47 protein-coding genes, 1 tRNA gene, 1 other RNA gene and 2 pseudogenes (1 of these 51 running past the window's edge) are annotated in these 57671 nt (G+C 42.3%); 21 read left to right on the forward strand and 30 right to left on the reverse strand.

The genetic code is table 11. From position 1 onward, the window contains the following. Nucleotides 1-229: 229 nt before the first annotated feature. From WAZ74_RS00055 to WAZ74_RS00075, 5 genes and pseudogenes are all read right to left on the reverse strand, one after another. Complete coding sequence (locus WAZ74_RS00055) at nucleotides 230-1549, reverse strand: arsenic transporter (RefSeq protein ID WP_422304470.1); 1320 nt, start codon at nucleotides 1547-1549, stop codon at nucleotides 230-232. Between the two features lie 58 nt (nucleotides 1550-1607). Then, a complete protein-coding gene (arsH, locus tag WAZ74_RS00060; protein WP_422304636.1) occupies nucleotides 1608-2300 on the reverse strand; it encodes an arsenical resistance protein ArsH in 693 nt (230 codons plus the stop codon). A gap of 114 nt (nucleotides 2301-2414) precedes the next feature. After that, nucleotides 2415-2747, reverse strand: a pseudogene (arsC, locus tag WAZ74_RS00065) (arsenate reductase (glutaredoxin)); the annotation flags it as partial. Nucleotides 2748-2814: 67 nt separating this feature from the next. Further along, entirely contained in the window at nucleotides 2815-3174 is a 360-nt protein-coding gene (locus WAZ74_RS00070) for an ArsR/SmtB family transcription factor (protein WP_422304472.1), read from the reverse strand. A gap of 102 nt (nucleotides 3175-3276) precedes the next feature. Beyond that, nucleotides 3277-4338, reverse strand: a complete 1062-nt coding sequence (locus WAZ74_RS00075) for an ArsO family NAD(P)H-dependent flavin-containing monooxygenase (protein ID WP_422304474.1) — start codon at nucleotides 4336-4338, stop codon at nucleotides 3277-3279. A gap of 241 nt (nucleotides 4339-4579) precedes the next feature. Between WAZ74_RS00075 and WAZ74_RS00080 the strand changes: the two are divergent. Next, nucleotides 4580-4792 (forward strand): annotated as a pseudogene (locus WAZ74_RS00080) (hypothetical protein); the annotation flags it as partial. 127 nt (nucleotides 4793-4919) lie between these two features. On the opposite strand, the gene WAZ74_RS00085 reads toward WAZ74_RS00080, so the two are convergent. Next, nucleotides 4920-4996: transfer RNA gene (locus WAZ74_RS00085), tRNA-Val, on the reverse strand. Nucleotides 4997-5301: 305 nt separating this feature from the next. Between WAZ74_RS00085 and WAZ74_RS00090 the strand changes: the two genes are divergently transcribed. Then, nucleotides 5302-6279 carry a glutathione S-transferase family protein gene (locus WAZ74_RS00090; protein ID WP_422304477.1) on the forward strand — a complete coding sequence of 326 codons (978 nt, stop codon included), beginning with the start codon at nucleotides 5302-5304 and terminating at the stop codon, nucleotides 6277-6279. A gap of 147 nt (nucleotides 6280-6426) precedes the next feature. Here WAZ74_RS00090 and hemB read toward each other — a convergent pair whose 3' ends face one another. The 5 genes from hemB to WAZ74_RS00115 form a co-directional block, all read right to left on the reverse strand. Continuing rightward, a complete protein-coding gene (gene hemB / locus WAZ74_RS00095; RefSeq protein WP_422304479.1) occupies nucleotides 6427-7434 on the reverse strand; it encodes a porphobilinogen synthase in 1008 nt (335 codons plus the stop codon). A 337-nt stretch (nucleotides 7435-7771) separates the two neighbouring features. Further along, on the reverse strand, nucleotides 7772-9559 hold the full coding sequence (locus tag WAZ74_RS00100) for an efflux transporter outer membrane subunit (RefSeq protein WP_422304481.1): 1788 nt from the start codon (nucleotides 9557-9559) through the stop codon (nucleotides 7772-7774). Further along, entirely contained in the window at nucleotides 9556-12855 is a 3300-nt protein-coding gene (locus tag WAZ74_RS00105) for an efflux RND transporter permease subunit (RefSeq protein ID WP_422304483.1), read from the reverse strand. The genes WAZ74_RS00100 and WAZ74_RS00105 overlap by 4 nt, the downstream gene beginning before the upstream one ends. Nucleotides 12856-12890: 35 nt before the next feature. Beyond that, the gene (locus WAZ74_RS00110) at nucleotides 12891-14282 is read right to left on the reverse strand and encodes an efflux RND transporter periplasmic adaptor subunit (protein WP_422304485.1); all 1392 of its coding nucleotides are present in this window, start codon (nucleotides 14280-14282) and stop codon (nucleotides 12891-12893) included. Nucleotides 14283-14963: 681 nt separating this feature from the next. Next, nucleotides 14964-15893, reverse strand: a complete 930-nt coding sequence (locus WAZ74_RS00115; protein WP_422304638.1) for a polyprenyl synthetase family protein — start codon at nucleotides 15891-15893, stop codon at nucleotides 14964-14966. Between the two features lie 696 nt (nucleotides 15894-16589). Between WAZ74_RS00115 and rplU the strand changes: the two genes are divergently transcribed. From rplU to lolA, 3 genes are all read left to right on the forward strand, one after another. Continuing rightward, complete coding sequence (rplU, locus tag WAZ74_RS00120; RefSeq protein ID WP_010199185.1) at nucleotides 16590-16901, forward strand: 50S ribosomal protein L21; 312 nt, start codon at nucleotides 16590-16592, stop codon at nucleotides 16899-16901. 105 nt (nucleotides 16902-17006) lie between these two features. Beyond that, nucleotides 17007-17264: a 50S ribosomal protein L27 gene (rpmA, locus tag WAZ74_RS00125; RefSeq protein WP_010199200.1), complete on the forward strand. Its 258-nt coding sequence runs from the start codon at nucleotides 17007-17009 to the stop codon at nucleotides 17262-17264. A gap of 380 nt (nucleotides 17265-17644) precedes the next feature. Beyond that, on the forward strand, nucleotides 17645-18346 hold the full coding sequence (gene lolA / locus WAZ74_RS00130; protein ID WP_422304500.1) for an outer membrane lipoprotein chaperone LolA: 702 nt from the start codon (nucleotides 17645-17647) through the stop codon (nucleotides 18344-18346). A 183-nt stretch (nucleotides 18347-18529) separates the two neighbouring features. Here the strand turns inward: lolA and scpB are convergent, their stop codons facing one another. The 8 genes from scpB to mrdA form a co-directional block, all read right to left on the reverse strand. Continuing rightward, nucleotides 18530-19105: an SMC-Scp complex subunit ScpB gene (scpB, locus tag WAZ74_RS00135; protein WP_422304640.1), complete on the reverse strand. Its 576-nt coding sequence runs from the start codon at nucleotides 19103-19105 to the stop codon at nucleotides 18530-18532. Between the two features lie 112 nt (nucleotides 19106-19217). Beyond that, nucleotides 19218-20084, reverse strand: a complete 867-nt coding sequence (locus WAZ74_RS00140) for a segregation and condensation protein A (RefSeq protein ID WP_422304502.1) — start codon at nucleotides 20082-20084, stop codon at nucleotides 19218-19220. Nucleotides 20085-20116: 32 nt separating this feature from the next. Continuing rightward, complete coding sequence (locus WAZ74_RS00145; protein ID WP_422304504.1) at nucleotides 20117-21205, reverse strand: tryptophan--tRNA ligase; 1089 nt, start codon at nucleotides 21203-21205, stop codon at nucleotides 20117-20119. A 163-nt stretch (nucleotides 21206-21368) separates the two neighbouring features. Further along, nucleotides 21369-22472 (reverse strand): lipid A biosynthesis acyltransferase, encoded by a 1104-nt coding sequence (locus WAZ74_RS00150; RefSeq protein WP_422304506.1) that lies wholly within the window; start codon nucleotides 22470-22472, stop codon nucleotides 21369-21371. 313 nt (nucleotides 22473-22785) lie between these two features. Further along, entirely contained in the window at nucleotides 22786-23172 is a 387-nt protein-coding gene (rpsI, locus tag WAZ74_RS00155) for a 30S ribosomal protein S9 (RefSeq protein ID WP_422304508.1), read from the reverse strand. Between the two features lie 10 nt (nucleotides 23173-23182). Further along, nucleotides 23183-23611: a 50S ribosomal protein L13 gene (gene rplM, locus WAZ74_RS00160; RefSeq protein ID WP_062533540.1), complete on the reverse strand. Its 429-nt coding sequence runs from the start codon at nucleotides 23609-23611 to the stop codon at nucleotides 23183-23185. 213 nt (nucleotides 23612-23824) lie between these two features. Continuing rightward, nucleotides 23825-24511, reverse strand: coding sequence for a 16S rRNA (guanine(966)-N(2))-methyltransferase RsmD (gene rsmD, locus WAZ74_RS00165; RefSeq protein ID WP_422304512.1), 687 nt, complete (start codon nucleotides 24509-24511; stop codon nucleotides 23825-23827). A 58-nt stretch (nucleotides 24512-24569) separates the two neighbouring features. Beyond that, nucleotides 24570-26585 (reverse strand): penicillin-binding protein 2, encoded by a 2016-nt coding sequence (gene mrdA, locus WAZ74_RS00170; protein WP_422304514.1) that lies wholly within the window; start codon nucleotides 26583-26585, stop codon nucleotides 24570-24572. 625 nt (nucleotides 26586-27210) lie between these two features. Here mrdA and WAZ74_RS00175 point away from each other — a divergent pair. The 6 genes from WAZ74_RS00175 (at nucleotide 27211) to adk (ending at nucleotide 34229) form a co-directional block, all read left to right on the forward strand. Further along, nucleotides 27211-28545 carry a hypothetical protein gene (locus WAZ74_RS00175; RefSeq protein WP_422304516.1) on the forward strand — a complete coding sequence of 445 codons (1335 nt, stop codon included), beginning with the start codon at nucleotides 27211-27213 and terminating at the stop codon, nucleotides 28543-28545. A 241-nt stretch (nucleotides 28546-28786) separates the two neighbouring features. Further along, nucleotides 28787-30814 carry a heme lyase CcmF/NrfE family subunit gene (locus tag WAZ74_RS00180; protein ID WP_422304518.1) on the forward strand — a complete coding sequence of 676 codons (2028 nt, stop codon included), beginning with the start codon at nucleotides 28787-28789 and terminating at the stop codon, nucleotides 30812-30814. Nucleotide 30815: 1 nt separating this feature from the next. Then, nucleotides 30816-31466: a DsbE family thiol:disulfide interchange protein gene (locus tag WAZ74_RS00185; protein WP_422304520.1), complete on the forward strand. Its 651-nt coding sequence runs from the start codon at nucleotides 30816-30818 to the stop codon at nucleotides 31464-31466. Between the two features lie 101 nt (nucleotides 31467-31567). After that, nucleotides 31568-32077, forward strand: a complete 510-nt coding sequence (locus WAZ74_RS00190; RefSeq protein WP_422304642.1) for a cytochrome c-type biogenesis protein — start codon at nucleotides 31568-31570, stop codon at nucleotides 32075-32077. Next, entirely contained in the window at nucleotides 32074-33354 is a 1281-nt protein-coding gene (gene ccmI / locus WAZ74_RS00195; protein WP_422304522.1) for a c-type cytochrome biogenesis protein CcmI, read from the forward strand. Before WAZ74_RS00190 ends, ccmI begins: the two co-directional genes overlap by 4 nt. A gap of 221 nt (nucleotides 33355-33575) precedes the next feature. Continuing rightward, on the forward strand, nucleotides 33576-34229 hold the full coding sequence (gene adk, locus WAZ74_RS00200; RefSeq protein WP_422304644.1) for an adenylate kinase: 654 nt from the start codon (nucleotides 33576-33578) through the stop codon (nucleotides 34227-34229). Between the two features lie 222 nt (nucleotides 34230-34451). Here adk and secB read toward each other — a convergent pair whose 3' ends face one another. From secB to rsgA, 4 genes are all read right to left on the reverse strand, one after another. After that, nucleotides 34452-34901: a protein-export chaperone SecB gene (gene secB / locus WAZ74_RS00205; protein WP_422304646.1), complete on the reverse strand. Its 450-nt coding sequence runs from the start codon at nucleotides 34899-34901 to the stop codon at nucleotides 34452-34454. Nucleotides 34902-35132: 231 nt separating this feature from the next. After that, entirely contained in the window at nucleotides 35133-35396 is a 264-nt protein-coding gene (gene grxC / locus WAZ74_RS00210) for a glutaredoxin 3 (protein ID WP_422304524.1), read from the reverse strand. A 304-nt stretch (nucleotides 35397-35700) separates the two neighbouring features. Further along, nucleotides 35701-36156, reverse strand: coding sequence for a rhodanese-like domain-containing protein (locus WAZ74_RS00215; protein WP_422304526.1), 456 nt, complete (start codon nucleotides 36154-36156; stop codon nucleotides 35701-35703). A gap of 137 nt (nucleotides 36157-36293) precedes the next feature. Beyond that, nucleotides 36294-37397 (reverse strand): ribosome small subunit-dependent GTPase A, encoded by a 1104-nt coding sequence (gene rsgA / locus WAZ74_RS00220; protein ID WP_422304528.1) that lies wholly within the window; start codon nucleotides 37395-37397, stop codon nucleotides 36294-36296. Between the two features lie 203 nt (nucleotides 37398-37600). Between rsgA and orn the strand changes: the two genes are divergently transcribed. Next, nucleotides 37601-38194 carry an oligoribonuclease gene (gene orn, locus WAZ74_RS00225; protein WP_422304530.1) on the forward strand — a complete coding sequence of 198 codons (594 nt, stop codon included), beginning with the start codon at nucleotides 37601-37603 and terminating at the stop codon, nucleotides 38192-38194. A gap of 119 nt (nucleotides 38195-38313) precedes the next feature. Here the strand turns inward: orn and WAZ74_RS00230 are convergent, their stop codons facing one another. Together WAZ74_RS00230 and WAZ74_RS00235 are read right to left on the reverse strand one after the other, a co-directional pair. Beyond that, a complete protein-coding gene (locus WAZ74_RS00230; protein WP_422304532.1) occupies nucleotides 38314-39165 on the reverse strand; it encodes a UDP-2,3-diacylglucosamine diphosphatase in 852 nt (283 codons plus the stop codon). A gap of 61 nt (nucleotides 39166-39226) precedes the next feature. Next, nucleotides 39227-39733 carry a peptidylprolyl isomerase gene (locus WAZ74_RS00235; protein ID WP_422304648.1) on the reverse strand — a complete coding sequence of 169 codons (507 nt, stop codon included), beginning with the start codon at nucleotides 39731-39733 and terminating at the stop codon, nucleotides 39227-39229. Nucleotides 39734-40140: 407 nt separating this feature from the next. Between WAZ74_RS00235 and WAZ74_RS00240 the strand changes: the two genes are divergently transcribed. From WAZ74_RS00240 to WAZ74_RS00260, 5 genes are all read left to right on the forward strand, one after another. Further along, the gene (locus WAZ74_RS00240) at nucleotides 40141-41880 is read left to right on the forward strand and encodes a glutamine--tRNA ligase/YqeY domain fusion protein (protein ID WP_422304534.1); all 1740 of its coding nucleotides are present in this window, start codon (nucleotides 40141-40143) and stop codon (nucleotides 41878-41880) included. 144 nt (nucleotides 41881-42024) lie between these two features. Next, complete coding sequence (locus tag WAZ74_RS00245) at nucleotides 42025-42777, forward strand: phospholipase D family protein (protein WP_422304536.1); 753 nt, start codon at nucleotides 42025-42027, stop codon at nucleotides 42775-42777. A 300-nt stretch (nucleotides 42778-43077) separates the two neighbouring features. After that, entirely contained in the window at nucleotides 43078-43716 is a 639-nt protein-coding gene (locus WAZ74_RS00250) for a peroxiredoxin (protein ID WP_422304538.1), read from the forward strand. Between the two features lie 280 nt (nucleotides 43717-43996). Continuing rightward, complete coding sequence (locus WAZ74_RS00255; RefSeq protein WP_422304540.1) at nucleotides 43997-44659, forward strand: glutathione S-transferase family protein; 663 nt, start codon at nucleotides 43997-43999, stop codon at nucleotides 44657-44659. Between the two features lie 282 nt (nucleotides 44660-44941). Continuing rightward, entirely contained in the window at nucleotides 44942-45904 is a 963-nt protein-coding gene (locus tag WAZ74_RS00260) for an META domain-containing protein (RefSeq protein WP_422304542.1), read from the forward strand. A 272-nt stretch (nucleotides 45905-46176) separates the two neighbouring features. Here the strand turns inward: WAZ74_RS00260 and ruvC are convergent, their stop codons facing one another. After that, nucleotides 46177-46761, reverse strand: a complete 585-nt coding sequence (ruvC, locus tag WAZ74_RS00265; RefSeq protein WP_079691154.1) for a crossover junction endodeoxyribonuclease RuvC — start codon at nucleotides 46759-46761, stop codon at nucleotides 46177-46179. Nucleotides 46762-46914: 153 nt separating this feature from the next. On the opposite strand from ruvC, the gene WAZ74_RS00270 reads away from it, so the two are divergent. Beyond that, a complete protein-coding gene (locus WAZ74_RS00270) occupies nucleotides 46915-47544 on the forward strand; it encodes an FxsA family protein (protein ID WP_422304545.1) in 630 nt (209 codons plus the stop codon). Nucleotides 47545-47683: 139 nt separating this feature from the next. On the opposite strand, the gene ssrS is transcribed toward WAZ74_RS00270, so the two are convergent. Continuing rightward, a non-coding RNA gene (ssrS, locus tag WAZ74_RS00275) (6S RNA) lies at nucleotides 47684-47879 on the reverse strand. A gap of 260 nt (nucleotides 47880-48139) precedes the next feature. Between ssrS and gpmI the strand changes: the two genes are divergently transcribed. Together gpmI and WAZ74_RS00285 are read left to right on the forward strand one after the other, a co-directional pair. Beyond that, on the forward strand, nucleotides 48140-49780 hold the full coding sequence (gene gpmI / locus WAZ74_RS00280) for a 2,3-bisphosphoglycerate-independent phosphoglycerate mutase (protein ID WP_422304547.1): 1641 nt from the start codon (nucleotides 48140-48142) through the stop codon (nucleotides 49778-49780). Between the two features lie 280 nt (nucleotides 49781-50060). Next, nucleotides 50061-51665, forward strand: a complete 1605-nt coding sequence (locus tag WAZ74_RS00285) for a S41 family peptidase (protein WP_422304549.1) — start codon at nucleotides 50061-50063, stop codon at nucleotides 51663-51665. 22 nt (nucleotides 51666-51687) lie between these two features. Here the strand turns inward: WAZ74_RS00285 and WAZ74_RS00290 are convergent, their stop codons facing one another. The 3 genes from WAZ74_RS00290 to WAZ74_RS00300 all read right to left on the reverse strand — a co-directional run bounded on the left by WAZ74_RS00290 (nucleotide 51688) and on the right by WAZ74_RS00300 (nucleotide 56149). After that, entirely contained in the window at nucleotides 51688-53409 is a 1722-nt protein-coding gene (locus WAZ74_RS00290) for a sigma 54-interacting transcriptional regulator (protein WP_422304551.1), read from the reverse strand. A 205-nt stretch (nucleotides 53410-53614) separates the two neighbouring features. Further along, nucleotides 53615-55402, reverse strand: a complete 1788-nt coding sequence (locus WAZ74_RS00295; RefSeq protein ID WP_422304554.1) for a sensor histidine kinase — start codon at nucleotides 55400-55402, stop codon at nucleotides 53615-53617. Between the two features lie 111 nt (nucleotides 55403-55513). Then, nucleotides 55514-56149, reverse strand: coding sequence for a response regulator (locus WAZ74_RS00300; protein ID WP_422304556.1), 636 nt, complete (start codon nucleotides 56147-56149; stop codon nucleotides 55514-55516). 419 nt (nucleotides 56150-56568) lie between these two features. Here WAZ74_RS00300 and WAZ74_RS00305 point away from each other — a divergent pair, with 419 nt between their 5' ends. Continuing rightward, nucleotides 56569-57671, forward strand: the 5' portion of a protein-coding gene (locus WAZ74_RS00305) for a serine hydrolase (protein ID WP_422304558.1). It continues 4 nt past the right edge of the window; the window shows 1103 of its 1107 coding nt (coding positions 1-1103); its start codon is at nucleotides 56569-56571; the stop codon falls past the right edge of the window.

Genomic DNA, 57671 nt, shown 5'->3' on the forward strand with positions numbered 1-57671 from the left:
TGTTATTTCCTTATCTGCTCAACAAATTTAGTTTTGGTATGGCCCTACTATCGAGCAGCTTGCTAACGGCTTTATTTTTTGCACTGTTCGCAACGGTACTACAGAGCTTTAAGATCAACCTTTTTTAATCAACAATACATATTTTCCCGAGCTTTTTAAAACCTGATAAAACGTTGTTTATCAGACCATTTATAGCCCTCTTTATAAAGTAGAACAAATAAGGTCTGACTTAAATGCTGGGTAACCCATGTAAGATCGGCAACCAAAATACCAAAGCTAGAAGCGTTACGAGTAATACTGGCGGAGTAATGATTAAGCCAATCTTCATATACTGACCCCAGCTAATCTTATAATCCTTCTCTGCCAGTACATGTAGCCATAACAAGGTTGCTAAGCTACCAATTGGGGTGAATTTTGGCCCTAAATCATTGCCAATAACATTGGCATAAATCATTAGCTCACGCGTTGCCGACGGTACTTGAGCGCTATCGATAGCAAGTGCACCGATAAGCGTTGATGGCATATTGTTCATCAATGAGGCCACAATAGCGGAGAGAAAGCCTGTCCCTAACGTAGCGATAATATTGCCTTGCTGCCCTAACCAATTCAGTATTTGCGCGCCATATGCGGTAAGTCCAGCATTGCCCAAACCATAGACCACCAAATACATACCGATTGAAAATAAGACGATTTGCCAAGGGGCTTTGCGTAGAACATGGGTCACAGAAAACTTGGTATCACGACCACCTTGCCACCAGCGACCTGCGATTGCCATAAGCACGAGCGCCGCAATACTAGTCACTAATGAGATCACAAGACCTAGTGACTCAGTGGCAAAATAAGCGATAAGTAACAAGGCCAACAAAGGAAAGGCTGCTCGAAACACCAAAGGGTCTTTGATAGCGGATTGCGGTGAACTCAGGCTATCCATTGAATAGTTTTTTGGAATATGGCGCGCGTAGGCTATCCATAACACCAGTAGCGTTGCGATAACAGAGACGATATTTACGGGCACCATAACCGCCGCATAGCGACCAAAACCAATATCAAAATAATTGGCGCTAACGATGTTGACTAGGTTAGAGGTTACTAGTGGCAAGCTTGCCGTATCGGCAATAAAGCCGGTAGCGATAATAAAGGCTAAAGCTGATTTGGGTGCAAAATCAAGGCGCAATAAAATAGCGATAACAATAGGGGTGAGCAATAACGCCGCGCCATCATTCGCAAAAAAGGCGGCAATGAACGCGCCTAAAATAACAATCATGGGGAATAGCAAACGTCCTTGACCATTACCCAATCTTGCCACATGCAATGCGGCCCAACCAAAAAAACCAGCCTCATCTAATATCAATGAGATGATAATCAGCGCGACAAAGGTAAAAGTGGCATCCCAGACGATGCCCCAGACGATACCAACGTCTGATAATTGCACGACTCCAAAAAGTAGGGCGACTAATGCGCCGCCCATTGCACTCCAACCGATACCCAATCCTTTTGGCTGCCAGATGACTAAGGTCAAAGTGACGATGAAAATCGCTAACGCGAGCATAAAGGTGCCTTAATAAAACAATGGTATTAGAAAAGGTTAATGTTAAATACGTTTGCGTTTAGAGTGATTTTTGATTGACACGCTGTGATACTTCCTCACTGGTCTCTACCCGTTCAGAATAACGATCGGTTAGATAAGTGGAGCGACCACGTGTGAGCCATGTGAATTTCACTAACTCCTCACATACATCAACCATACGCTGATATAAAGGCGAATTAAGCATGCGGTTATTGTCATCAAACTCTAAAAAGGCTTTCGGAACAGAGGATTGGTTAGGTATGGTAATCATGCGCATCCAGCGGCCCAAGATACGCAGCTGATTGACGGTGTTGAAGCTCTGACTGCCGCCACTGACTTGTATCACGGCTAAGGTTTTACCTTGAGTCGGGCGCACGCCGCCTAATGAGAGTGGAATCCAATCAATCTGTGCTTTCATAACACTGGTGATACTGCCATGACGCTCAGGACTGACCCACAGCATGCCTTCTGACCATGCTGCCAGCTCGCGCAACTCTTGTACTTTTGGATGATCGGCATCGGTACTATCAGGTAACGGTAGACCTGTGGGATCAAACGTACGCACCTCGCAACCATACCAACGCAATATCCGACTGGACTCTTCGCTTGCTAATTTAGAAAACGAGCGTTCACGTAAAGAGCCGTATAAAACCAATATTTTTGGTGGATGACGGGGATCGTTTGTACTAATCAGAGCATCAATATCAATCGGTTGCAGTTCTGCCGCATCTATATTTGGTAACTCCGTTAAATCGTCAGTTGTGTCTAGGGTCTTGTCTTTGGCAGGTTGGACGACTTCACCATCTTCTTTGGTAAAACGACTCACTGGATTGTCCAATAACTCAAATACTCGCTCTGAAGGTCGGCATAATGCTGCGCCGCTAGAAGTCACCACAATAGGGCGATTAATCAAAATAGGATGCGCCATCATGGCATCAATAAGCTCATCGTTAGACAATGCAGGATTATCCAGACCCAACTCGTCATAAGGTGTACCTTTACGGCGTAGAAGCTCGCGTGGCGAGATTGTCATCAAGCCTAGCAGCTCAATCAAATATTCACGGGTAGGCGGTGTTTTTAGGTATTCAATGACATTCGGTTGCTCACCTGAAGCCTTCATGATGGCTAAGGTGTTGCGAGAGGTGCCGCAGTTGGGATTGTGAAAAATGATAGGTGTCATAACAACCTTTTATACGGTTAGAAGGGTTTGTTTTATTAAAAAAATAGTGGTTTAGTGGTTTAGTGGTTTAGTGATTAGGCTTATTAGAGATATTGATATCACAGCCACTCAAACTGTCTAAGAGCGAGCCACACAGCTCAGGGTGTCCAGCACAGCAGTCTTTTAATAAAAACTGAATGACGTCCTCCATATGCGTGAGGGAAGCCCGATAGATAATCTGGCGGCTTTGTCGTTGTGAGTTTACCCATCCTGCCCGTGCAAGCACGGCCAAATGAGCCGACATCGTATTATGAGGCACACCAAGATTACGTGCGATGTCACCAGCAGGCAGACCATCGGGCTCATGACTGACCAGCAATCTAAAAGCTTTTAATCGAGTGTCTTGAGAGAGCGCAGCAAAGCTGGCAGTAGCATTTATTATTTCCATAAGTCCAATAATATAGACATATGGAAATAAATCAAGATGTTTTGCAAGGCATCCTATGACGCCTATTCTCTCAAGCTGTAAATGTCCAAATAAAACTAAGCATTAAGAAGCTTTTTGCAAAAAATTAATCAAAGCAGGAGTATTCTCTCGGGCACTACGTCCAGCACCGATTAAAGTAGCTGAACCTGGACTTGCCCAATCTCCGTAGCCAAATAGCCATAGACGAGGCTCTTTTATGGATTGGCCTTGTTTTACTTCTACCTTGCCGTCAGCTTCCAGCACACCTAAATCGGTTATGTGATCAAGCTGTGGTTTGAACCCAGTGCACCAGATCACCGCATCAATTTGTTCTTCTCGTCCATCGCTCCAAACGACACCTTGCTCAGTAAATCGGCTAAACATAGACACCGCTTTTAAAATACCTTTATCACGAGCCGCTTTCACTGGTGGCACCATGACAATATCACCAATCCCGCCCACAGGTGCATCGTCATTATTACCAGTAATCCGAGCCGTAGCTCTCTCAAATAATACGCGACCATCCACATCATCTGCTAAAAATAACGGTGGCACGCGGGTGACCCAGCTTACATTGGCAACCTCTGCCAGCTCAGCATAAATTTGTGCGCCAGAATTTCCGCCACCGACTACCAGTATCCGCTTACCTTTATACGCCTCAATACCAGCATAGTGTGCAGAATGACACTGCTCACCGCTGTACATCTCTTGGCCGTCAAGCGTTGGTATAACGCTATGACTCCACGTACCTGTCGTATTAACCACCGCTTTAGCTAACCAAGTGAATTTTCCATCTGTCACTCGCAAACAGTTGTGTTCACTATCGCGTTGTACATTAGTCACTTTATATGGTCGATACACAGGTAGCTGGTAGTGCTGCTCATAATCAGCAAGATAACTGAGCACCTCGTCTCGATGCGGGTATTCATTATCTTTAGCCTTTGGCATGAGCCTACCGGGTAATGAGCTCATTACCGCCGGAGAAAACAACCGTAGTGATGGCCAAGTATGACGCCACGCCCCACCACTTTGGATTTGATTATCAAGGATAATAAAATCAAGCTTAGCGCGTCTAAGGTAATACCCTACCGCTAAACCTGCTTGACCGCCGCCAATCACTACCACATCGAATATCTTAGTTGACATAATTACCCTCAGTTCCTGCTATTAAATAAGAATTATTTTTGGAAAAACACTTTTTCCCCACTAAAACATATAGGGGAAACCCTGACAAATATACATACAACTTTCTATAGAAAAACGTTCAATAATGCTTCATTTTTCATTAAAAATCACACAGAAAAAGTGGCTATCAATATCTGCTTTTTTTATGGTGTGTGCCTATAGTAAATCGACTTTAGCTTTACACAACCAAACAGGATATGTCATGAGGCATTTTTATTTAGACTTCATCATCATAGCTATCGCATTGATGATAGCTGCGTGGTGGGGGTATTCGCATGGTGGTATGGGCGGCTTGATTGCCACCTTATCTATTACCGCTATTTTGGCTGTGATGGAAATCTCATTATCGTTTGATAGCGCAGTGGTCAATGCCTCAGTTCTTAAAGGCTGGTCACGTTTTGGTCACCGTCGTTTTTTTGAGCAATTTAAAAGAGCTTAAGTAGTGGTGATTACAGAGTGCTACAAGTAAATATTTTCCGCTATATCCCATATTTTACGGACAAAAAAAGCCCCAGTCGTTAAACTGGGGCTTTCTAAATATTTGGTAGGCATAAGCAGACTCGAACTGCTGACCTCTACCATGTCAAGGTAGCGCTCTAACCAACTGAGCTATACGCCTATTTAGGTCATGCATTTTAGCAAGTTTTTCGAACTTTGCAAGCCTTTTCTATAACAATATCAACTTATTATTTTAATATTGAGCATTAAGTCTTGTGTTTAATTATATGTAAGGTTTTTTGTGTAGTTTTATTAAACAGTAAGTAAAATTGGTTTATTTTTTATTGTTAGTAAAACAACAAACATAATGGCTAGGTAATATATAACTGATATTATGACTCTCAAAACGAAATAGCTATGATAATCATTTAATAATATTGGTGTTTCAAAAAGATTACATCAAAATAGCATATTGAGGAGAGTGATATGGGTCTATTGGTCGACGGGCAATGGCAAGATAAATGGTATGACACAGAATCTAGCGGTGGACGCTTTGAGCGTGAAGATGCTGGTTTTAGAAACTGGGTAACCGTAGATGGTAGCGCAGGTCCATCAGGTAAGAATGGTTTTAAAGCCGAAGCCAATCGTTACCATTTATATGTGTCTTTGGCCTGTCCTTGGGCAAACCGTACCACGATTTATCATCAGCTAAAAGGTTTAGAAGATATTATTTCAATATCTACGGTACATCCGTTTATGGGCGATAAAGGCTGGACGTTTGCAGAGGGCGAAGGTGTTATCGCTGACCCTATCGTGAATGCGAGCTATTTATATGAGATTTATACTGCCGCGAAGCCAGATTATACAGGGCGGGTGACAGTACCCATATTATGGGATAAAAAAACCGATACCATCGTTAGTAATGAATCTTCTGAGATCATTCGCATGTTGAACTCAGCTTTTGATGAAGTAGGAGCAGTGGCAGGTAACTTTTTACCCTCAGAATCTATAGCAGAAATCGATGAGATCAACACCTTTATCTATGATGCGATTAATAACGGTGTTTATAAAGCAGGTTTTGCGACCAAACAAGAAGTATATGAAGAGGCAGTCAGCACATTATTTGATGCGTTAGATACGCTTGAGGCGCGCTTGGCAACGCAGCGTTATTTAATAGGTAATACGTTAACTGAGGCTGATTGGCGTTTATTTACGACTTTAGTACGTTTTGATGCCGTTTATGTCGGACATTTTAAATGTAATATTCGCCGTATTATTGATTATCCCAATCTTTGGGGCTATCTGCGTGATTTATATCAAGTCCCAGGTATCGCAGAGACAGTAAATATGGCGCATATTCAAGCGCATTATTATACCAGCCACGCGAGTATTAATCCTACTGGCATCATACCTCTTGGTCCTGATATTGACTTTAATAAAGCGCATGACCGTGCGTATTTATAAGTTTTTTTTATTGTTGAATCCTTAGCACCCTCTACTATAAAAAATCGCGCCAGTTGATTGATAGCAGCTGGCGCGATGGATTTGCAGTATAAGTCACAATATAAAAAAGCCAATTAGCTAAAGTTAAGCATCCGTTTAAGCATTCATTTAAGCATTGTTTAACTGTCTTGCGGCTTCTAAAGCAAAGTAGGTTAAGATACCATCAGCACCAGCACGGCGAAAGCCAATCAGCGATTCTAAAATCACCGCATCAGTCAGCCAGCCATTTTGAATAGCAGCCATATGCATCGCATATTCGCCAGACACTTGATAAGCAAACGTCGGTACACCAAAGGTATTTTTAACTTCACGGATCAAATCCAAGTATGGCTGACCCGGTTTAATCATGACCATATCAGCGCCTTCATTGATATCCATCGCCACTTCATGTAACGCTTCAGCACGATTACCAAAGTCCATCTGGTACTGTTTCTTATGCCCACCTTTCAAATTACCAGCACTACCAACCGCATCGCGGAACGGCCCGTAGTAAGCAGAGGCATATTTCGCTGAGTACGCCATGATAGCAGTATTGACGAAACCTTCTGCCTCAAAGGCATCACGCATGGCTTTGATACGGCCATCCATCATGTCGCTAGGGGAGATGATGTCGGCACCGGCGCGAGCGTGTACCAATGCTTGCTTGACCAATACTTCAACGGTTGCATCGTTAACGACATAGCCGCTGTCATCAAGCAGCCCGTCTTGACCATGTGAGGTATAAGGATCTAACGCCACATCAGTCATCACTACCATTTCTGGCACGGCATCTTTGACCGCTTTGACTGCGCGTGCGCTTAAGCCGTTTTCGTCATAAGCGGATTTACCATCAGGGGTTTTGAGTGAATTATCAATCACAGGGAAGATATCGATAGTGGTGACGCCTTCTGCTAATAACTCTTTGGCATAGTTAATCAGCAGGTCAATCGATAAGCGTTCAACGCCCGGCATACTAGCAATTGCTTGGCGTTGGTTACTGCCTTCTATCACAAAAACAGGGGCAATAAAGTGTTTAGGATGCAGCTCAACTTCGCGAATCATGGCGCGTACATTATCGTTATAACGTAGACGACGCAGGCGAGTTTCAGGGAATTGACGGTTAAAGGTATAAGTCATGATGTGTCCTTATTCGAGTTTCAATTAATATTGTTTTATTTTTAATAACTACAGCTTTAATTACTAGAGCTTTAATTACTAGAGTTTTATTAACTGTAGTTTTTTTTGATGGCTCTATTTGAGCAGATTCATTAAATCTGCTATTTTAAATGTTTTAGTCTGTTATAGGATAAGTATTAGTAAAAGGCTTTTTAATATAATGTCACTACTATAACCAATAGTCGCTTATGAAAGCAAAAAGCCCTACCGACTTACTATAACGAGTCGGTAGGGCTTTTGTACTTATCGACTATCAACGTGATAAAAGTACTTCACGAGATTATGAACCTATAATAGCTTATGGCTCAATAATTTGTGTGACAGGTACTTGCTCGACACTGTTCTCTTTAAAGGTAGTCTCTTCGGTGATTACGCCTATGGCAGCATCGGTCTTGCCATCATTATTGATGTCGACTACAGCAGTAGGCTTAAAGGTAGCTTTTTCTGCCGGTTGCACCTGTTTAATCGCTAGTGCTTCTTGAGCAGATACCACACGTGCAGAGCTAGCCGCATCAATAGCATCAATTGCTTTTGCTTTATTGCTATTGGCAGACACGTTAACTATTTGCACTAAGTTTCTATGCTGAGGCACAGGAATAATCGTTGGTACATCTAGATTGGCACCACCACCTAGCACTTGGTATAGCTCGATTTGGCTAACAATTTTTTGTAGCTCTAAATCCAAGATACCTTGCTGCGTTGAGAACAACGAACGCTGCGCATCGAGCACGTCTAGGTAGTTTGAGATACCCGCTTTAAAGCGTGCATCTGCAATCTGATAGGTTTGCTCAAAGTTATCTTGCAGTCGGTATTGCGCCTCTAATTGCTCGCCCAATGTAGCACGTGTTGCTAATACATCTGATACTTCACGGAATGCCGTTTGAATAGACTTCTCGTAGCCTGCAAGGGTTTGCTTACGCTCAATTTGCGCCACATCGTAATTGGCATCTAGGCGACCAGCATCAAAGATAGGTACACTAATGCTTGGACCAAATGACCAGCCAACCGAACCACTCTTAAATAAGTCATCTAAACTACCGCTACTGACACCAATGCTACTTGCTAGGCTGATAGAAGGGTAGTAAGACGCCCGTGCCACTTCGATATTAGCACCAGCAGCTTTTAAGTTGTATTCCGCTTGCAACACATCTGGGCGATAACGTAGCAATTCACTAGGCAAGCCAGCACTAAAGATTTGCTGGCTAGTGATGTTACTGACCGCAGGCGTTGGAATTAGATTGGTTGGAATGGGTCCACCGACCAAAAACTGCAGCGCGTTACGTGATTTTAAGATACTGCTTTGTGCACGTAAGACGGCAAGTCTGGCATTCTCAAGCGAGGCACTAGACTGTAATGAAGGCAACTTAGGATCAATACCGGCCTCAAAGCGTTTGCTGGCAATAAACAGTGATTTCTCACGGCTCTCTACCGTCGCTTCTGCCAATTTCAGCTGCGCCAAGCTATAACTTAAATTGGCATAGCTTTGAGCAATGTTACTAATCAGACTGATCTGAGTCGCATCTTTTGCGGCAGTCGTCGATAAAAAATTCTGTAATGCTTGATCTTTTAAGCTGGCAATTTTACCCCAAAAATCGAGCTCATAATTGGCCAGACCAAGGTTAACATTATAGTTATCGCCTGTTGTGCCTCTTTGACGTTGGCGCGAATATCCTGCATTACCATCAATGCGTGGTAGATCATTGATATCAGTAATCTGATATTGCGCACGCGCTTTTTTAATCGCCAAACGAGCATTTTCAAAGTCTTTGTTGTTTTCAAGACCTAGGGCAATCAGACCTTTTAAACGCTCGTCACTGTAGAAGTTCTGCCAGCGTTGGCCAGCAACACTTGCTTTCTGAGCATTACTGACCGTTTCTTTATCAAACGCCCCGTAGGTTTGCTCGATTGGGATATTAGGCACAGCAAGCACAGGACTCGTATCCGCTTTTGGAATGGTATTACAAGCCGCCATGCTGAATGCTAAAGCAGTTAAGCCAAGCAAACGACCGCTATTTTTGCGAACGCGGGCAGTCAAAGAGACTGCCTTAGTTGCTGAGTTGGGGGTAACGAAATAACTAAAACTCATTGTGTATTATCTCCAAAGCTTGCAGGCTGAGAGCTCTTAGAGAGCGTCATGTTTTGCATATCGTCGTCAACATGTATGATCGGTGGCTCATTATACTCTGTTGGTCCAACTGGACTGTCTGGATTATTCGGGTTAGAGCTGTCAGGCGTATTCCCACCATCATTTGGCGGTGTGTCATATTTGTACGGGAACAAGCTACGTATCCAAATATAGAACATAGGAATAAAGAAGATACCTAAGAAGGTAGCAGTGACGACACCACCAACCACACTGGTACCGATTGCGTTTTGGCTACCAGACCCAGCACCGGTTGCTATGAATAATGGCACAACACCAAGACCAAAGGCAAGTGAGGTCATAATAATAGGACGCAGACGTTGACGCGCTGCAAGCATGACCGCCTCTTTAAGCGTGTAACCTTCCTCTTGGTGATCCCTCGCAAACTCGATAATCAAGATGGCGTTTTTGGCTGATAGCCCGACCACCGTGAGTAGACCAACTTGTAAGTAAATATCATTGGATAAGCCACGGAACCAAGTAAATAGCACCGCCCCCAATACCCCAAGTGGAATCACCAGTAGTACTGAGAAGGGGATAGACCAACTTTCATATAGAGCAGCAAGACATAAGAATACGACTAAGATTGAGATAGCATATAGCATCGGCGCTTGAGCACCTGACTTTTGCTCTTCTAATGATAGACCTGTCCATTCGTAACTGATACCTTCTGGTAGTTTGTCGACCATCGCTTCCATGGCAACCATCGCTTCACCGGTACTGAGACCAGGGGCGGCGCTACCTTGAATATTCATTGACGCTAGACTGTTATAGCGCGTGAGACCTGGTGAACCGGTTTCCCATTTACTACTTGAGAAAGCATCAAATGAGATCATCTGGTTGCTGTCATTACGGACATACCATTTACCGATATCATCAGGATTGGTACGGCTACTAGGCTCACCTTGTACAAATACACGCTTAACACGACCACGGTCGATGAAGTCATTGATATAACTTGAACCCCATGCGGTTGAGATCACGCTATTAATATTTGCCATCGATAAACCATAAGCCGCAGCCTGTTCTTGGTTAATATCAATTTTAAGCTGTGGCGCATCTTCTTGTCCGTTTGGACGCACACCGGCTACTTGGTCGTTTTGAGCCGCCATGCCAAGTAGCATGTTGCGTGCCTCTAACAGACCATCGTGCCCGACGTTACCGGAATCTTGGAGCATCAAGTCAAAACCACTAGAGTTACCAAGCCCACTGATTGCTGGTGGGATGATATTAAAAACAGTCGCTTCGTTAATTTGGGTAAAGAAGTAACCCTGTGCACGATCAGATACTGCCCGTGCTGTATTCTCTTCACCTTTACGATCTGCCCAGTCGCTTAGTTTTACGAAGGCGATACCAACGTTTTGTCCTTGTCCTACAAAACTAAAGCCAGCAATGGTAAACGCTGAATCAACATTATCTGGTTCTTGGCCACTATAATAAGCGCTCACTTTATCTAGTACCGCTTGTGTTTCATTCAGTGTCGAACCAGCAGGCAGCTGTACGGCGGTAAACATAATACCCTGATCTTCTTCTGGTAAAAATGAGCCAGGGATACGTAAGAATACCACTGCCATAATACCGATAATCGCCGCATAGACAATCAGATATACCCATTTAAGGCGGAAGCTTTTACCGACGAAATTTTCATAAGCGAGACTGGTTTTGGTGAAAGAGCGGTTAAACCAACCAAAGAAACCTTTTTGATTTTCGCTATTGCCTTTTTCATGGCTCTTGCTACGTTTTAGTAGGGTTACACATAGGGCAGGGGTAAAGATAAGTGCAACTAGCGCCGATAGCACCATACTGGTAATTAACGTAATAGCAAACTGACGGTAAATCACACCCGTTGAGCCGCCGAAGAATGCCATCGGGACGAATACCGCTGATAAAATAAGTGCGATACCCACAACGATTTTACTAATTTCACCCATCGATTGTATGGTAGCGTCTTTGATAGAGATATCTTGGTCTTCTTCCAATAACCGCTCGACGTTTTCTACCACGACAATGGCATCATCGACCAATAGACCAATGGAGAGTACCATTGCAAACATGGTTAAGACGTTAATACTGAACCCTGCGACATACAGCACCGCAAAAGTACCTAGCAGTACCACAGGTACGGCAAGGGTTGGGATAATAGTTGCGCGCCAGTTCTGTAGAAAGACGAACATGACGATAAATACTAATATAATCGCTTCGATTAAGGTCTTGACCACTTGTTCGATAGACAAACGTACAAATGGCGTAGTGTCATAAGGAATGACCGATTTTAGACCTGGAGGGAAGCTTGCTTCTAGCTCGGCGACTCGATCACCGACCAATTCGCGAGTTTCAAGCGCGTTAGCACCACTTGCTAGTGAGACGGCAAGGCCAGCTGCTTGTTGGCCATTAAACAATGCAATCGTACTATAGCTTTCACTACCAATTTCAACCTTTGCAACATCGCCTAAGCGTACTTGCGCACCAGAGGTATCGGTTTTTAGTAGAATGTTTTTGAATTCATCAGGCGTTTTTAGATAGCTTTGTACGGTAACCGTCGCATTAATAACTTGTTCATCGACATCTGCGGGTGCTTGACCTAATTGACCGGCTGATACTTGCGCATTTTGTGCGCGTACAGCATTGACCACATCAGATGGCACTAAGCTATAGCCACGTAAGCGTTCAGGATCTAGCCAAATACGCATAGCATAAGAAGCACCGAACGCTTGGACTTGACCAACGCCTTCAACACGGCTGAGCTGATCGACGACATTAGAGTTAATATAATCGCCGATATCAGCAGGATCCATACTGCCATCTTCGGAGACAAAGCCAAATACGGCTAAAAAGCCTTCAGAGGCTTTATTAACGTTGACGCCTTGACGCTGTACTTGCTCAGGCAACGAGCTCATCGCCGCCTGTAATTTATTCTGCACCTGAACCTGTGCGGTATCAGAATCTGTACCGTTCTCAAAAAATAGCTGTACAGAGGCACTACCATTTGAGGCACTTGACGACTTCATATACATCAAGCCATCAAGCCCTTTCATGCGCTGCTCAATAATCTGTACGACTGAGTTTTCAACGGTTTCAGCGTTAGCACCAGGGTAGCTAGCGCTGACCGTAACAGTTGGTGGCGCAATCGCTGGATACTGCTCAATCGGTAGATTAATAACCGATATTATCCCGATGAGCATGACTAAAATAGCCATCACCCATGCAAAGATAGGGCGATCAATAAAAAAACGTGACATAGTAAATCCCTAAGTCTTCCTAGCTTTGAATGGAATTATTTGGCGGCTGGTTGTGCCGGTTTGTTGGCAGTTTTACCATCGGTAGACTTATCCGTATTTTTTGCAGCTTGCTGCGGTGTTTTGGCAGCAGCCCCTTTCGCAGAAGTCTCAGGGTTTGGATTTTCTAATGGCTTCGCAACGACCTCTTGTTCAGGCTTGACTTTTGCACCACCGATAACGACTACTTTATCACCCGCTTGAAGACCGTCAGTGACCACCCATTGCCCTTGATATGTGCCATTAATCGTGACAGGGCGAACTTGAATTTTGTTGTTTTCATCAACGATATAAACTTGCGTTTCACTCTTGGTCGAGCGCATCACTGCGCTTTGTGGGACGAGTGCCGCATTGGTAATCACACTTTGGGTCAAGCGTGCGCTGACATACATACCTGGCAATAAGATATTGCTGTTGTTCGGGAATACCGCACGTAATGTCACTGCCCCTGTAGACTCATCGACTTTCGCTTCTGATAACGCCAACTCGCCGCGTACAGGATAGGTTGAGCCGTCCTCTAACACCAATTCAACCGAACTCATGCCTGTCTTTGCTTTGCCTGCAGAAATCTGCTGACGCAATTTAAGCAGCTCAGACGATGATTGACTGATATCAACATAAATAGGATCTAGGCGCGAAATGGTAACCAAAGGATTAGGTTGACCAGAGCTGACCAAGGTACCAGCAGTAACGCTAGAGCGATCAGTACGGCCTGAAATAGGTGCGCGCACAATCGTACGATTTAGATCTAAGGTGCTTGCTTGTAAGCTTGCTTTAGCCGTTTGAATACCAGCTTTTGCGCTTTCAATACCAGCTTGCGATTGACCAATAGCAGCATTGGCGCTTTGTACCGCGGCCTGCGCAGTACGTACGGCAGTTTGTGCTTGATCATATTGCTGCTTTGAGATGGCATCAATAGCAACCAATCCCTGCAGACGTTGCAAGTCGTTTTGTGCTTGTGATAGCGACGCTTGACGGCTGGCTAGTTCCGCTTTTGCATTGGCGTTATTAGCTAATGCTGTCTGATAGTTGGCTTCAGCTTGTGCTATTGCCGCCTGACCACTGGTGATAGACGTTGCGTAGTTATCCGTATTGATACGGTATAAAGGTTGGCCTTTTTTGACGTTGCTACCCTCACGAAACAACACTTCGTCGATAATGCCATTTACTTGTGGGCGGACGTCAGCGGTTTGGTATGCCGTTGTACGTCCAGCAAAAGTCTGTACTTGTGGCACGGTACCAAAGGTCACCGTTTGGACGTTGACGACGGAGGGCGGCATTTGTTGCTGTGCGGCCGCTCCGCCAGCGGCGTCCTCTTTTTTGTCACAGCCAACCAGTACAGCTCCAGATAGTACAGTTGCTATTACAAGCGCAAGATAAGAGTGCTTCATCAATGTCCTCGGCAATATAAATATCATATAATAATTAATAATAAATAGTGACAGTATAAAAAGTTTATGGATACATCTTAACGTAGAGAATATAAAAAATAATAGGCATTTACCGTCGCCAAAGTATATTGGCCGCTAAATACGCAATAACTGGATAAGTAGATTTAATTTAATGAATGATTATAAACTATAGGGTATACCCCACAGTCAAGGCGCAAAAAACTGTTTTTTCACAATATAATTACTTCTTAGCTCAACAAATGCCAAAAACATACTGAAACCATAAGCATCTCATAGGAAGCGCATTAAAAAATTCATAATCATTAATAAGAGAAAACATTGTTAAATTTTGTTTTTTTAAGTGAATATAAGAAACGTCAGCAAGAACATGATACATAAACGCTGTAAAAAGTAGATTGTTCAGAAAATTTCTACTTTAGCAATACTTAAATATGCACGCTAGATAATCAATATATAATCAGGTCAATTGAGTCGGTTTCTAATGTGAGTAACAAATAGATGAGTCAGGCCTAACAGATAAAGAAGAAAGGTAATGGTCTTATTTTTCTATAATAAAGCTATGCTTAAATAGACGTCCAATGTCCTAAATAAATCCTTATCTATGTACTTATTTATTCACCACCCATACCTCTGATAGTATTTATGCTAAATAAATACTCATTATAGTAAGCGTGCGCTAGCAAGCTCAGTCAATTGATAAAGTCCTTGACGATAGCGATTGTCGGGTAGGCTACTCAGCGCTTGTTGCGCAAGTTTGGTTTCTTCTAAAGCACGCTGTTTACAGTAATCAAGCGAGCCCGAGTGACGTACCAATGCAATCAATTGTTCTGCATTTGGGGTTTTGCCTGTCTGCACCGCGATGCGTAGCTGCTCATAGTCGGCTTTATTACTGTCTTTCAATAGTTCAAGCGCTTTAATCGTTGGCAGGGTCGGTTTACCTTCTGCTAAATCATCACCGAGGTTTTTACCCATCAGCTCACTATCACCGCTGTAATCAAGCACATCATCAACGATCTGAAAGGCATTACCAAAGTGCTGACCGAAATCAGCCAGCGCCTGCAAATGCTGCGTTTGACCTTGCAAAATCGCTGCCCCTTGAGTCGCCATCATAAATAACCGTGACGTCTTACCATCGATAATGTTTAGATAATCTTCTTCAGTTGCTTCAGGATTATGCTGATGTTGCAGTTGTAGCACTTCACCTTCAGCAATATCACAAGTGCCGTCTGAGAATACTTGTAATAGTGGCAAGCTTTGAAAGCCTACTAGCAAGTTAAAGGCACGGGCAATCAGATAGTCACCGACCAGTACGGCTGTGGCATTGTCCCAAGTCGCATTGGCAGTTGGTTTACCACGGCGCTGTCCTGATTCATCAATGACATCATCATGAACCAAGGTTGCCGTATGCAACATCTCAGTAATCGCCGCCAAATGCATGGCTTGCTGCGATGGCTCATCATTAAACATCCGTGCACATAACAAGGTAATTAAGGGGCGCATACGTTTACCGCCCGCGTTAATCACGTGCTGTGACACATTCATCACCAACTTAACTTTGGAATTAAGGCTACCAAAGACTTGTTTATCCATAATGTCAAAATCATCAGCAACAATGCTTTGAATATCAGCATAGCTTGGTGCTGTCGACGAATTAGCCGATGGCTTAGTGGATAGCGGAGCTGCAGTATTAGATAAAGGAGTACGGGTCATAGTAAATAATCATATAAAGGAAAATAAAGAGTGTTTCAATAGCTATTTATAGTAAAGCTATCGTTTTATGCATAATAGCATAGCTATATAGGTGAATTGTTGATTTAAATAAAGCAAAGTAATGAGTTAGCCTTGATATTAAGGCCTGTATTGCTTGATTTGTGACGGCATAAGATAGAACATAACTCATTAGAATCTATTAACCTATGAGTTAAATAAACAATAATTTATTAACAATACTCACTTATGTACAAAAAACTGTAAGTATCTGATTAGATAAGTTATAATAGCCGCTGTTGGATTTTAACCAATATTCTTGCTCGTTATTAGGCAGTCTTTATTAATAGCTAGGCGGTCTTTATTAACAGCGTTATATATTACGCTGCTTAATCAATGACATCACCCGTGATATGAGCGTAGACTATTGGTATTACCACCTTACAAAAACAAGAGGCGCGGCTTGCTTTTATGAGCAAAAAGCCGTAAAATCTTGCCTTTAATTTTTCCCTGTCGTGTTCGTCGTCGAAGTGTTGGTATGATATCAGCCACGGCACACGGGTTAAACGGAGTTATACAATGTACGCAGTAATCAAAACTGGTGGTAAACAGCACCGTGTCGTCGTCGATGAATTGCTTAAAGTTGAACTACTAAAAGCAGAAACCGGCGCAACGATCAAATTCGAAGACGTATTAATGATTGTTGACGGCGAAACTGTCAAAATCGGTCAGCCTATCGTTGAAGGCGCTAGCGTTGAAGTTGAAGTTGTTGAGCATGGTCGCGGCGAAAAAATCCGTATCGTCAAGCACAACCGTCGTAAGCATTATCACAAAGAGCAAGGTCACCGCCAATGGTATACCTTGTTAAAGATCAAAGCGATTAATGCTTAATTAACGATTATCAGTTTATTGATAATTAATAACGCACTAGAAGCTTAAGAGTTTTCGCATTAGCGATAGCTTTTATTAACAAGGCATTAACAAGGAGATTTTCTCATGGCACATAAAAAAGCTGCCGGTTCAAGCCGTAATGGTCGTGATTCAAACCCAAAAATGCTCGGCGTAAAAATCTTTGGCGGTCAAGCCATCGTCGCTGGTAACATCATCGTTCGTCAACGTGGTACAGAATTCCACGCTGGCGAAGGTGTTGGCATGGGTCGTGACCATACTTTATTTGCACTGAATGACGGTGTGGTAAAGTTTGCGACTAAAGGTAAATTTAACCGTCGTTATGTGATGGTTGAAAGCGCCTAGTTGCCCATCTGGATTTTTTTAGCTATTAGTTAAAATAATTCGATGACTAAAAAAGCCCTTATTACCATTTGGTAGTAGGGGCTTTTTATGCTTATAGGGCAGTGATGTACAATCCAAAATATTAGATTGAATTTTATCAATATCATTTTAAAGATCATAAATACTATTTATTACTGTACAAGATTTTCGGTTACAAGCGCGTATGCCCGTGGTAGCAATGATTGCAATTCATGTCTAGGCGCGTAATAAAAAAACTGGCACACTGTCTTCATTGTTTTATCACATCCGTTTTTTAGCTGTGATAAACATTTACCGAAAACAAAAATTTGATAAAACGTTTTATTTTTTATGCTATTTTGCATTTTGAGAGAGGATTTATAATGACTTTATTAACTAAGCAATCGAATAAACAGGCAACGACCATAAAACAAAAATTAATGGGCGGTGCCCTAGTAGGCGTTTTGATGACAACACTGGGTGTTGCTGCTCCTATGGTGGCATTAACACAGTCTGCGACGGCTGCACCTGCTGATAACTTAACAGCAGCTAAGCGTCTAAATCAGCTGTTAACCAACACTAAAAGCATAACTGCGAACTTTAGCCAAACTACTAAGGGTGCTAACAGCGGTACTTTTACTGGTAAGATGAGTGTGCAGCGTCCGAATAACTTCCGCTGGGAAACCAAGTCACCATCAGAGCAGCTGATTGTGGCTAATGGTAGCTCGATGTGGATTTATGATAAGGACTTAGAGCAGGCAACCAAGCAAAATGTAGATAGCCAAGTTGGTAATACACCGGCACTGCTACTATCAGGTGATCCAAGTAAAATTGATAAGAACTTTAAAATCACTCAGCCATATGCTAATAAAAACTACTATGTGCTGTATCCAAAATCAGATAGTGCTAGCTTTAAGAATTTATCAATCAGCTTTAGTGGTGGTAAACCAGTGATGATGGTATTGAATGATAGTTTAGGGCAAACTACTTCTATCAAGTTTAGTGGCATTAAACTTAACCCAAGCATCAGCAGCAGTCAGTTTAAATTTACACCACCAAAAGGTGTTGATGTTATTAATCAATAGAAGTTAATGAATCATGATTATTGCTAATTGAATTATCGTTAATTGATAGTTAATAGAAAAAAGACAGATCCTTAGGGTCTGTCTTTTTTTGAGTATAAATATTGAGTTTTTAAGATTATAGCTTGTAACTTTCCCGAGGTTAGGTTTTTAAAGGCAAATCTTTAGAACCCAGTTTTCTAGAGCTTAAGACATTGCTTTAATGGCGTCCATATCTGGCATCGGTGGTAGCTCATCTAAATGGGTTAAGCCAAAAGCATCTAAAAATTGTGCTGTGGTATGTAATAGCGCCGGGCGTCCCAACGTGTCTTTATAGCCATTCTCTTCAACCCAACCTTTATCAAATAATTGGCGCAATATATTACTTGATAGCGTCACACCGCGCACGTGTTCTATATCGCTACGTGTCACCGGTTGTTTGTAAGCTATAACGCTTAAAGTCTCAAGTAACGCTTGGCTTAGGCGCTCCTGACGTTGTGGAAAGACGCTCTGGATTAGGGCGCTATGGCTATCAGCGATCTGCAAGCGATAACCACTGGCCGTTTCATGCAAACTTAGGACACCAGTCTCTAAGCGCTGTTGTAGTAACGCTAGCGCCTGATTTAACATCTTAGTAGACAGTGACAAGTGTTTTTTTAGAGTGTTAGCGGTTAATGGAGATTCTGAGGCGTGTAGTAATACCTCAATATGCTTGCTGATTGTATTAAGTTGTTGCAGCTCTTCAGCCGTCGAAGAAGGTGAGGTTGTTGATTGTGAAGCCATATCTTTCATTATTTTTTCTTTGTTGAGGTAGCTTTTATTAAGGTAGCTTTTGTGGAGGCAACTTTGATTAAGGCAACTTTGATTGAGCCAATAGCCATTAAACCAATCCCATTTACAATAGCCACCGTAACGTTAATTGTCCGAGTAAATCGCTATTAGTAGATTGATTACTATCAGCGTTATTTGCTGTGCTAGCGTTACTGTCAATATGAGTATTCACCACACCAATCAATTGACGCTTCATTAATTCAAGCACCGCAACAAAGCTAACGACCACACCTATTTTACCCTGTGCTTTATCTAGTAGCTCATAAAAGGAGCGAGTGCCATCCGTGCTTAGCTGCCGACTAATACTGGCAATACGATCAGCAAGTGGTACAGCATCAACTTTAATGGTATGCATTTGATAGTCTGGTTGTAGCTGCATCTTAAATAAGCTGTCAATCAATAGGTTCGGTGAGTAGATTGGTAATTCAGCGTGCATAATACCTTGGCTAGGCATACTAACCAATGCTAAAAACACATCGCGTTCAAGACGAACTAAATTGTCTAAACGCTGACTGGCGGCTTTGATTTGGGCATATTCCTCAAGACGCTCGATGAGTTCGGCTTTTGGGTCGCGTTCATCGGTAGGCGTTTCAGGCTTAGGTAATAGCAGCTCAGTTTTGATAGCAATGAGCGTTGAGGCCATTAGTAGGTAATCACCAGCTAACTCAAAATGCTCGGTATCCAATTCACTGATATAAGCCAAATACTGCTCCGTGATGGGCAATATTGGCATTTGGGTCAAATCAACATTGTTTTTTTTGACCAGATATAGCAAAAAATCTAATGGTCCGGCGAATTGCTCAAGCCAAATGGCAAAGGCTTGCGGCGGCACATATAGGTCTTCTGGCAAATGCTGAACTGGCGTCTGATAGATACGCAGAGACATATCGTGAATCCCTGCGCTAGACTCAGTTAATCGTTCACTTTGCATATCGGTAGTCTAGTATCGTCATCAATGATAATTTATTTAAGTTTAGCAAGCGGACGGATACCAATAGCGCGGCGAGTCTTATCTAACTGTTTACGGCTATGACGACGGGCTTTTTCTGCACCTAATTGTAAGATTTCCTCTAACTCTTTTGGATTGGCCATCAGTTCCTGATAACGCACACGAAATGGCGCTATCTCAGCGTTTATTTTTTCAAACAAAGCTTGCTTGGCATCGCCCCAACCTATACCGGCGGCAAATTGTGCACGCATATCAGCGATTTCTTCCGGCGTTGCAAAGGCTTTATAAATCTCAAAAATCGCTGAATCGTCAGGATCTTTTGGCTCATCAGGTAATTGTGAGTTGGTGACGATTTTCATAATGGCTTTATGCATCTGTTTTTCGGCACTTACTTGCGGATTACCATCACCAAATAGCGGTATAGTATTGCCGTAACTTTTACTCATCTTACGGCCATCAAGACCAGTCAATAACGGGATGTCATCATCAACGACCGCTGAAGGCAGCGTAAATAAGGTTTTATATCGATGATTAAAAGTACCAGCAATATCACGTGCCATCTCGATATGCTGAATTTGATCGCGACCAACAGGCACATGAGTAGCATTAAACATCAAGATATCAGCTGCCATAAGCACCGGATAGCCGAACAGCCCCATATTGATACCTTGATCAGCATCGACATCTTCTTTTTCCATATTGATATCGACCGCGGCTTTATAGGCGTGGGCACGATTCATTAAGCCTTTGGCACACGAACAGTTTAAAACCCAAGCAAGCTCTGGGATTTCTGGCACGTCTGATTGACGATAAAAGATCACGCGCTCTGGGTCAAGACCACAGGCAATCCAAGTCGCCGCAATGGCTTTGGTAGACTCATGGATAATAACCGGATCATAGCAGCCGATAATACCGTGATAATCTGCCAAAAAGAAAAAAGCTTCATCATCACTATTTTTGATCGATTCAATCGCCGGGCGAATTGCGCCAACGTAATTACCCAAATGTAGGGTACCAGTTGGTTTGATGCCAGTTAAAATGCGCTTAACAGTAGCTGGTGTAACAGAGGTTTGCGGGTTAGAAGAGGTATTATTATTGCTCATGAAAAATCCGTTATTTATTTATAAAATTTTTGTTTATTAAATTATTATCACTGCGTGGTTATTGATGTGGCTATTTACGTAGTCATTTATACGTCGTAATAGCACAAAATATTAGCCGCAAAGTATAGCAAACTTTCTTAGTAATTTTCTTGGCAATAAAAGCTTACTTATAGATATCGGTACGACCATCAGGACCATTTTTGAAGCGGCGATGAAACCACATCCATTGAGTAGGGTCAATACGAATCAGACCTTCTAAAATTTCGTTTATACGCGTAGCATCAGCGACTTCATCATTGCTTGGATAGTTATCTAACTCTGGTGTAATGGTTAGATGATAATGTGGACGTTTACCTCTAGGCAAATTATCTGGCGTTTGCCGGTAAGTATGTAGTGCCATTATCGCTGGTAGTTTATTATCATTACTAACTACTGTAGCCAGTCGCCGTGTTGCGGTAATGGTCGCTGCTGGTACGCCAAAAAATGGCGCCATGACTCCGTTTTTAAGCCCGTAATCTTGATCAGGCGAATACCAAACCACACGTCCTTCTTTAATAGAATTAACTAAACCACGCATATTACGGCTAGAAATAAGCTTGCCGAAGAGAGGGGCACGGCCGTTATAAATAAACCAATCAAGCAATGCATTATTCTGTGGACGATACATACCATCCATAGGGAAAAACTGTGTGCATAGCATAACGCCTAGATCCAGCATCGTATAATGCGCACCCAGTAAAATAACGGGACGACCATCATTTTGAGCATTGATCAAATGCTGTAGCCCGGAGATAGAGACCGTACGGGTAAATATATTAGGACGGAACCAAGTACATAGGGTTTCAAATATGCCGATACCTTGGTTAACAAAAACCTGCTTAGCCATTAATTCACGCTCAGCTTCTGGCTTTTCAGGAAAAGCTAGTTTGAGATTGATTAGCGTATCTCGCCGCCGTGTAGCTGCTACTTTATAGAGTAAAATACCAAGCTTACGACCCAGCCAAAATTGCCAGCGTAATGGCAGATAGGCTAACGGCACAATGATGGCTATAAGTAGCCATATGCCCCAATATTTAGGCAATAAAAACTGCCATTCAAAAGGATTTTTAGCGGCTTGCCCGATTCGTTTATGGTTCTGCTTAATCGTTGGCATACCATCTGGGATAGCGGGTGATTTAGCAGGTTTGCCATGCGTTGCAGCATCAGGTGGCGGTATACTTGTTTTTGAGTCAGACTTACTGGGATCAAACTGTTCGGGCGCTTTCATAAGATCGTTACTAATAATGAAAAGTTATGATTATGATGGGGTAGTAGGCTTGGCTTTGCAAGGTAATTTACGCATTGTCATTAGAGGGTAATCGACAAAGTAGCTTTTTATAAAAAGCAGTTATGTATAAATAATCATGATGCATAAAAAAGCATCATAAAGAAAAGTATCACATATAAAGTGTCATGCATAAAAAAACCTTACAAGCTGTGACCAGCTTATAAGGTTTTGCAAATCTACGCTTTTATTTAATGCTTGTACTGTCGCTCTGAGATAAAGAAAACAGTAGCAAAAAAATAAGAGATAGCTTTGATTAACGTTTTGAGAATTGTGGACGTTTACGTGCTTTACGTAGGCCCAATTTCTTACGTTCAACTTGACGTGAGTCACGAGTAACAAAACCAGCTGCTTTAAGAGCAGGTTTGTTAGTTTCGTCTAACTCAATTAGTGCACGAGTGATGCCATGGCGGATTGCGCCAGCTTGACCAGTCATACCGCCGCCTTTCACGGTGATATAAATGTCATAAGCGTTAGCAGACTCAAGCAACTCTAATGGCTGACGAACGACCATCTGTGAAGTTTCGCGGCTGAAATATTCATCAAGTGGTTTACCGTTAACAACGATGCTACCAGTACCTTTAGATAAAAAGACACGAGCAGTAGACGTCTTGCGGCGACCAGTTCCGTAATTGCGTTCCATAAGTATATCCTTAGATGTCTAGTTCTTTAGGTTGCTGAGCTTCATGTGGATGATCGGTACCCGCATAAAGTTTTAGCTTCTTGATCATCGCATAGCCAAGAGGACCCTTTGGAAGCATACCCTTAACCGCTTTGTGTAGAACATCTTCAGGCTTATGTGCAATCAGCTTAGTGAAGTTGGTTTCTTTGATACCGCCTGGGTAACCACTGTGACGATAGTATTTCTTATCTTGCGCTTTTTTACCCGTTACCGCAATTTTTTCAGCATTGATGACGACAATAAAGTCACCAGTGTCAACGTGCGGGGTATAATTTGTCTTATGCTTACCGCGTAAGCGACTAGCAATTTGCGTGGCTAAGCGACCAAGAGTTTTGCCGTCAGCATCTACGACAAACCAGTCATGGGTCACTTCAGCTGGTTTTGCACTAAGTGTTTTCATGATAAAACCTTAAAATTAAAATTCGTTGAGAGTTTAGCTTGGGAACGGGGCTCTCAAAAAACAGACTGCACATTATAAGCAGTAGCGCCTACGCTTGCAAGCTGCATTGGGGTTTATTTTCGCCTTATATACATTAAACTGCAGCGTTGGGCCAGTTTTTCAGCGGTTTTAAACATTTTTTACATTTATTAATCGATTTCTTTAACCAGACAATTATGACGATGATAGCCGATAAAGTCCAGCAACAACTTGTCCAACTTTAGTCTGTTTCAGGCATTCAAAACTCAATATTCTATGAGGGCTATCCTTTTGAGTAGATAAGTTTTCGTTAAGCTCAGCAGCCAGTTGGCTCAATTGTCCCTCTAATGCTTTATCTGCTTCCAAATAAATCAGCGTTTCTGTATTGATTAATGCCTGCGTAATAATTGTGGTCAAGATAGGTTGCCACAAATCTGCTGCATAAGGCGGATCGATAAATACTACATCAAAATGGCGCTGATGTAGCAAGTTTTGAGCCAAAACTTGCTCGGCTGCGCCCTGAATGATTTGATAAGTAGTGGCGTCAATACGTAACTGCTCGGCACTTTGGCGTAGCATCTGAGTTTGAGCGGCGCTCATTTCTATAAAAGTACAATGGGCGGCACCACGTGATAAGGCTTCGAAACCTAAGACGCCGCTACCTGCGCAGCTATCAAGTACCTGAGCGCTGTGCATATCGGTAATTAACCAATTAAATAAGGTCTCGCGCAGGCGATCTGGCGTCGGACGTAAACCTTCTACATCGATAAAGTGCACAATACGGCGCTTAAACTGCCCGCCAATGATACGCACATCACCAGCAGCAGTAAGTTTTGCTTTATGGCTTTGGGTAGACTTGCGACCGCTTGAGGACTGCTTCATAGTATGTCTCATTTACCGTGCTTTACTTAAAATGCTACTCAAACTGATACTGAGCATTTTAGTTAGAAGTCGCTGTTGTAGTCGCTGCTTGAGCTTGCTGTGTGTCTTGGAGTGTCTTTTCTTGCAATGCTTTTTCTTCCAATATCTTTTCTTCTTTGTCACGCAGGGCGTCACGCATCAACTTTTCAAAGGATTTTTGGCGCTTAATCACTTTTAACTGATCGGCAGTTGGCGGCAAGATAGGGTTGGATTTGCGTTGTAATACCCAATAGTCAAATAAAGCGCGACCGATAGGAGCAGCAACGACACTACCACCACCGCCGTTTTCGACCAATACCGCTAGGGCAATTTGTGGATCTTCTACTGGTGCAAAACCATTGAACCAAGCATGATCCCAATGGCGCTTATCTAGTGCGGATTTATTATAGCTTTTACCTTGAGCAATTGATTTTACCTGCGCGGTGCCCGTTTTACCGGCGATACGATAGCGCGGCGTATAGATGCCACGTCCCGTACCTGCTTTGACCGTTTGCTCCATAGCATCATGCATGCGTAACCAATCAGAGGGTTTGCCATTATAATCAATCTTGCCATCGGGTTTGGTGATGACGTCGACTGCCGCTGCACCGTCGCTACTTTTTAATAAATGTGGGGTAATATGATACCCTTTATTAGCGGTCATCGCCGTTGCATTAGCAATCTGTAGTGGCGTCGCTAAGAAATACCCTTGACCGATACTAACCGAGATGGTCTCACCTGGTAACCAGCCTTTATCGTAGGTATCTTTTTTCCATTTTGGCGATGGCATAATCCCTGGTTTTTCATTGGGCAAGTCAATACCGGTTTCTTCACCGAAACCAAAACGAACCATCCAGTCGTGCAAGCGCTGAATGCCCATCTCATAGGCCAACTTATAATAATAAGTATCCACCGACATCACGATAGATTTTTTTAGATCGACAGTACCGTGACCACCTTTTTTCCAGTCGCGAAAACGGTGTGAGTCACCAGGTAAGCTAAAATACCCAGGATCATAAATAGTGGTTTCCCAATCACGTAGACCATAATGAATACCACCTAAGCCTTCAAAGGGTTTAATGGTCGAGCCAGGTGGATAAGTACCTTGTAGGGCGCGGTTATATAGCGGCTGATCAAGGTCTTCACGCAGATTGCCATAGTCTTTAAACGAGATGCCAGAGATAAAAGGGTTGGGATCGTAACTTGGATTACTAACAAAGGCTAACACATCGCCATTTTTGGGATCTATCGCCACAATCGCGCCGCGACGACCATCAAGCTGCTGCTGAGCCACCGTCTGTAGGCCGTAATCTAAGCTTAGGGTAATATCATTACCAGCGATCGGTGGTTTGGTATCGAGTTGACGTAGGATATTACCGTAGGCATCGGTTTCTACCGACTGATAACCCGGTTGCCCAAGCAATATATCCTCATAAAAATCTTCAATGCCAATCTTACCAATCAGATCGGTACCAGCATAGCGATCCTTATTTATCTGCTTAGATTCTTTGTCATTAATGCGTCCCACATAGCCAATGACATGCGCAAAGAGCTCATCGTAAGGATATGAGCGTGTCAGCTTACTCTGGATACTGACCCCTCGAAAGAAGGGTTTGCGCTCACTGAACTGCGCCAATTGCGCATCGGTTAAGTCAATCTTGATGGTCACCGGGTCATTTTTACTTTTATTTAAGCGCGATAAAATATCGGTAATATTTTCAGCCGTTAAATCAAAAATGGGTGCTAGTAAGTTTAAGGTGCGCTCTGGGTTTTCAACCTCATCAGGACTTAGCATGGCGGTAAATACGGGTTGATTGTCAGCGAGGATAATCCCATTACGATCGTAGATATAACCTCGGCTTGGCGGGGCAGAAATCAGCTTAATACGATTGTTATCCGCTTGTGTGGTGTATTTATCGTGAGCATAAACTTGTAAATAACCATAACGCGCTATCAAAATCACCAGACCCAAAAACATGAATAATCCGAGGATAATAATTCGACTGGTAAAAATACTGTTGACCTGTTCGGTATCGGGAGCTAGCGGTTTTTTCATATAAAGTCAGTACCCAGACGGTCGATGAGTCGATAAATAAATAGGAGATGGAGTAAAGGAGATGTGTGTTAAATAAAAGCCGACTATGTCAAGTCTGGTTAAGGTCAAGTCTCGTTAACTGAAAGCGAGGTGAGCATAAAGGATAAGCTAAAGTATTTCAATAACATAGCGCGATATGACGATAATATAACGTCAATTAATTTACATTCATTTATTTGCTGATGTGCAGCGAAAGTCAACCGTAAATTATAACAGAACTATAGCTATAGCGCAGTACCCAGTCATTTATTTTGTCGCTGTCACGACTATGAGCATTGATGCTGTCGTTATTATTAGCATTAGTATTGTGGCTGCTCTTAGTGACAGTATTAACATATTATCTTATTGACTGTGCTGGCAGACTATCTTAAGGATTTTATGAGTGGGAGGCGCGTGCAAAACGTGTCATCTCTAGTCACAACTTGCCTAGGGTCTAACTGTGCTAATGGGTGGCAAGTATGCTAAAATCAGGCGATTTATTTTATAATAACTATTAGGGATAGAGCCTCTTTTTGTTGAGCGTTCTTAATCTGCTAAGGATATTTGGTTAGCATCGACCATCATCACGGCAAGGATAAATAAAGTCATGGATGTAACTTCATTGTGGCAAACGATAGCTGAGCACCCCGAGTTTTTTGCCATGCTCACCATTCCACCGGTGACAGCATTTGTGACTTGGATACATGTGTGGATGGCACTGAAGATGCTGTTTTATCCGGTTAAGTTTTGGGGTATTCGTATTCCAAACTTCCCGTTTTTTGGGCTACCGGGTATCGGCTGGCAAGGTATTGTCCCAAGAAAAGCGGGTAAGATATCTGGGGTTATCGTTGACCAAACGCTCTCTAAGCTTGGCTCGCTTGATGAGTTTTTTAAAGCGATGGAGCCGGATCAGATGGCGGACTTTATCACTGATACGGTCGATAAAAACCTAGAAGACTTGATTTATGAGATTATGCTCGATCATTCACCAGCGCTGTGGGGTAATCTTCCTTATGCACTCAAGCGCCGTGTCTACGCTCAAGCGCACCAAGAGCTACCAAGTATTATGCAAAATTTGGTGACTGATTTGACTTACCATGTCGAAGATTTGGTCGATATGCGCAAGATGATTGTCAATAAAATGGAAAGTGACCGACGTTTGATGGTCAACATGTTCTTAAAAGTCGGACAAAAAGAGATCAATTTTATTTGGCATATTAGCGCCTTGATTGGATTGATTTTCGGCATTATCCAAATGTTTATATTTCTGGTCGTTCCACAGCATTGGACCGTACCGTTTTTTGCCGCTGTGTGGGGTTGTCTGACTAACTGGATTGCGATCTGGATGGTCTTTAACCCAGTAGAGCCACATTTTATTCCTTACGTGAAGTTTTTTGCGCTACAGAGTCGCTTTCCCTTTATTAAGCCGCAATTACCGCATATCGCTCAATACCGTTTTCAAGGTGGCTTTATGAAGCGCCAAGAGGAGGTTTCTGAGGTTTTTGCCGAGATTGTGGTCAAGGATTTAGTGACGCTCGAGAACATCATGAATGAGATGATGTATGGTGACCGCGCTGCCGAAACGCGTGAGTTGATGAAATCGCATCTTTATAAGGTATTAGAGTCGCCGGTGATTAGCACGACTTTACGAGTAGGGTTGGGTCGCCGCGAGTTTGGACAATTAAAAAATACCATTATTGATAAATCAATCGTCGCAACGATGGTACCACTGCGTGACCCTGAGCTTAATGAAAGCCGTGCTAGTAAAATATTTGGCTTATTCCGTGACCGTATTCGCGCACTGTCACCCGATGAGTTTCAAAACTTATTGCGTCCCGCCTTTCGTGAGGATGAGATGACACTCATTGTGCTGGGCGGTTTGACTGGCTTTTTAGCAGGTTGGTTACATCTGGTGTTGGTGTTTTTCCCAGCGATGCAGTGATAGACAGCTTTTTATGCTCTTTATACACATCGCCTACACAGTGGATACAGAAATGTGACAAGTTGACGCTAATGTACTCTGTTGTAAGTGTCCTAAGCTGCAATGGCTGATGGAAATAATTAGACAATGCTCACAGCAGAAAATTACCAGCAGTAACGAATACGGGATACCTTCGAATATCCTAAAACACCACTCCCTAAAATAAACAATGACCGTATTAAGGTAAACAAGGTTAGACCGTATGTTAATCACAGAATTGGGTTATTTTGCCTTGCTGGCCGCCTTTGTATTGGCGATCTTGCAGGTGGTATTACCAACTATTGGCGTTATGCGAGACCAAGTCGCTTGGCAGCGTTTAGCACCGAGTTTAGCGTGGGCGCAGTTTGCGGCCATGATTACCTCGTTTGGCGCATTGATGGCAGGCTTTTATTATAATGATTTTAGCCTTGTCTATGTCAGTCAGCACTCTAACACCTTGTTGCCTTGGTATTATAAGTTATCAGCAACGTGGGGCGGGCATGAAGGCTCGCTATTGCTATGGATGACTATCATGGCAACGTGGTGTGCGTTGGTATCTTACTTTAGTCGTGGTCTGCCGTTATCGATGCGCGCGCGAGTATTGGTGATATTAGCTGGCGTACAGATGATGATGCTGGCAATGTTAATCTTTACCTCATCACCATTTGATCGCACTTTGCCAAATTTGCCAGTCGATGGCGCCGATTTAAACCCTGTTCTACAGGATTTTGGTCTGATTATTCACCCACCGATGCTGTATATGGGCTATGTGGGTATGGTCGTGCCGTTTGCTTTTTGTATGGCAGCCTTGTGGGAAGGGCGCTTGGATGCGGTATGGACACGCTGGTCACGCCCATGGGCGCTGGCAGCTTGGGGTTTCTTAACAGTTGGTATCGCTTTGGGTTCGTGGTGGGCGTATTACGAGCTTGGTTGGGGCGGTTGGTGGTTCTGGGATCCGGTAGAAAACGCATCGTTGATGCCTTGGCTTGCAGGTTTGGCGTTGCTACATTCGCTTGCGGTTACTGAAAAGCGCGGGGTCTTTAAAGCATGGAGCATTATGCTGGCGATCTTTGCCTTTGCACTGAGCCTACTTGGCACGTTCCTTGTGCGCTCAGGGGTCATTACCTCAGTGCACTCCTTTGCTGCGGATCCAACGCGTGGTCTTGTGATTTTAGCCATACTTGGTGTGATCATTGGCGGCGGTTTGTTGATGTTTGCCATCCGTGGTTGGCGTCTAACGGTTGAGAGTCAATATCAACTGGTTTCCCGTGAGTCGTTTTTAGTCATTAATAACGTTATTATTTTAATTGCAACTTTAGTGGTATTACTCGGTACGCTCTATCCTATCATTGCTGATGCCTTTAACTTGGGTCAAGTATCAGTAGGTCCTCCGTACTTTAATGCGCTATTTGTGCCTTTAACGTGGCTATTGTTAGTTGCAATGGGTATGGGCTCAAATATTCGCTGGAAACAAGATAAACGTCCATTGCTAGGCATTGGTATGGTCATCGCTGTGAGCAGCCTTGTCTTAGCAGCAATCATTACTTACTTCGTTAGCCCGTCTGCCATGCTCAATATCGGTGTGACGTTAGCGGTGAGTTTTTGGGTATTGTTATGGATGGTGGTCGACTTCAAGGACAAAACTAAAAACGCCCCGAACTTCTTTAAAGGCTTAGGTCAGTTGCGTTTGAGCTATTGGGGTCAGCAAACGGCTCATATAGGGGTGTTAATAGCCGTTATCGGTGTTGCCTTTACCAGTACTTTAAGTATTGAGCGCGATGTGGCACTGGGCGAAAATGATACGGTTCACGTCCAAGGTTATGACTTTGAGGTTAAAGACTTTCATAAAGTCAGAGGCAGTAACTTTGATGGGGTACAAGCAGAAGTTGCCGTGACCAAAAATGGTCGTGCAGTTGCCACCTTGTACCCAGAAAAGCGTACGTATGTGATTAGCATGATGCCACTAACTGAAGCCGCGATTGATGCAAGCCTGATGCGTGATGTGTACGTGGCACTGGGTGAACCTATCGCTGAAGGCAGCAATAAATGGGCAGTACGTATTTATGTGAAGCCGTTAATTCGCTGGATATGGCTTGGTGCTCTTATTATGGCCTTCGGTGGCTTACTAAGTATGCTTGATAAGCGCTACCGTATTAAGAAGCCAAAGACGCCTGCACAAATTGCGGCGAATAAAGCAGGTTTTACGACTGCTACTGATATAGAGCCAACAGCGACAATGGGGGAGAAATAATATGACTCAGTCAGATAACTCTTCTCAAAAAAATCCTGAGCAAAATGGCAATCAAACGATGAAAAAAAGCCAAATTAAAATATGGTTTTTGCTTCCGCTGATTGTCTTTGCCGGTTTTATAATTATGTTGTATCTGCGTTTGGGGCAGCCGACGGATATCGTGACCAATACCGCTCTTGAGCGTCCAGTACCAACTTTTGAGCTGCCATTGTTGTCAGATACCAGTCGTATAATGACCAATGATAATTTACCTGATCAGCCATTTCTGATGAATATTTGGGGCTCTTGGTGTCCCACTTGTGTTATCGAGCATCCTTTTTTAATGCAATTAGAGGAGCGCGGTGTCAATCTAGTTGGGGTGAACTATAAGGATGATATTGGTGATGCTCTAGGGTATTTAAACCGAGGCGGTGATCCGTTCTCGATGTCTATTCAGGATTTGTCGGGTCAGTTTGCGCTAGATTTAGGTTTAACCGGTGCGCCTGAGACTTTTGTGGTTGATGGTGAAGGCATTATTCGCCAGCATATCGTTGGTGAGATTAATGAGAGCAATTGGCAAAGCCGTATCACGCCTTGTTTAATGGTGCTCAATGACGCCGACAAGGGCAATGTCAGCCCAGATCCCAATCGGGTTAAGGAGGCGTGCAAATGATTATGAATGGCTTTCAAATAAAGAGCTTTCAAATAAAGGGCTTTCAAATAAAATCCATCACGAAAAATTTAGCAAGTTTAATCATCGCTTGCCTATTTAGTATGCTAAGTATCAACGCCTATGCTGCCATTGATGTTTATGATTTTGATTCAGTACAGCAAGAGGCTCAGTATCGTGGTCTTATCGAAGAGCTACGCTGTCCAAAGTGTCAAAATCAAAACCTCGCCGGTTCTGATGCGCCCATTGCCCAAGATTTAAAACAAAAAACCTACGACTTGATTAAAGACGGTCGTAGTGATGGTGAGATTCGTGCCTATATGCAAGAGCGCTATGGCGACTTTATCACTTATAAGCCACCAGTACGCCCATCGACATGGATACTATGGTTTTTCCCGCCATTATTATTGATTACATTAATAGTTGGCTGGTTTTGGCAAAGTAGACGTCATCAACGTGTGGCCCGCGGTCAAAGCGGCGTCACAGTAGATAGCGCTACGGCGTTAACAACGGTAGAAAAAGCTGAACTTGATCGTCTGTTATCGCGTCCCAGTAGTACCAGCAGCAATGACAACCACGATAATGACATCACAAGCCTCGAGGACAAAAAATGACCCTATTTTCTACTTTTGGCTTATTTATTGCCCTAAGCTTACTGATTGCACTCATACTGGCGCTCATCGTTATCATGCCATGGTTACGAGCATCACGCCTACGAGAAAAGCCAGTCGATAATCAACTATTAGATATCAATATTGCGGTATTCCGTGAACGTCTAACAGAACTGCAAACGGATAAAGACAGTGGCACTATCGATGACACTCATTATCAAAATCAAAAGATTGAGCTTGAACGTCAGCTATTGGATGCTCAGCGTACAGTAACGCCGATGGTAGCGCCTGGTATCAAAAGTCGCTTGATTATCACGGTATGGGTGCCAGTACTCGCAGGGTTAGCTTACTTCTTAGTTAGCGACCGTACGCCCGTCTTTGATCTGTGGACAGCGGAAGATAAAGTTGCTCAAGTGGCAGATGATTTATTGAGCGGTAAAATTGATCAGCCACCCGCTTGGGCGATTGAGGATGGTACGCAATTAATCAGTGCGATGCAGACCAACGTTTATCGTCATGCTGATGACCCTGATCGCTGGATGCGTCTATCAGAGTTATTCTTATCATTAGAAGCTACTGACTCCGCTATTGAAGCCTTGTCGCGTGCTTATCGTCTATCACCCGATAATGAAGAGATTGCGACCACTTATGCGCAGATTAGTTTTTTTGCTAATAAAGGTCAGCTGGATGCCAGTAGTCGCCGTGTGCTGCAAGATGTGCTGGCTAAAAATCCGCAGCACGAAGGTGCGCAGATGCTAATGGCAATGGGCGAGGCGCGTGGTAATAACTTTGAGGAAGCCCAAGGTTGGATTAAGCGTCTACGTGACAGTATTGCTGCCAAACCAGGTGACCATAGCCAAGCGCTCGCCAGTCTCGATGAGCTGAGAACCAACGTAACGGCTCAACAGCAGCAAGCGTCTGAAGGTATTGAGGTCACTGTATCTATCAATGCGAGTCTGCTACCGCTAGTAAAAGCTGACGATGTATTGTTTGTGGCGATACGTGATGTTAAAGGTGGTCCACCATTTGCGGCTAAGCGTTTACCGATTAGTGTCATTAAACAAGGTGAAGCCAGTATTAGCCTAAGCGATCTAGATGCCATGATGCCTGAGCGTACGCTAAAGGCTGCTCGTGCTGAAAAAGTTCAGTTGGCAGTTATCGCTCGTATCAGTCATAGCGGCAATGCTACTGCAGAATCAGGAGATTTATCAGGCAATCCTGTAGTGATTAGCGCCGACCAAAATCAGGTTAATGTTGAGATTAATCAACAAGTTCCTTAATGAGTCAATATCAAATTATTAGCAGGTAATAAATGCGCGCCATTGTCTTTTCTATGGCGCGCAACCTTATTCATGAACAGATAAGTCATCGTAACTTGCCCCATAAAGACTAAAAATACTTGAGGTTTTGAAGTCCACAAGGTAAGGTAAGCTCTGCAAACCACCAATCCCTAAGTTTTATTAGTCCCAAAATCCTATCTATTAAGGAGAGTCGTGTAATGATGCGTATTATTTTGCTAGGTCCACCAGGCGCCGGTAAAGGCACCCAAGCTCAGTTCATTTCTAAAGAATATGATATTCCGCAAATCTCAACGGGCGATATGCTGCGTGCAGCAATCAAAGAAGGCAGCGAGCTTGGCAAAAAAGCCAAAGACGTGATGAACGCGGGTGGCTTGGTTTCTGATGATCTCATTATTAACCTAGTGCAAGAACGCATCGCCAAGCCTGATTGTGTTAATGGTTGTATTTTAGATGGTTTCCCACGTACTATTCCACAAGCCCAAGCGCTTGCAGATGCGAATGTTGCGATTGACCATGTGATTGAAATTAGTGTCCCTGATGATGAAATCGTTAAGCGTCTATCTGGTCGTCGCCAGCATGCAGGTTCTGGTCGTGTTTATCACATTGACCATAATCCACCAAAGCAAGAAGGCATTGATGATGTGACTGGCGAAGCGCTTATTCAGCGTGAAGACGACAAAGAATCTACTATTCGTGACCGTTTAGCCACTTATCATGAGCAAACGTCAACGCTAGTTGGTTTCTATCAAGACAAAGCGGCTGAGGGCGGTGATGCGCCTAAATATGACAAATTTGATGGTACGCAAGGCATTGATGATGTTAAGCAACAAATCCTATCAGCCCTAAAAGGCTAGTGTTGTTTTACTCATTTATTTTCTGAGCTTGTTTATTGATTGTTGTTATTAGAAAACCCTGCTATTAATAATCAGCAGGGTTTTTTATTGCTTAATAGTGAATGACTATTATAAAAAACACTTCAAAATGCAGGTGTAGAAAAGCCGTTTACTTATGCATAAGTAAACGGCTTTTCTATTAAAACGTCATACTAATAAAGCCAGTAGCGTTTAATTTAAAATTTATGCGTTACCTTCAGCATCAACTTGCTGTTGGCTTTGTGCATAAGCTTGGTCAAAGTTCACGGGTGCTAGCAATAATTGCGGGAAGCTACCACGCGTCACGATGTCGCTGATGACTTCACGAGCATACGGGAACAAAACGTTCGGGCAATAAGCGCCTAGGATTTGACCGATTTGATCTTCTGGAATGTCTTTCAATAAGAATATACCTGCTTGATGAACTTCCGCGATAAATGCCGCTTCTTCTGCATTTTTCGCAGTGACACTAACAGTCAATACCACTTGATAGTGATCGTCATCAAGCTTCTCAGCATTGCTAGATAGATTAATATCAAGCTCAGGGTTCCACTCTTTAGTGAATACGCCAGCGCCTGGGACTTCAAGTGACATGTCTTTTACATAAATGCGTTCTAGTGCCAATTGTGGTTGTACTTGTTCTTCAGTCATGATAATTCCTCTAAAAGTTAATCAAATGATTGTGCAAACTGTCGTTGTAATAAGCTAGCATCGTAATAAATTTTAATAAAACAGCATTGTAATATAAATCGAGAATCAATCTCGATATTTTTTTAGCAATACTTTTTATTAATATTCCTATTTATTGCTGTCTCTATCGTTACTCATATAGACGTTACTCACATAGATTATTTATAGATAAAGACAGTAAAGTAAGATAGCAAATTAACCCGCTAATAGCTCGTCAAGTTTACCTTGCTGGTTCATTTGGTTAAGCTCATCGAAGCCGCCAACAAAGGTATCGCCAACGAAAATTTGTGGCACAGTACGATAGTTATTTGTTTTTTGCATTAATTCTTGGCGCTCTTCGCGGCTCATATCGTGCATACCAATTTCTTCATATTCAACGCCTTTAGATTTAAGCAGTTGCTTGGCATTTGAGCAGTATGGGCAGATAGGGGTAGTATAAACTTTGACAGATACCGTCATGATAAGTCCTTATTTATAAATTTATGAGGCAAGCGTTTTATGATAAAAAATCGTTTTAATAAAAATTATCATCATCCGTTACCAACCAGTGGGTGGCAGATATATTTATTGATGCTCACTATAAAGTGGGGATGGGTATGATAAATTCAAGCTAACCAAACGGAAAATACCTCACAGTATCATAAATGCCACATAAAAAAAGACACCCTATGAGGAGGTGTCTTTTTATTCGCTATCGTTAATTAGATAGCAATGAAACATTAAATACTAGCTTAACGCTACATCTAACTATTTTGCAGATTTACTATTTATGCAAGCTCGGTTTTGCTTTGACTTTACTTTTAGGCTTGGCATCTTTCAGACCGACAAGTGGCATACCAGCGCCTTGCCAGCCGCCGATACCGCCTTCTAAACGATAGACACTCTCTTTACCAATCATTTGTACCGCAGCGCCTGCTTGTACACCCATGTCGCAAATGATAATCACTGGCTGCTCAATCGCGCGAATTTCTTCTAAGCGGTCTTTAAGCTCAGTAAATGGAATATTGCGACTGCCTTGGATATAACCAGTGACAAACTTCTTTTTGGCGCGAATATCGATAAGCTGCGCATTTTGCGAGTTAACCATCATACCAAGGGTATTAGGCGATATTTTTCTGCCACTACGTTTGTTTTCAATAGCAAAAAACAGCACGGCAAGTACGGCTAATATACCAAATAAAAACGGGTGGTGACCCACAAACTCCAGCGCACGTTCCAAACCATACCTCCAAAAAAATAAGTGTTCTATTAAGCTGAGAAGACAGCCTAATGAATTGAACAAGGCGCTATTATACCGATAAGGTCATCTATAGTAAACGTGTGATGGCCAACATAGTGGTTAACGATTAATAAGGCTTAATAAGATTTAGTATCAGCTTCTTCTCTTAGCGTGATAAGATTTTCAACGCGGCGCTGCAATACTTTACCCTCAGCAACCGCCTCCCACAACGCGCAGCCTTTACTATTATGAGTGTGGCGACAGTCGCGGAATTGGCAATCACCAGCCAGCGGTGCAAGCTCAACGAAGCCTGAGATGATATCATCAGGCGTTAAGTGCCAAATGCCATACTCGCGAATACCCGGTGTGTCGACGATGCCGCCTTGGGTTAAATCATTTGGATTAAAAGGTAATAAACGGCTGGTCGTGGTCGTATGTTGACCGAGTTTTGAGTTATCAGAGATAATATTTACGCTTTGTGCCGATTCAGGTAGTAGGGCATTAATTAAACTGCTTTTACCAACACCCGATTGACCGGCAAAAATAACCAATTTCTTATCTATGTAGCGTTTTAACTCATCAAGTCCTTCTTGTTCGTCGCTATCAGCGACGTTTTCAGGACAATCCACTGAGGTTAATACGCTCTCATAGCCAAGCGCGGCATATTGTGCTAATAATTCATTGGTATCAACACCGTTTTCTTGTGCCAATAAATCGGCTTTATTAAGTACCAGTAGCGGCTTAACGCCAGCATGGTGGCAAACGACTAAATAACGATCGATTAGCGTCGGGGCAGCAGCAGGTAATGGCGCAAATACAATGGCTAAAATATCGACATTGGCAGCGACAGGCTTGAGCTTATGGTAACGGTCAGGACGTGAGACAAGAGAGGTACGTGGTTTCACCGATTCGATACGTCCAAAACCCGTATTAGAATCTGCGCTCCAGCGTACTTGATCGCCCGCCGCTAACATAGGTAAGTTGGTACGCACATGACAGCGCCAAATATCACCCAATTCTAGTGTTTGCCAAAATGGCTCAGGATCATCAGGTGCGATTTCGGGCTGCACAGGTATGAATGCTGGCAAACTAGTCACTTGGACTTCTAATTGCTTGCCATAATGCGCCATGACCACGCCATCCATCAAACTGTCATCGATGCTGTCTTGACTGTCCAGCTGTTGTTTGTCGATGCGACGAATCTGTTGTTTAGTCAGTTTGCGTTGCCGGATTAATGCCATGGGTTTGTGACCTATTAGAAAAATATTGCTCAGTGTAGCGTGAAAATTTGCTAACATACAGCCTAAAGCGCTTGCGCTAGACAGTGGTTTTGTAACGCTCTAATCGCGGTAGAGGCAAACCCCAGACCATTTATATAATTGTTTATCGCCTGTTTGATTTATTTACTCAACATTGATTGACCATATTAAATATAGGATATTTTATGACTACCAGCGACCATCCCAATAAGATTAAAATTAAAAACCAAGGTAAAAAAGGGCTGGTATGGATTGACCTAGAAATGACCGGACTTGATACCTTAAATGATGAGATTATCGAGATAGCCACCGTTGTCACTGATGAGGATCTTAATGTCCTTGCTGAAGGCCCCGTGTTTGCTATTAAAGTATCTGATCGTAAACTAAACGGTATGGATGACTGGAATACTAAGCAGCATGGACAGTCAGGATTGGTTGACCGTGTGCGTCGTAGCACCGTGACATTAGCAGAAGCGGAAGCTGAAACTATTAAGTTTTTGAATAAATGGGTTGATAGTGGCAAATCACCGATGTGTGGTAACTCAATCTGCCAAGACCGCCGCTTTATGGCGCGCCAAATGCCAGAGCTTGAGCGCTTCTTCCATTATCGTAACCTTGATGTGTCATCAGTGAAAGAGCTATGCTTCCGCTGGCGTCCTGATATCCTCAAGAATTTTGAAAAAGGCGGCAGCCACTTAGCATTAGATGATATTCGTGATTCAATTCGTGAGCTAAAACACTATCGTCAGCACTTTTTTAAACTGATACCTCAGGATTAAGTAGTTATAATATTTAGTATGATATAAAAAAGGGTCTGTTGATTATTCAACAGACCCTTTTTTATATCATTTTTTACGCGTATCATTTAGCAAAATCAACTGTATCCTATAATAACTAATTATCTTTGTAAGAAAATAAATTCAAACAATCTAAACTCTTTACTATCAGCCATAATAGCTTCATCTACGTTTGCTGTCACTGCACCAATCACTGCGACAACTTTTGGCTGGCGTTCATCTTTATCTAACAGTCGCCAATCACCAAGGACATAGCGAGTTTTACCCTCATTACTTTGGTGTATTTCAGGACGATGGGTGTGACCATGTAGTAGGGCGTCAAACTTATAAATAGCATTATTCACTGCTGTTTCGTTAACATCCATAATATGCGCCGCTTTATTGGCATTGTTACGCTGACTTTTTTGGCGCATATTATCGGCGATAGCTAAGCGTTTTTCTAGCGATTTGTTCAGCAGATACCACTGCGTCAGACGATTGCGCATGACTTTACGAAAGAACTGATACTTTTTATCATCCGTACAGAGCGCATCGCCGTGCTCTAAACGATATTTCTGTTGCCCAACCGTCAAAGTATAAGGCTCATAAATCAGCTCGCCACCGAATAGATTACAAAACGGCTGACCCAACAGAAAATCCCGATTGCCATGCATGACTAAAATCTCACAGCCATCAACACGCAGCTTTTTTAATTTAACGATAAGCGGTGTGAGCCAATGTGTTGTGCGCTCATCTGCTGATAGTGATAAATAAAAATCATCACCGAGCCAGACTTCAAACCAATCACCTAAAATAAAGAGACGTTTGAGAGCAGGCAGAGCAAGGCAATCATCAAGCAGCGCCAAAAAAGCCTGCACTAAGGCAGGCTCTTCAGGCGATAAATGCAAATCGCTAATCAAAACTTGCCGCACCTCATGAGGGCGGGTCGTTATAAGATGATTAAAATTTTGCATTTATCTTTATCCTCATCACTTAATAAATAGTGATTTATCATAAGCTTTTACTCAGCAACTATTATTCAGAAATAATAGTTGCTGAGTTGATAATTACGGCTTCTTTTGGCACATCAGCATGCATGCCGAAACGACCGGTTGGTACGCCGCGCATTTTTTCGATGACATCCATACCGCTTGTTACTTTACCAAAGACAGTATAGCCCCAACCTTGCATGTTTTTGCCAGAATGGTTTAAAAAGTCGTTGTCTTTTACGTTAACGAAAAACTGACTGGTTGCTGAATGTGGGTCTTGCGTACGTGCCATAGCAATCGTGCCAGCGTCATTTTTTAGACCATTATCAGCTTCGTTTTCCACTGGCTTATTGGTTGCTTTTTCATTCATGTCAGCGTCCATTCCGCCGCCTTGAATCATAAAGCCATCAATGATGCGATGAAAAATCGTGCCGTCATAATGACCAGATTTTACATAGTTTAAAAAGTTTTCGACCGTTTTTGGTGCTTTTTCTTCATTGAGTTCGATAACGATCGCACCCATATTGGTGTCAAGTTCTACTACTGGTGGCATGTCTACCATATGATATTCCTTTTTGATTGCAGCGCCTAAAGTGACGCTGTTAAGTGGTGATTAAAAAGTTGGTGGTTAGAAAGTTATGGCTAGTCTAACGGCTTTTTTATCCCGTGTCATGTATCAGGCTGTTAATGCGTTCGCAAAAGCTGATAGAATAACGCAACTTTACCGACTTCCAATTACTTTCAGTCACTTTTAATGATGCATTCTAAATAGCTAAATTTTTATTACCCACTATTTTTAAGACTCATATTTACATAAGCCAGATTTTTATAAACCACTCCGATTTTAATGGCTTATTCTGGTTTTAATAGATCGTTTTATTTTAATAGATCGTTTGAATTTTCCATGATGCGTGGTAATACGTATCATGAATTGACCATTTGCGTTAGGAGCAATACCCGATGAGTGAGCACTCAAGCAACAATATACAAAAAGATGAACAAAAAAACGATTTTATTCGTAATATCATTCGTGAAGACGTCAAAGCAGAAAAATATCAGCAAATTGTGACGCGTTTTCCGCCTGAGCCAAATGGTTATTTGCATTTGGGTCACGTAAAATCTATCTGTCTAAACTTCGGTGTGGCGGAAGAGTTTGGTGGTGTGTGTAACTTACGTTTTGACGACACCAATCCGACAGCAGAAAAGCAAGACTATATTGATAACATTAAGAACGATGTGAAATGGCTAGGTTTTGAGTGGGCAGGTGAGGCGCTGTATACATCAAGTTACTTTGACCAGCTCTACGCGTGGGCGATTCAGCTTATCAAACAAGGCGACGCTTACGTAGACTTGCAGTCGCCTGAACAGATTAAAGACAGCCGCGGTTCATTTAACGAAGCAGGCAAAGCGTCACCACATCGTGATGCCAGTATCGAAGAAAATCTCCAATTGTTTGATGATATGAAAAACGGTAAGTATGCTGAAGGTAAAGCTATTTTGCGTGCCAAGATTAATATGGCAAGTCCAAATATGAACATGCGTGATCCTGTTATCTATCGCGTCATGCATCAAGAACATCATCAAACCGGCGATAAATGGTGCATCTATCCTATGTACGATTTTGCCCATCCGTTGTCAGATGCGTTCGAAGGCATTACGCATTCATTGTGTACGTTAGAGTTTGAAGACCATCGCCCATTTTATGATTGGGCCGTTGAAAAAATAGGCTTTGAGCAACCGCCGCATCAGTATGAGTTTAGCCGTCTAAACGTTGACCACACGTTGACCAGCAAACGTAAGCTTAAGCAGCTTGTCGATGAAGGTATCGTTAGCGGTTGGGATGATCCGCGTATGCCGACTATCGCTGGCATGCGTCGCCGTGGTTATACGCCAGAGGGCTTGCGTGACTTCTGTGAGCGTGTAGGCGTGACCAAAGCCGATAGTGTGGTTGATTTTCGCTCATTAGAGTTTAGCGTTCGTCAATCGTTAGATACGACAACTGCGCGTGGTATGGCGGTATTAAAGCCATTAAAAGTGACCATTACTAACTTTAGCGATGCCGTTAGCAGTTGGGAATCGCAAAAAGCCGATAGCGTTCAGGCTCGCTTTGATGATAACACCCAAACCTTATGGTTAACGCAGCCGAACCATCCTAATGTCGATATGGGTGAACGTGAAATTCCATTTACTGAGACTTTATACATTGATCAAAGTGATTACGAGATTGAGCCGCCAGCAGGTTATAAGCGTTTATCACCAGAGAAGAATGAGATTCGTCTGCGTAATACCTATGTATTGGCCGTGACCGAACATGTGCTAGATGACGCTGGCAATGTGATTGAGCTAAAAGCCACGATTGATCCTGCTACTTTGGGTAATAATCCTGAAGGTCGCAAGGTTAAGGGCGTTATTCATTGGGTATCGGCTAGCCAAGGTGTGCCAGCGACGGTACGCATGTATGAGCAGCTCTTTAGTGTTGAAGATCCAAGTAACGTCGCTGACGTACATCAAGCACTAAATCCTAATTCATTGACTGAGCTGAATGTTGTGGTTGAGCCATCGCTTGCTAATGCAGATGCGGGCACGCGCTTCCAGTTTGAGCGTGAAGGCTACTTTATCTCTGATAGTGAAGATCACAGCAAGGACAAGCCAGTATTTAACCAAATCGTCAGCTTACGCGATAGCTATAAACCTGCTTAATTTATCACTATCAGCGCTACTAACATTTTTTTAAAACAATACTGAACAATAGTGGTTTGCAAGCCTGCCCGTTTCTAGTACGCTAGGGATGGGCTTTTTTGCGAATAATTATAAATTTTAATAGCAGATGTTGAGGTTAAAGAAATGGCAAAGTTTTTAAACAGCAGTGGTACGACTTATCACTTAGAAGAGTTGATTAAAAATGCTTCTGACAGATTGATTATTATCAGCCCGTATCTAAAGCTTAACGAACGTATTAAAGAGCTGTTAGAGGACCGCAATCGCCTTAAAATTGATATTCGTATTGTTTATGGTAAAAATGACTTACACCCAGAAGAAATCAACTGGCTCAAAAATCTGACTTTTATACGCACTAGCTTTTGTAAAAACTTGCATGCCAAATGCTACCTCAACGAAAATGAGTGCATCATTACTAGCTTAAACCTTTATGAATTTAGCCAAGTGAATAATAATGAAATGGGGGTGCTGATTTACCGTAACGAAGATGCCAAGCTCTATGCCGATACGTATGAGGAAGCCCAGCGCATTATTCGTATCAGTGATGAAGTCAGAATGTCCCTTGAAAAAGTAACCGAGTCTAATAGCGTTGATAACAAACCCACTTCTGACAGTCCTTCTCAAATATCAGCTACAATTAATTCTGCAAAACCTACAGAGACAGCAACGCCTAATTATTCTAAATTGACGACGGCTAAGCTTGCTAAGGATTTGGGGTTTAAGACGCAAGAATTAAATGATAAGTTGCTGGAAGCTGGATATTTACAAGAACAAGAAGGGGAGTTGATCTTAACGGATGCTGGGCGTGCCGCTGGCGGTACCAGTAAGCGTGGTAAATTTGGCGAGTTTTGCTTGTGGGATTCGGGAATGGTGGTTTAAGACATTCTCAAAGTGTGTGCTATATTACTTAGTAATAAACGGAATAATCGCATTACAATCCGTCACAAGACATTCATAACCAGTTTGTTAATATAAAGTAGGTTTCTCGCTGACGTACTTTGAGTTATTGTGTAGTATCTATAGAATATTCAAACGAAACAGTATTTAAATGAATATAGTATTTAAACGAACATAGTATCTAAGTGAAGATGGAATTTAACCAAGTACGTTGATAATAATAGAGCGCATGCATACCATTTGATAGTAGCGCTCATCATGAATATAAATAAGGAATTAAGCATGGCACATTTACGTTTAGGTGATACAGCACCAAATTTTGACGCGAGCACCACAGATGGTGATATTAATTTTTATGATTGGGCAGGGGACAGTTGGGTTGTCTTTTTCTCACATCCTGCTGATTATACGCCAGTATGTACCACTGAGCTTGGACGTACCGCAGCATTAGGCGGTGAGTTCCAAAAGCGTAATACCAAACCTATCGCGCTATCAGTAGATGGTTTAGAAGACCATAAAGGTTGGGTTAGTGATATCGAAGAAACGCAAGGTACTGCCGTGAACTTCCCTATTATTGCTGATTCTGATCGTAAAGTAGCTGATTTGTATGACATGATTCATCCTAATGCGGACAATACCGCGACGGTTAGAAGCGTATTCATTATCGATCCTAAAAAGAAAGTACGTTTAACACTCACATATCCTGCAAGTTGTGGTCGTAACTTTGACGAAATTGTACGCGTAATTGACGCGCTGCAATTATCTGATGAATATAACATTGCCACACCAGTAGATTGGAAAGATGGCGATGACGTTATCATTCCACCAAGCGTTAAAAACGAAGATATCGCAGCCAAATATCCTAAAGGTCACAAAGAAATTAAGCCTTATCTACGTACGACTCCAGCTCCTAATAAATAACTGGATTAGTTATATAAGTATTATTAAACAAAGTTGAATAACATAAAGCTCCATAACATAAAGCCCCATAACGTAAAGTTGCGGGGCTTTTTACTATTCAGCTTGCTATCAGAACAGCAAGCTGCACATAAGCTTAAGAAGGCTTTGCTATGACGAGCAGAGTAGGCTATAACTATCATATAGATTATCGATAGTTACTTCTTGACTCGATAGTGCAACAACTATAATAAAGTATGTCAGCGCTGAGTCGCTTTTTAATCCATTTTACAAGGAGTTTGCCATGAAAAAATTATACTTAAACCGTACTGCGCCTAATCCGCGCAAAGTCTTAATTCTATTAGCTTCAAAAGGTATTGATATCGATGATATGGATGACATCGATATAGTGGATATTGATTTTGCCGCTAATGAACAGATGTCAGATAAGTTCACCAAAATAAACCCTATGCAGACGGTGCCGGTACTAATTTTGGATGATGGTACGGTACTCAATGATTCACAAGCTGTCTGTGAGTATCTAGACCGCGTCTATGGTGAGCGTTCGGTAATGGGTAATGATGTGGTACAGCGTGCTCAAGTCTGCTCTATGCGCCGTATCGCTGAGTTTGAGGTTTTGTATAACCTTATGTTGGCATTTCAACATAGCCACCCGTCTAAAGCCCAGCGTGTTGATCAGGTACCAGAGTTTGTGGATCAATCGATTGCACGTGCGGTAAAAGCCTTGGCGTATTTTGAAACTATCTTAGCAGGTCGCGAATATCTGGTTCATGAACAATTAAGCTTTGCTGATATTGTGCTATATCTGGGTTTAGATTTTGGCAAAATACTAAAAGTAAATCCAAATGAGCAGGGCGAGAATCTTGCTCGTTTTTATCAAATGATGAATGAGCGTTTCAGTATTAAAAATATGGCGAAAGCCAAACCTGCTCATGAGGGCGAGTAACGTAGTTTTTTAAAGCGTTAATAACGATAGATAAATAACAGTCTTGAGTAGCAGCTCTCACTCTTAGCTACTCAAGGCTTTTTTAATGGATTTATTTAATCAAAAAAACGAGTAATAACATTTACTATCAATCTATAAAATTCAACACTTCGTTACACCCATAACAGACATCAGCGCTATAGTAGTCAATTGATTAAACTGTATGAAATAAGCTCTATAAAAATAGATAGATCCACTCTTTCTCTGGATTGTGAAAAGGTTTAGCCACAAGGTATGACTGTTATGACGCCATCTTTTAAAAAACGGCCTTTTAGATTTGCCTTATTACCAAGTATGCTAGCAATGAGTTTGGCTTTAGGTGCTTGCCAAGATCCTTCTGCATCAAGTGAGAAGAACCTAGAGGCTACCAATATAAACGCTAGTGAAGCAAGTAATGGCGGTAATGTTAGCTCTGATACAGCGGCCAATAAGACCATATCAGATAGTGCAAATGAGATAAGCGCTGAAGAACAGATGATTGCTAGTCTTTCAAGTTATCGTTGGACACTGATCTCTGCGACAGATAAGGATGTTCAGCCATTAACTATGCTGATGGATGTCAGAGATCAAGTACGCTTATCATTCAGCCAATATCAAGGTCAAAACACTTTAATCTATAGCGTCGGCTGTAATAATATCAGTGCGATGTATCAGCTGAAAGGTGCTACATTAACGATCAAAGATAGTATGAGTACGAAAATGGCTTGTGGTAATCTCAATAAAGCTGAAAATAATTTAAATGAACTGATGAAAGATGATAGCCAATTAACCTTAGTAAAAAATGGTAAGTCTACAGATGATGGCTCTATAGACGATAAGCCCGTGTTGACTCAAGTAATGAGTGATGCTACCACTTTGGTTTGGCAAGGCAGACTAACGTCGCAAGCGAAGTACAACAGTAAAGGTGAGACGGTTTTTTGGGCGGTGAACGCTAAAACGATACCGTGCGAAAACGATAGCTCAGAGATGTGCCTGCAAGTAAAACCTGTTACTTACGATGATCAAGGTATTAAAAGCAGTGAAGGTAAGTGGGCAGCATTTAAAGGTGACATAGATGGTTATCAACATGATGGCAAACATGACGAAGTGCTAAGATTACAGCGCTACCAGTTGAGTACTCGCGAAACGGCAGAAGATACTGCAGCAGTAGATGAAGAATATGCTTATGTATTAGATGCTGTGATTGAAAGCTCGATTGTAAAATAAAGCTACCAATAATTTTTATTAAATTTACGGTATTTATAGACATAGCAGCGATAATAAATAAAGTAGATACGTTATCTGACAACATAAAACTAGTATAAATTTTTCTAGCTTACTGTGCCTACGCCGACAGAGGCTACAGAAAAATTCATTCCATTTTCACTGTATCTTTTTTATATTGAGATGACTATAGCAGCGATAACCATAACCATAAGCATAAAAAACACGCGCCATTAGAGGCGTGTTTTTTATGCTGGTTTGTATGACTATTTGTTTTAGCGTAAATTACCTAAATCTTCTTCAGTCAAGCGCCAGCGACCTTTTTTCTTAGAGGCACCGCGCCCGCGCATTGAGCTATTGAGTAAGAGTTTATTCATTGAATGGCTTGAGTGCGCATGACAGATGGCGCAGGCAAGACCATCAGCGGCATCTTGTTGTGGCACGACATCCAAAGACAAGATGCGACAGACCATTTCCTGTACTTGTTCTTTTGCTGCAGCACCATAACCGCAAACGGCTTGCTTGATTTGGCGTGCGGTATATTCTGATACTTCTAAGTCCAATGCCACCATCGCTGCAATAGCAGCGCCACGTGCTTGGCCAAGCTTAAGGGCTGAGTCAGGATTTTCTGCCATAAATACTTGTTCAATCGCGGTGTAAATAGGCTCGTCCGCATATTTTAAATGATGCTGAGTGATACGCGTTAAGCCATTAAAAATACGCTTAAGGCGTTCAGGCATCTCTTTGGTGTCCGTACGAATGGTACCTGCATCAATGTAGGTCAGTTTATCGCCAGTTTGTTGGACGATGCCATAACCGGTCATGCGCGAACCTGGATCAATCCCAATAATAATTGCCATAGTATTTCGTTTTTCTCACATTCTATTTTATAGCTTAAAAATTAGCCGTAAGTTTGATAGTATAGCAATCAATCCCCATATACATCATATGTTAGCCATTTTAATTTGCATGGCGCTTAATTTATTGATTTTTATTTTATAGGACGACGCTTTATGGGTCAGATAGTTGGTATTGCCATTGTATGGTTTATTATCGAGATGCTACTGTGGTATTTGCTTGCTCAGTTTATGAGTGGTTGGTGGATATTTATGTGGTTCATTATCGCCGCTGTTATCGGCATCTCACTCATGCGTAAAGGTATGGCCGCTCTCAATCCGATGGCACAGCAGATGAAAGCGGGCGGTATGATGAACCCAGCGATGCGTCCGCAAGAGTCGACTATGATCAAAAGTGTGGCAATGGCAGCAGCAGGCATTTTGCTGCTTATTCCAGGCGTGCTTAGTGATTTACTGGCGTTACTGGTGGTATTGCCACCGGTGCAAAAGAAACTCAAAGACTTTGCTAATAATTACATCATGAACAACCAGCAAAAAATGATGGAAATGATGGCCAAGCAGATGGGCGGGCAAATGGGAGCTGGTCAAAATCCGTTCGGCGGTGCTGGAGGTATGGGTGGTCAAAACCCATTTGGTGGGGCAGGTGGTACGAATAACCAAAATCCATTTGGTCAACAACAAAAGCCATTTGGTAATGTGTTTAAACAGCATACCACTGTGGATGGTACTGCCAAAAACATTCCTAAGGATGTGAAAAAAATTACTAAGTCAGCCAATGATGAGTAGTGTGTTGATTATAAGTTAGTCATAAAGCAATTTTGACATAAAAAAAGCCCCTTTCGTCAATGACAAAAGGGGCTTTTTAGTGGCTATCACTAATTTCTTATTAACCTGTTGGCTATAAAGAAATAGCAATTAACCGAATATAACAACCGAAGTGCCGCCGTAAGATGGTGACCCATGAACCGTGAAGTTCAGGGCGGATGCGTCATTGCCTCGGCAGGTTTCCTGAGACACCGCAAGCGGTGCAGGCATACACAATGAAGCAATAGGTACCACATCCTGGTAAAGCATTATCGGCTCAGGGAATAAACATCTACTAGCCAACACTTCAGAATACATTTATCTTAACCAATGGTTTGAGTGATTGCAAGTGCGATTTACAGATTGATACGTGGCTTATTGATACGTGCTCTAAGAATGAACATTATTAATATTAAAAATTCACTAAATTTTTAGTTAAATTAAGGCATAAAAAACGCTTGATTGGTAGCCTAAAAGGTCGATTTTTCAGCTATTTTGAGATGTGTGGTAAGATAGAGGGCTTTAAACATCCTAATCCAGCATTATAGGCGTTCATTCACTTGAGGAGCGGTAATCCATGACCAATACCCAGCAACAATCAGAATTTATCGATAATAATCAGCAAAATAGCGATCAAAATAAAAAAGTGCCTCATGTTTTAATGATATTAGATGGTTTTGGGCATCGTGAAGATAGTAAGGATAATGCGATTGCTGCTGCTAACATGCCAAATATGGATAAAATTTATCAGCAATACCCGCATGGATTAATATCCGCATCAGGAGAGGACGTTGGCTTGCCAGATGGTCAATTTGGCAATTCAGAAGTTGGACATATGAACTTGGGTGCTGGTCGCGTTCTTTATCAAGATTCTACTCGTATCTCAAGTGAGGTGGCCAATCGTGAGTTCTACAAAAACGAAGCCTTGGTTAATGCAGTAAAAGCCGCCAATAAGCTTGGCGGTAACGTCCATATTATGGGTTTGCTGTCGGATGGCGGCGTGCATTCCAATCAGGACCATATCGAAGCGATGTGTCATTCAGCATTGGTACACGGCGCTAAGAATGTCTTTGTGCATTGTTTTTTAGATGGACGTGATACGCCGCCTAAGTCTGCTGATAAATATATCAATCGTCTACGCGACCATATCATTAAGCTTAATGCGCACTATGAGGGTGGCCGTGTACAGATTGCCAGCATCATCGGACGCTACTATGCGATGGATCGTGATAATCGCTGGGATCGAGTGCAAAAAGCCTATGAGCTTATCACTGAGGGTAAAGCGGATCGTTTAGCAACTCGTGCTGATGGTGCGGTACAAGCGGCTTATAAAGCCCGTGAAACCGATGAATTTATCAATCCTACTGTGGTCATTGGACGTGACGAGGTGCCATATACCGTTGATGACAATGACGCTCTCATTTTTATGAATTTCCGCGCTGATCGTGCGCGCGAGCTTGCACAAGCTTTTGTATTACCAGATCATGAATTTTCAGGTTTTGCCCGCCATAAGCAGCCAAAGCTTGCCGCGTTTGTGATGCTGACTAAGTATTCTGATGTTTTGGCGGACAATCCTAAAACCAGCATCGCTTATTATCCAACCTCATTAACCAATACACTTGGCGAATATTTGCAGGATAAGGGTAAAACCCAGCTGCGTATCGCTGAAACTGAAAAGTATGCCCATGTGACTTTTTTCTTTAGTGGTGGCCGTGAAGAAGAGTATAAAGGTGAGACACGTATTTTAGTGCCTTCTCCTGATGTCGCGACTTATGATCTACAGCCTGAGATGAGCGCCCCTGAAGTGACGGATAAATTGGTAGCTGCTATTGAGTCTGGTAAATATGATGTAGTGATTGTCAATTATGCCAATGGCGATATGGTTGGGCATACCGGTATCTTTGATGCTGCTGTCAAAGCAGTAGAAGCGCTAGATATCTGCGTTGGTCGCGTAGAGGCAGCAGTACGTGCGGCTGGTGGCGACATGCTTATCACAGCAGATCATGGCAACTGTGAGCAGATGCAAGACTATGAAAGTGGTCAAGTGCATACTCAACATACTACTGAGCACGTTCCACTAATTTATATTGGTGAGAAAAAATTAAAAGTACGTAGCGGCGGTAGACTTAGCGATGTCGCACCCACTATTTTGGCGTTGATGAATATCGAACCACCTACTGGAATGACCGGTGAAAACTTACTGATAGCAGCACCTTAGATCCGTCAATTCAGTATTCTGTGCTAAGACAGCTTCGTAAGATAGTAATTAATGATAGACATGTAAGGGAGAGATATTGATTATCTTTCCCTTTTTTGCCGCTATACCTTGCCTAACATTTCACTGGTAACTTATCACCTAAATTACTTGCAATACTATCCTACTCTTGGAGGGTCGCTTAATGCTATCTTATGAGCTATTATCCATTAATAACCATATAATAACTATATAACAATAATGTCGTAACTTTTTTGGACAAATTTTTTAGGTGATTCATTTTATGCATTCTATCAGCCCTATACTTTCATTGGTGTCTAAACGATTAGAGCATCTGATGATGACAGTATCTATTCGCTCTTATGTATTAAAGCCGACACTTATCGTTGGTCTGCTGGGGCTGAGCGTGGTTAATATGCAGGCACAAGCAGCCATCAAAGATACTATCGCTCAACCTACCGCTAGCCCTACGGCAAGTTTACAATTGATCCGTTTACATACGAATGACGTGCCATTAGAGAACGATGCCGATGATTTATCAGACATTGCTGATATGTTGGAGTCTGCGGATCAAACGGATGATTCAATAGATAGTATAGCTGATGAAAGTGCGTTAAATAATGAATCAGACGCTATCAATACTGATATTCCCGCTGAAGTGGCTCAGGTTTCGTTAAATGCTATCTCCCCAGAGACGCTAAAAACCTTTGTAGCGTTGGTTGATTTGGTCCGCCGTGAATATGTTGATACCGTTAATGATGAAGAGTTGTTTAACAATGCGATGAGCGGCATGTTGACTAAGCTTGATAGCCATGCTGAATTTTTGGATGCTGAAGCCTATGAAAATCTGCGCGCTTTTACTGAAGGTGATGTTGGAGATATTGGCATTAAGGTAGAGTATCAATCGCAATCAGGCTATTGGGTCATTACCGACGTAGTCGATGACTCACCTGCCGATAAAAAAGGTATTGCGGTTGGCGATTATCTACATCAAGTAGATGAATTTAAGCTTGGTGAAGATGAAGAAAGTAATGATATTGATCAACTCTTGACAGGGATTGCGGGTACACAAGTGGACGTTGTTACTTCAAAAGCAGGACGCCGTAAACATACCACGACTTTACAGCGTAATAACAACCATCCGCAAATTGTTGAAACCCGTCTCGTTGATGGTATCGCCATTATTAGATTACCGGCGTTTCAGAACAACAGCCGCGAAAAACTGCTACAAAGCTTAATCGATTTAGAAGCACCAGTGTCGGGCGTTTTGTTAGATATGCGTGATAATCCGGGTGGGGTATTGGCATCAGCTGTGAGCGTTGCCAGCCTGTTTATGAGTGATACTGATGTGGTACAAGTAAAGGGTCGCCAAAGTGATTCACGTACTTTATCGACTCAAGGCGTAGCATTACTCGAACCATTACCAATGGTAGTTTTACAAAATCGCTATTCAGCGTCAGCAGCCGAGGTGTTAGCAAGTAGCTTGCAAGCGCAAAAGCGTGCCACTATCTTGGGTGAAGTCAGCTATGGTAAAGGCTCGGTACAGTCAGTGATACCACTTAATGATGAACAGGCAGTCAAGCTAACGGTTGCTAATTATATGACTGCCTCAGGTAAGAAAATAGAAGGTATTGGGGTAGAGCCTGATGTGGCATTATCGGGTAGTGAGAGCACATGGGAGCAGCAAGCGCTTGATCTATTAAGAAAGAAGGCGCTTGTTTCAGGTATTCGGTTTGTACGTAAAGCACCTACAGAAGACCGTTCTGAGAAAAACACTGCTATTAAAAACAATACCATTCAAAACAGCGCTATTAAAAACAGCACCGTTAAAAATAATAGCGTTATAAATAATGTCATTGAAAAACCGACACCTAAAGATAAGTTTTAATTTAATCTTAAAAGAGGCCGTACTATTCAGACTGATCTTCAGCAATATCTAGTTTGCTCATACGATAGCGCAGAGATCGAAAGGTGGTTCCTAACAATTCAGCTGCTTGGGTCTTATTCCAGCCTGTTTGCTTAAGCGCGGTGATAATCAACTGCTTCTCTTGTTCTTGAAGATAGTGCTCTAACCCCTGTGCTGGCAATTGCATATCGGCTATCGCTTCTGTACCTGTGAGTTTATTTAATCCTTCACTGTCATCATGCTGCTCGATTAATGATTCTTTTATATGTTGACCTATTGAGCTGTCTGCTGATTCTACGGTATTAGGCACTGAGCGCTGATTGATTGAAGGCGTCATCGAAGAATAGTGCTGAGTAATCGTACGGTAGGGGTGTAGATTATTCGTTGTTTGTTGAGATGTTGTTTGCTGAACCTTTTTTTCTACTATAGACTGAGATTGGTCGTGAGCATTTTCTTTTGCAGTATCCTTTAAAGATTCAGCTAAGTTATTCTCATTGATATTTTGATTTTTCGGTGCTATGTTTTCTTGATACATATGGTCTTCTTGATGCATATAAAAATCAGATAGACCGAGATGGCTGGCATCAATCATTGATGTTTCAGATAATGTTACTGCACGTTCAAGCACATTACGTAGCTCACGAACGTTACCAGCGAAATTATGTTGTTGTAAGCGCATGCAGGCATCTGCTGTGAGCAAAGGTAACGATTCCAACTGCCATTCTTCAGCGATCAGCGCCAAAAAATGCTTGGCTAACACTGGTATGTCGTCACGTCTGGCATTAAGTGTCGGCAGTTTAAGCTCAATTACGTTGATGCGGTAATATAAATCCTGCCGAAACATTCCCGCCTTTACCAGTTGGTTCAAATCTTTATGTGTCGCCGATAATATACGAATATCGACCGGCAGCTCTTTGGTATCACCGATCGCGCGAACCGTCTTCTCTTGAATGGCACGCAGTAGTTTGACTTGCATCGCTAAAGGTAAGTCTGCTACCTCATCTAAAAATAAGGTACCACCATTAGCCTGTTGAAATAGACCTTGCTTGTCAGCGACAGCGCCCGTAAAGCTACCTTTTTTGTGACCAAAAAACTCTGATTCCATCAGCTCTGAAGGTATTGCTCCACAGTTGACCGGTACAAAACTGCCATCTCGACGCGGGCTTAAGTCATGAATCAATCTAGCAACCACTTCTTTGCCGGTACCTGAAGCACCAGATAAAAATACCGGCGCTTGTGAGCGTGCCAATTTTAAAATAGTGTTTTTTAGAGGATGCATCACCGCTGAATTACCAATCAGACGATCATCCAACATCTGCTGTTCAGGTGAGCGCTGAGGCGTAGATTTTGCGGCATTGTCTTGCTGGATAACCTTTAGAGCGTTTTCAACCAACTGACGTAAACGTGGTAGCTCAAGGGGTTTATTAACAAAATCAAAAGCCCCTAGTTTTAACGCTTCAATCGCTAAATCCATACTACCATGTGCCGTAATAACAGCGATAGGCTTACTAGAGCTAGCACTGATGTATTTGACCAACTCTAACCCTGAACCGTCAGGTAACTTTAAATCAGTTAAGCAAAAATCATAGTCATTTTCCTGCCAGTATGATTTTGCCTGTGACAAAGTATAGGCGACATCACTTTTGATACCCATCTTGGTCAGCGTAATTTGCATCAATCGGCATAAATCCACTTCATCATCGACGACTAGCGCGGTTGTTGTCATACATCATCTCATTGTCTTCAAGTATTACAAAAGTATTAAAAAAATAATCCTACAAGGATTTATAGAGCATAAATAGTGGTGTTTATAGCAGGTGTATGGTTTTGGGGGTCAAATATAGATCGTTTAAACTTAAACAGCTTTTAACCAAAGGCTGGTTTATTAGATATTTACGCTCATTTATTCACACAAATGCTTAGTCAGTAATTTAATTATAAATGGCGGGGGCAATCAGACGAAAGCAGGTTTTTTTATAGTCAGGCACGTAAAGTAACCGGGCATGATTGGCCTCACAAAACGCTTGGGATAAATACAATCCCAAACCGGTACCGGCCTTATCTGTAGTAAAAAATGGATTAAACAAATGTATTAAATCATCAACACCAACGCCAGTACCGCCATCTAAAACATCGATTATAACATCGTTATCCGCACAATAAATTTCGATTTCCACAAAGGTGTGAGGGTGGACGTAGCTACTATGACGTAAGCCGTTATTAATCAGATTGATTAAAATTTGTTCTAATTGATGGGTGTCAAATGAGATAGTGTTCTTAGTATTAACGTGTAAAAAAACATCATGACCTTGAAAGTAATTGTCCAAAAATTGTGGCATCCAATCAGCAAGCACAATGGTTTGCTGATTGGCCGTCTGCTGGCGAGACAGTTTTAAAACATCCTCAATAATACGATTAACGCGTTTTGTTTGCGCAAATATCATTTTATAAAGTTCATGATTGCCTGCTGTTTCACTATTTAAACGGTCGTTATTTAGATTGGCTGTTATCTTGTCAGCTGCCATCTCGCTTTCTAAAACGTCTTCTATTAACAATTGGCTCGCTTGGGAGATGGCCGCTAAAGGGTTTCTTATTTCATGGGCAATACTGGCAGTCAGTTGTCCAAGCGAGGCCAGTTTTAATTGTTGAGCGCTGGCTTGTTCACGGCGTAAATCCTCTAATATAATTAATTTACTGTCATCTTTTAAAGGGATAATCTCGACACGCAGCTTGCCGACAACTGAAGCATTGGCGACGGCTGGCAACTCATAAACGAAAGTACGTGATTGCCCAGTGGCTATTGATAAGCAGGCATCAAACAGTTGTAGGTGTTGTTCACTAAGCTGCTGTTGAAAGTCGGATAATGGCTCATTATTGTTTTTACTTAGGGCGTTTTTGCGTGTATCGCTTGATGATTTGATTGCGCCGCTAGCAGTGTCTTTTAGCGCTAGCAGTGAATGATTTGGAATACTAAGTAATTGATGAGCTGCAAGGTTTGCCAGTACAACGTCTTGGTCATCAATGACGATGACACCATTGGCCATTTGAGTAATGACTTCCTTGTTAATCACGTTCAGTCGTTCGACTTCTTTGACATGAATAGCAGCTACTTTCTCAAGCTGCACCAAGCGCTGCGAGATTGACCAACTTAAGCCTCCGACTGCCAAAAAGCTGGCTGACATCAGTAGGGCGTCCCCTAAATTTGCCAAACTCATACTATTAGCGATGGCATAAAAAAACTGCTGGTAAATAACAAAAATGATAGCAAGCAAGGTAATAATCAGCGCTTGTGAACCATGTAAAAGCATGAAGCTTGCAGCTACCACCACCATATACAGCATGGTTAGCTGCAAATCAGGTGCGCCAGCGGTATAAAGCAGCAAGCTTAAGATGATGACATCTAGCGCCAAGCCAAAAGCCAGCTGTCGGCGCATATTCTTGCCAACGGTATAAAATAATCCTAGCAAAATCAAACTCAGTAAAACATAGAAGCTGAGCACGGTTTGCTGCAAAAAGCTTGGTAAGGATGCGCTGCTATTAGCGCGAACCGTAATATAAACCAACAGCATAGAAAATAAGCTGACGACAAAACGATAGCTGCTATAAATGAGTCCTAACCTGCGCAACTGCGCTAAGGGCAAGGTATCATCTTGCTGTAAATAGCTGGTAATAACGGATATAAGGCTAGGAGTAGATTTCGCAGTTTTTAGAGATTTCATGGCTTGACCGCAATAAAAAATACTTACTTAATAGTTGTTTATTTAGAAAGTAAGTGTTTAGTAAATAACTGTTTAAAAACTATTTACCAGAGTCGCTGTTTACTAGAGTAGCTATGGCTGAATGAGGCCATGGCGAATCGCCAAATGAGTCAATTTCACATCACTATCGACATTCACTTTTTCATAAATGCGATAACGATAGGTATTGATAGTTTTTACGCTCACAAATAACTGATCTGCGATTTGCTGGGGGCTTTGGCAGTTAACCACCATCATCGCTACTTGCTTCTCACGATCACTTAATAAGTCAAAAGGTGAGTTGGCATTATCAGATAATAGAACATCAGCCAATTGTTCAGCTACGTCTTGGCTAAAATAACGGCCACCCTGATAGATTTTTTTGACCGCTATGATCATCTCATCAAGCGGTGTGCCTTTAGTAATATAACCATTGACGCCCGCTTTGATAAGCATCGAAGGATAAGGCTGAGCTGACATACTACTAACCGCCAAAATTTTGATGCCCATATCAAGCTGAATCAAGCGTTTGGTTGCTTCAAGCCCACCAATGTTAGGCATATTAACATCCAGTAATATCACGTCAGGACGCAGCTGCTTTGCCAATCTTATTGCCATATCACCGCTGTCTGCTTCGCCGACGACTTCAATATCAGCACTGTCTGCCAGCATACGGCTAATACCCATCCGCACCAAATCATGATCATCTACTACTAATACTCGAATCATCGTTATACTCTTTTCTATCGGTCAAAATAAAAGGTGCACTGCTAAGCTTAAACTACCTAAAACATTCTAATTATTCAGCATCAATTTGCTAGCTAACAAATATACCAAGATTGAATGTCACATTTAAGTATTAAATACGCAATTGGCTGGTTAACAGCTTAAATGTAATGATATATTGCACTAATGTTAATTAGTATTGCTGAAATATAAAGTAAATGTAGTAAAGTTTGAATGTGGCTAAGAAATGGCATCTAATTGATTTAGCAGATTAAACTTAAATGCAAACCATGATACACTAAAAATACAAAAACTCTATGTGAGTATCTACAAACACATCCATAAACGCTACGTACGTTGTTGCCGTTAGTCAGTATGTAACTCATTTACTAACTAACAGCATCGCGGCGGCAGGAGGCATAATGAAGCAACTACCATTAACCAAACAGCAATTAATCGCTGCTATGATTTCATTGAGTTTGGGCAGTATGGCACAAGCCGCGCTTACAATTAATGGTAGCTCTAGTTCTGAGTCTAGTGCTCGTATGAGCTGGGGCGGTGCCGATAGCTTGTCTGAAGCGCGTAGCATCATGTCTAAGTCTAGTAATAGCTCTGCGATTAAAAAAGTAGATAGCGGCTATGGCACGACCAATATTACCAATACGCCTACTAATGCCAGCAATTTTGGTAGCAGTAATAACAACAGTTATAATAACGCCAATAGCTATAACACTACTTATCGCGGTAGTTTTGGCAACAGTAGCATGATTCCGATCAGCACCGATTCGCGCAGTGTCGCGGTCATCGATGCAGAGACGGGCGAATCTATCTATCAAAAAGATGCTGATGTTGCGCGTCCTATGGCCAGTATTACCAAAGTCATGACGGCTATGGTGGTGTTGGATGCCGGTTTAGATATGCGAGAAGAGATTACGCTTGATCCAGAAGATTTCGTTGGTCCTAAACGTGCTAGCTCAAATCTAAAATCAGGCGATCGTCTAAATCGTGCTGAGATGCTATTGATGGCATTGATGAAATCAGAAAACCCAGCAGCAAAAAGTCTCGCCCGTAATTATCCAGGTGGCTATAGCGCCTTTATGCGTGCTATGAACCGCAAAGCTCAAGAGATTGGTATGAGCACTGCTTTCTTTGGTGATCCAACGGGTCTTGATAAACGTAACGTTGCTTCATCGAATGACTTGGTGAAAATGGTACGTGCTGCCGGTAATTATGATGTGATTCGTCGTTTTTCGACCACTAAGAGCTATGACTTTTATGTGTCTAACTACTCAAATGGTAACCGCACTTATAAAGCCAATAACACCAGCAGCTTAGTTCGTGACGGCAGTTATCCTATTGGTATCTCAAAAACAGGCTTTATCAATGAAGCAGGTCGTTGCGTTGTGATGGAAACGCGCGTCAATAACCGTCCGGCAATTATTGTCATTCTAGGTGCCAACAGCTCAGCAACACGTTGGGGCGATGCTAAAAATATCTTAAACAGCTTGGCGACGCGCCGTACTGT

Origin of the sequence: Psychrobacter sp., assembly GCF_049295055.1 — a bacterium.
Classification (GTDB): Bacteria; Pseudomonadota; Gammaproteobacteria; order Pseudomonadales; family Moraxellaceae; genus Psychrobacter.

Bases quoted from the DNA above. Each gene is read 5' to 3' on its own strand.
- WAZ74_RS00100 (WP_422304481.1), bottom strand. From the start codon at position 9,559: ATGAGTTTTAGTTATTTCGTTACCCCCAACTCAGCAACTAAGGCAGTC.
- WAZ74_RS00150 (WP_422304506.1), bottom strand. From the start codon at position 22,472: ATGAAAGCGCCCGAACAGTTTGATCCCAGTAAGTCTGACTCAAAAACA.
- WAZ74_RS00295 (WP_422304554.1), bottom strand. From the start codon at position 55,402: ATGAAATCTCTAAAAACTGCGAAATCTACTCCTAGCCTTATATCCGTT.
- WAZ74_RS00115 (WP_422304638.1), bottom strand. From the start codon at position 15,893: ATGGATAAACAAGTCTTTGGTAGCCTTAATTCCAAAGTTAAGTTGGTG.
- WAZ74_RS00175 (WP_422304516.1), top strand. From the start codon at position 27,211: ATGGATGTAACTTCATTGTGGCAAACGATAGCTGAGCACCCCGAGTTT.
- WAZ74_RS00145 (WP_422304504.1), bottom strand. From the start codon at position 21,205: ATGAGCAATAATAATACCTCTTCTAACCCGCAAACCTCTGTTACACCA.
- WAZ74_RS00240 (WP_422304534.1), top strand. From the start codon at position 40,141: ATGAGTGAGCACTCAAGCAACAATATACAAAAAGATGAACAAAAAAAC.
- rsmD (WP_422304512.1), bottom strand. From the start codon at position 24,511: ATGAAGCAGTCCTCAAGCGGTCGCAAGTCTACCCAAAGCCATAAAGCA.
- rsgA (WP_422304528.1), bottom strand. From the start codon at position 37,397: ATGGCATTAATCCGGCAACGCAAACTGACTAAACAACAGATTCGTCGC.
- mrdA (WP_422304514.1), bottom strand. From the start codon at position 26,585: ATGAAAAAACCGCTAGCTCCCGATACCGAACAGGTCAACAGTATTTTT.
- rpsI (WP_422304508.1), bottom strand. From the start codon at position 23,172: ATGGAACGCAATTACGGAACTGGTCGCCGCAAGACGTCTACTGCTCGT.
- WAZ74_RS00255 (WP_422304540.1), top strand. From the start codon at position 43,997: ATGAAAAAATTATACTTAAACCGTACTGCGCCTAATCCGCGCAAAGTC.
- WAZ74_RS00300 (WP_422304556.1), bottom strand. From the start codon at position 56,149: ATGATTCGAGTATTAGTAGTAGATGATCATGATTTGGTGCGGATGGGT.
- WAZ74_RS00140 (WP_422304502.1), bottom strand. From the start codon at position 20,084: ATGCAAAGTGAACGATTAACTGAGTCTAGCGCAGGGATTCACGATATG.
- WAZ74_RS00055 (WP_422304470.1), bottom strand. From the start codon at position 1,549: ATGCTCGCGTTAGCGATTTTCATCGTCACTTTGACCTTAGTCATCTGG.
- WAZ74_RS00250 (WP_422304538.1), top strand. From the start codon at position 43,078: ATGGCACATTTACGTTTAGGTGATACAGCACCAAATTTTGACGCGAGC.
- hemB (WP_422304479.1), bottom strand. From the start codon at position 7,434: ATGACTTATACCTTTAACCGTCAATTCCCTGAAACTCGCCTGCGTCGT.
- WAZ74_RS00270 (WP_422304545.1), top strand. From the start codon at position 46,915: ATGGGTCAGATAGTTGGTATTGCCATTGTATGGTTTATTATCGAGATG.
- WAZ74_RS00180 (WP_422304518.1), top strand. From the start codon at position 28,787: ATGTTAATCACAGAATTGGGTTATTTTGCCTTGCTGGCCGCCTTTGTA.
- WAZ74_RS00070 (WP_422304472.1), bottom strand. From the start codon at position 3,174: ATGGAAATAATAAATGCTACTGCCAGCTTTGCTGCGCTCTCTCAAGAC.
- orn (WP_422304530.1), top strand. From the start codon at position 37,601: ATGACTACCAGCGACCATCCCAATAAGATTAAAATTAAAAACCAAGGT.
- WAZ74_RS00290 (WP_422304551.1), bottom strand. From the start codon at position 53,409: ATGACAACAACCGCGCTAGTCGTCGATGATGAAGTGGATTTATGCCGA.
- WAZ74_RS00075 (WP_422304474.1), bottom strand. From the start codon at position 4,338: ATGTCAACTAAGATATTCGATGTGGTAGTGATTGGCGGCGGTCAAGCA.
- adk (WP_422304644.1), top strand. From the start codon at position 33,576: ATGCGTATTATTTTGCTAGGTCCACCAGGCGCCGGTAAAGGCACCCAA.
- WAZ74_RS00105 (WP_422304483.1), bottom strand. From the start codon at position 12,855: ATGTCACGTTTTTTTATTGATCGCCCTATCTTTGCATGGGTGATGGCT.
- ccmI (WP_422304522.1), top strand. From the start codon at position 32,074: ATGACCCTATTTTCTACTTTTGGCTTATTTATTGCCCTAAGCTTACTG.
- WAZ74_RS00090 (WP_422304477.1), top strand. From the start codon at position 5,302: ATGGGTCTATTGGTCGACGGGCAATGGCAAGATAAATGGTATGACACA.
- WAZ74_RS00110 (WP_422304485.1), bottom strand. From the start codon at position 14,282: ATGAAGCACTCTTATCTTGCGCTTGTAATAGCAACTGTACTATCTGGA.
- WAZ74_RS00190 (WP_422304642.1), top strand. From the start codon at position 31,568: ATGCTAAGTATCAACGCCTATGCTGCCATTGATGTTTATGATTTTGAT.
- WAZ74_RS00260 (WP_422304542.1), top strand. From the start codon at position 44,942: ATGACGCCATCTTTTAAAAAACGGCCTTTTAGATTTGCCTTATTACCA.
- rplM (WP_062533540.1), bottom strand. From the start codon at position 23,611: ATGAAAACACTTAGTGCAAAACCAGCTGAAGTGACCCATGACTGGTTT.
- ruvC (WP_079691154.1), bottom strand. From the start codon at position 46,761: ATGGCAATTATTATTGGGATTGATCCAGGTTCGCGCATGACCGGTTAT.
- WAZ74_RS00185 (WP_422304520.1), top strand. From the start codon at position 30,816: ATGACTCAGTCAGATAACTCTTCTCAAAAAAATCCTGAGCAAAATGGC.
- WAZ74_RS00230 (WP_422304532.1), bottom strand. From the start codon at position 39,165: ATGCAAAATTTTAATCATCTTATAACGACCCGCCCTCATGAGGTGCGG.
- rplU (WP_010199185.1), top strand. From the start codon at position 16,590: ATGTACGCAGTAATCAAAACTGGTGGTAAACAGCACCGTGTCGTCGTC.
- WAZ74_RS00285 (WP_422304549.1), top strand. From the start codon at position 50,061: ATGCATTCTATCAGCCCTATACTTTCATTGGTGTCTAAACGATTAGAG.
- lolA (WP_422304500.1), top strand. From the start codon at position 17,645: ATGACTTTATTAACTAAGCAATCGAATAAACAGGCAACGACCATAAAA.
- rpmA (WP_010199200.1), top strand. From the start codon at position 17,007: ATGGCACATAAAAAAGCTGCCGGTTCAAGCCGTAATGGTCGTGATTCA.
- grxC (WP_422304524.1), bottom strand. From the start codon at position 35,396: ATGACGGTATCTGTCAAAGTTTATACTACCCCTATCTGCCCATACTGC.
- gpmI (WP_422304547.1), top strand. From the start codon at position 48,140: ATGACCAATACCCAGCAACAATCAGAATTTATCGATAATAATCAGCAA.
- scpB (WP_422304640.1), bottom strand. From the start codon at position 19,105: ATGGCTTCACAATCAACAACCTCACCTTCTTCGACGGCTGAAGAGCTG.
- WAZ74_RS00235 (WP_422304648.1), bottom strand. From the start codon at position 39,733: ATGCCACCAGTAGTAGAACTTGACACCAATATGGGTGCGATCGTTATC.
- WAZ74_RS00245 (WP_422304536.1), top strand. From the start codon at position 42,025: ATGGCAAAGTTTTTAAACAGCAGTGGTACGACTTATCACTTAGAAGAG.